Origin of the sequence: Streptomyces montanus (assembly GCF_005786655.1) — a bacterium.
GTDB classification, from domain to species: Bacteria; Actinomycetota; Actinomycetes; order Streptomycetales; family Streptomycetaceae; genus Streptomyces; species Streptomyces sporangiiformans.
Window position 1 is genome coordinate 68009 of the sequence record NZ_VBZC01000018.1, and the last position, 54100, is coordinate 122108.

The window sequence follows — 54100 nt, forward strand, 5'->3', positions numbered from 1 at the left end:
CGGTGGCGGTCCGGGAAGTCGTCGTCCAGGAAACGGGTCAGCTCCGCGAGCTGCTCGGGGAAGTCGTCGGCGCCTTGTCCGAGTTGCTCGGTACGGCGCAGGGCCGCGGCCGTGGCGCCGTCCGTGCCCGGGGCGCGGCCCAGGCCCAGGTCGATACGGCCCGGGGCCATGGCTTCGAGTGTGCCGAACTGCTCCGCGATGACGAGGGGGGCGTGGTTGGGCAGCATGACGCCGCCCGAGCCGAGGCGTATGCGGGTGGTGTGAGCGGCCAGGTGCGCGAGGATCACGGCCGGGGACGAGGAGGCCACGCCCGGCATCGAGTGGTGCTCGGCCACCCAGTAGCGGTGGAAGCCGCGGGACTCTGCGAGGCGGGACAGCTCGACGCTGGTACGGAGGGCGTCGGTGGCCGTGCGGCCCGCTCCGACGGTGACCAGGTCCAGGACGGAGAGGGGGACGGGGGTGGATCCCTGTGCCGTGCCTCGGATCTCGTCTGCCGCCATGGTGAATGCCTCCTGTTCGGTACGCCGCGGGGTTCGCGGTCCCCGCGGCAACTGAACAGAGGGCGGTCACGGTTTGTTCCGCCCCCGCCCATTCCCATCCCCTGGGGCTCCGCCCCAGACCCCGCTCCTCAAACGCCGGAGGGGCTGAATTCTTCAGCCCGTCCGGCGTTTGAGGACGAGGCCGCTAGGCCGATACGGGGGTCTGGGGGCGGAGCCCCCAGGAACAGGATGGGACGGGTAGGGGCGGCGGGGGCGAGGAAACCTACACCTGAACGATCGGCTCCTTCGTGAACAGTGCCCCCAGCTGTGGCGCGTTCACCCGGCGGTCAGCCAGCCGCAGCGCCTCCCAGACCGTCACCTGGTTGGCGGTGAGGACCGGCTTGGACAGGGCCTTCTCAAGGGCCGGGATGTAGGACGCCGTATGGAGCGCGGTGTCGGGAAGCAGCACCGCGTCCGCGTCGGGATGGTCCCCCTCCCGGGCGAGCGCGAGCACCTCGTCCTCGCCCCACGTCCCGACCTCCGCGGCGGTGATGATGCCGCTGCCGCGCACGGAGACCACCTCCAGCCCCGCGTCCTTCAGGAACGCGACGAACAACGAGGCCACGTCCTCCGGATACGTCGCCGCGACAGCGACCCGCTCGACGCCGATCTCCCGTGCCGCGTGGGCGAAGGCGAAGGACGTGGAGGAGGCCGGCAGGCCCGCCGCCAGGGCAAGGGAGCGCACCTGTTCGTGGGCGCCCTGCCAGCCGTACACGAAGCTGGCGCTGGTGCACGCCCAGACCACCGCCTCGGCCCCGGACAGGCGCAGCTCCTCGACCCCGGCGGCCAGCCGGTCCGCCGAGCCCATCTCCAGGAGGGCGTCGACGCGGTGGGCGTCCTCGCCGATGTCCGTGTGCACCAGCGGGAGGCGGATGTCGCTGCCCAGGAGCTGCTCGATGCGCGGATAGTCGTCCTCGGCCGAGTGGCCCGGGTAGAGGAATCCGAGAGCCGTCATGCCCAACCTTCCTGTTCTTCCGGCAGTACAGGATCCTGCCGCGCCGTCTGGTCTATCAGCGCCTGATAGGACCCCACCGCCCGCGTACCCAGATGGCGCAGGGCAGCCCACATCGTCACCTGGTTGGCCGAGAGCACCGGGATGCGCAGTTCCGCCTCCAGCTGCGGGATCACGTCGTACGTGGGGAGATTGGTGCAGCTGATGAAGAGCGCGTCCGCGGCTCCGCGTACCGCGCCGCGGGCCATGTCGACCACGTCCCGGTACGGAACCTTCCAGATGTGCCGGGTCAGGCCCATGTAGGCACGCCCGGTGACCTGGACGCCCGCCTCCGCGAGGTAGTCCTCCAACGACTGGGTCACGGAGACCGTGTAGGGCGTGACCAGGGCGATGCGGCTGGCGCCCACTTCCCGGAGCGCTGAGAGCAGGGCGCCGGAGGTGGTCAACGACGGCACCGCGCCCGCGCGCGTCATCGCCTCGCACATCGCGCGCTCGCCCGCGATCCCGCCGACGAAGCTGCCCGACGTACAGGCGTACGCGACGATCTCGGGCTCGACCGCGTTCAGCGCGCGCACCGCCTCGCCGAGAGTCTCGTGCTCACTGACCAGCCGCGCGAGGTCGAGGCTGACCTCGACGGGCACAAAAGGGGTGCGGGTCAGGTGCAGCGACACCCCGTCCGGAACCCAGCGCCACAGTTCGCGATCGAGGGCGAAGTCGAAGGGCGCGACGACGCCCACACCCCTTTGAGGGTGTGGTCCACCAAGGAAGGAGACGTCCATGAGCAGGCCCCAAACTCAAGAAGTTCGTGTGGTGAAGACCGGCCGTGGGCCGGGGGACACAAGCCGGCGCATGCCGGGACGTCGGGACAGGGTATGGGCCGCTTCAGGGCCCATGTTGACGAAGGTAGGTTCGGGTGCGAGCGTGGTCAATCCGCGCATCTCAGACGGCTGATTTCAATTTCCCGCAACTGTGCCCCGACTCCAGAGAAGCGGATCCTCATTGCGAAATGATTTCTCCCCGATGACCACCCCCACACCCTCACGGATGGCCGAAAACAGGACGACTCTGCTGGTGCTGGACGCGGAGCCCCTCCCGCGGCTCGGCCGGCTCACCGGGCGGGTCCGGATCGAGCACGCGGACGAGTCGACGCTGGCCTCGCTCCTGCCCTCGGCGGACGTCCTGCTGGTCTGGGACTTCGCCTCGCACGCGGTACGCCGTGCCTGGCCCGGCGAAGGGCCGCGGCCTCGCTGGGTGCACACGGCGAGCGCGGGCGTGGACCATCTGATGTGCCCGGAGCTCGCCGCGTCCGACACGGTGGTGACGAACGCGCGTGGTGTCTTCGACCAGCCGATCGCCGAGTACGTGGCCGCGCTCGTCCTCGCGATGGCCAAGGATCTCCCGCGTACGTGGGAGCTTCAGCGGGCGCGGGAGTGGCGGCACCGTGAGTCGCAGCGGGTCGCGGGCACGCGCGCGTGTGTCGTGGGTTCGGGGCCGATCGGGCGGGCGATCGTGACGACGCTGGAGGCCCTCGGCATCACCACGGCGTTGGTGGGTCGCACCCCGCGCGCCGGTGTCCACGGCCCCGAGGAGCTCGACCGGCTGATCGCCCGCGCGGACTGGGTGGTGTCGGCGGCGCCGCTCACGGAGGAGACGTACGGGATGTTCGACGCGCGGCGCTTCGGCGTCATGCAGCCGTCCGCCCGCTTCGTCAACGTCGGGCGCGGGCAGCTCGTCGTCGAGGACGCGCTCGCGCGGGCCCTGTCGACGCACGGGATCGCGGGGGCGGCGCTCGATGTCTTCGAGCACGAGCCCCTCGGCCCCGAAAGTCCGTTGTGGGAGGTCCCGGGCTTGATCGTGTCGCCCCACATGAGCGGGGACACGATCGGCTGGCGGGAAGAACTGGGTACACAGTTCGTGGAGTTGTACGAGCGCTGGGAGGCGGGCGAGCCGCTACCGAACGTGGTCGACAAGCAGCGTGGGTACGTACCCGGGCACTGAACCTCCCCGGGTACTCCGGGGGCAGCGAACGTCCTGGAGGGCGGATGACCGACTTCACCGAGCTGACCGCGCTACAACTCGTCGAGGGCTACCGCAAGGGCGAATTCAGCCCCGTGGAGGTGGCGCGAGCCGCGCTGCGGAGGGCCGAGGAGGTTCAGCCTTCCGTGAATGCTTTCGTGCGCCTCGATGTTGACGAGGCACTCACCCAGGCGAGTGAATCCGCCGAGCGGTGGCGGCGGGGCGAGCCGGCCGGGCTCGTGGACGGGGTGCCGGTCACGGTGAAGGACATCCTGCTGATGCGGGGCGGTCCGACCCTGAAGGGCTCCAGGACGGTGCGCGCGGAAGGGCCCTGGGACGAGGACGCGCCCTCCGTGGCCCGGCTGCGCGAGCACGGCGCCGTCTTCCTGGGCAAGACCACGACGCCCGAGTTCGGATGGAAGGGCGTCACGGACTCACCGCAGGCCGGGATCACCCGCAATCCGTACGACGTGTCACGTACGTCGGGCGGGTCGAGCGGGGGCGCGGCGGCGGCCGTCGCGCTGGGCGCGGGGCCGCTGGCCCTGGGCACGGACGGCGGCGGCAGTGTCCGTATCCCCGCCGCGTTCTGCGGGATCTTCGCGCTGAAGCCGACGTACGGGCGCGTGCCGCTGTATCCCGCGAGCGCCTTCGGGACGCTCGCGCACGTCGGGCCGATGACGCGGGACGCCGCCGACGCGGCTCTCACCCTGGACGTGATCAGCGGCCCGGACGCCCGCGACTGGTCCGGGCTCGGGCCGGCGCCCGGCTCGTTCACGGACGTGCTGGACGGCGGTGTGCGGGGCCTGCGGATCGCGTACTCGCCGTCCCTCGGCGGGCAGGTCGCGGTACGGCCCGCCGTCGCGGCGGCCGTACGGCGCGGGGTGGAGGGCCTGGCGTCCCTCGGTGCGTTCGTCGAGGAGACCGACCCGGACTTCGCCGACCCCGTGGAGGCCTTCCACACCCTGTGGTTCAGCGGTGCCGCCCGGGTGACCCAGCCCCTCGGCCCCCACCAGCGGGAACTGCTCGACCCCGGGCTGCGGGAGATCTGCGGACTGGGGGCGCGGTACTCGGCCCTCGACTACCTCGCCGCCGTCGACGTCCGCATGGAGCTCGGCCGCCGTATGGGGCGCTTCCACGAGACGTACGACCTGCTGGTGACCCCGACGCTTCCGCTGACGGCCTTCGAGGCGGGGGCGGAGGTCCCGCGCGGCTCCGGCCATCACCGCTGGACCGGCTGGACCCCGTTCACCTACCCGTTCAACATGACCCAGCAGCCCGCGGCCTCGGTGCCGGTGGGCGTGGACGAGTCCGGCCTCCCGGTGGGGCTGCAGATCGTGGCGGCACGCCACCGGGACGACCTCGTCCTGCGGGCGGCTCACGCGCTGTACGAGGCGGGGGTGGCCGGTGTGGCTCCCCCGCCGTACCCGACCGCGGTGGGCTAGGGGGTTTCTGTCTAGGACTTCCGGAAGCTCAGCGTCTCCCCGAGGGCCCCGGCGCGCCACAGGTCGTTGCACGCCTCCGCCATCGCTTCCAGGCCCTCCACCACCTGCCCCCACACGATGCCGGGCACCCAGCCCACATCGCCGTTGAGGAGGAGGTTGTTGCGTTCGTAGAACAGTGCCAGGTCGATCACCGGGGTGCCGGCCTGGACACCGGAGGTGTCGGAGTAGCCGTAGGACTGCGTGCCCAGTTGGGTGCCGGAGAAGGAGAAGTAGCAGAGGTCGCCGGGGATGGGGGTGACGGTCGGGTTTTCCAGGGGTGGCTCGGCGGGGGCGAAGGCGGGCAGGAGGGTGTAGATCTCGTTGCGGGCGTACTTGGCGTGGTAGACGTCGCTGCCGAGGGGGAGCGCGTTCCACACCGCCTCACAGGTGATCGGGGCTCGGTCGTCGAGGAGCTTTGCCGTGCAGTGGACTCCCCGCTTGACCAGGGAGACTTCGATGTAGCGGTCTGCCATGGACCCATGGTCCACCCGCGGTCAAGAGCGCGTCGGTAGCGACCGGGGCCAAAAGTGATCCGCATAACTCGCATGAAGTCGGGTAGCCGCGCGCCCATGGCTCGACCACACGCAAACCGATCAGGAACCGACAACGGACCCAGAGGTCTCAGTCGCCGCTCACTGCTCGCCGGAGCGGTGTCGCTGGGCGCGGCGGGCAGTCTCGGAGTGGCCGGCTGCAGCCGCGTCCCCGAAGAAGGAAAGGTGCTCGGAGGCAGCCTGCTGGACACCCTGCGGGACCAGGGATCCGTGAAAATCGGCATAGCCAGCGAGCCACCCTTCGGTTATGTGGGTGACGACGGGCAGGCCACCGGAGAGGCTCCCGCGATCGCCGAGGTGATCTTCAAGAGGCTCGGCATCGACGAGGTCAAGCCGGTGCCGGTGGACTTCGGCGCACTCATTCCCGGGCTGAAGGCGCGTCAGTTCGATGTGGTGTCCGCCGGGATGTACATCATGCCCGACCGATGCGCGCAGGTGCTGTTCGCCGACCCGGACTACCTGATGCTGGACGCCTTCATCGTCAAGAAGGGGAATCCGCACGGCATCAAGACGTATGAGGACGTCAAGAAGAAGGGTCTCAAACTCGCCTCCGGCAAGGCCTACGCCCAGATCGACTCCGCCAAGGCCGCGGGCATCAGTAACGTCCTGGTCCTGCCGGACCAGGTGGCCGGCCTCGACGCGGTGGCCCAGGGGCGGGTGGACGCCTTCGCGGGTACCCGCATCACGTGCGCGGACGCGGTGAAGGGATCGGGCCGCGTCTCGTCGACCGAGCCCTTCCAGCCCATGGTGGACGGCAAGCCCGCCTATGGCGCGGGCGGGTTCGCCTTCCGGCTGTCCGAGCAGAACTTCCGTGACGAGTTCAACGCGGAACTGCTGAAGCTCAAGAAGAACGACTACAAGGAACTTCTCGAGATCGTCGGCCCCTTCGGCTTCAACATGGCCGACATGACCGACCTCACGGCGAAGGAGCTGTGCGGCTGATGATGAGCTCGGAGTTCTTCACCACCTGGTTCCTGCCGGGTATCTGGGTCACGATCCAGGTGACGGTGTACGCCGCCGCACTCGGCGCGGTCGTCGCGTTCGGGATCGGTCTCGCACGCTCTTCGCAGTACTGGATCGTCCGATTCCTCGCCGGGGTCTATTTCGAGATCTTCCGTGGCACGTCAGCCCTGGTGCTGATGTTCTGGATGTTCTTCGCCCTGCCGTTCTTCGGCTGGCAGTTGGTGCCCATGTGGGCCGGCGTCAGCGCGCTCGGCCTCACCTACGGCGCCTACGGCTCCGAGGTCGTCCGTGGCTCCCTGGCCGCCGTCACCCCGGCGCAGAAGGAAGCGGGCATCGCGCTCAACTTCACCCGCTGGCAGCGGCTGCGCCTCATCGAACTGCCCCAGGCGTGGCCCGAGATGGTGCCGCCGTTCAACAACCTGCTGATCGAGCTGATGAAGGGCACCGCCCTGGTCTCCGTCATCACGGTGGCCGACATGACCTTCGCCGGCAATCTGCTCCGGCTGGGCACCAATGAGACCACCCCGATCTACACCCTGCTGCTGGTCCTCTACTTCGTTCTCGCCTTCCTCATCACCCGCGGTATGCGGATGCTGGAGCGCAAGGCGAAGGCCGGGATCGGGCAGCGGCCGGAGAAGCGGGGCGGGATCACCGCGAAGCTCAGCGCCCGCGGCGAGACCGTGCAGGCCGGCTCACAGTCGGCCGGCGGGGCCGGCACCGTGGCGGGAGGTATGGGATGAACTGGGATTGGCAAGTCGTCGACGACTTCATGCCGCGGTTCTGGGACGGCGTGATCGTCACGCTGCAGGCCCTGGCCATCGGCACTCTGATCGCCTTCGCCCTGGGCCTGGTGTGGGCTCTGGCACAGCGGTCCTCGCAGGTCTGGGTGCGCTGGCCGGTGGTCGCCGTGACGGAGTTCATCCGGAACACGCCGCTGCTGGTGCAGCTCTTCTTCCTGTTCTACGTGGTGCCCAACTTCGGGCCGTCGATGTCGCCGCTCACGACCGGCATCCTCGGGCTCGGGCTGCACTACTCCACGTACACCGCGGAGGTCTACCGCGCGGGCATCGACGGCGTCCCCGCCGGCCAGTGGGAGGCCGCCACGGCGCTGAGCCTGTCCAAGGGCCGTACGTGGCGTGCGGTGATCCTTCCCCAGGCGATCCGCCGCGTCGTCCCGCCGCTGGGCAACTACGTCGTCGCCATGCTCAAGGACTCCCCGATGATCGCGACGATCGGCGCCTTCGACATGCTCGGCGAGGCCCAGGCCTTCAGCAACGAGACCTTCACCACGGAGGCGCTCACCGTCGTGGGTGTGGCCTTCATCGTCATCGCCTACCCCGCTTCCCTCCTGATCCGAGCCCTGGAGCGACGTCTTGTCCGCTGACACCCCTCTGCAGAACGACCATGACGGCAACGAGAACCCATCGGTGGACGGCAGCGAACTGATCCGGTTCGACAAGGTCACCAAGCGCTTCGGCAGCAACGTCGTCCTCGACGAGCTGGACTTCTCGGTGGCCTCCGGCAAGCACGTGACGCTGATCGGCCCGTCCGGCTCCGGCAAGACGACGATCCTGCGTCTGCTGATGACCCTGCTCAAGGCCGACGAAGGCACGATCAAGGTCAACGGCGACTACCTCACCCACGAGCAGAAGAACGGCAAGCTGGTCCCGGCCGGCGAGAAGCACATCCGCGAGGTCCGCAAGAACATCGGGATGGTCTTCCAGCAGTTCAACCTGTTCCCGAACATGAAGGTGCTGCGCAACATCACCGAGGCGCCGGTCACCGTCCTGGGCCTGTCCAAGGACGAGGCCGAGCAGCGGGCGCGCGAGCTGCTGGACATGGTGGGGCTCAGCGACAAGGCCGACGCGTATCCGACGCAGCTGTCCGGCGGGCAGCAGCAGCGGGTGGCGATCGCCCGCGCGCTGGCGATGCGCCCGCAGGTGCTGCTGCTCGACGAGGTGACGTCCGCGCTCGACCCGGAGCTGGTCGCGGGAGTCCTCGACGTGCTGCGCGACATCGCGCACACCACCGACATCACGATGCTCTGTGTGACCCACGAGATGAACTTCGCGAGGGACATCTCGGACCAGGTCCTGATGTTCGACTCGGGGCGGGTCCTGGAGTCCGGATCACCGGAGAAGATCTTCGGCGATCCCGAGCACGAGCGGACCCGGGAATTCCTCAGCGCGGTCCTGTGACGCCTTTTCCTTGCTCGTGAGGGCGAAGGAGGGCCGACCGCCTTCACTCCTCGTAGTCGCCCGAGGCCGGACGGTCATGGCATGACTGTGGCATATGCCAGAGTGGCGCGTTCCTGCTGACAGAGCCGGGACGCGCCACTAATGTCGTCAACAGGCCCTCCCTCCACGGCCCTTGGCGTCTATCGTGGAGGCAGCCCGGTAGCCCGGGCTGCCCTGAGGGGAACGCGGGCCGAGAAGCGCAGGGGGAACCGTGGCGCTGATGCACGAGCCGACCGCGCCGTACCACTCGGCCCAGGACGCCCTCCGCGTCCTGGAGGCCATGGCGCGGCACACCACCGGCGTCACCGACGCCGAGCTCGCCCGGCGGACCGGCCTCGGCACGGAGCGGCTGACCACGCTCCTGCGGATGCTGAACCGGGAGGGGTACGTCGAGCGGGCCGCCGACGGTACGTACGTCACCGGGGCCGCGCTCAGCAGGCTGACGTCCACGCACGGCCGCGACCGGGCCCTGCGCGAACAGCTCCAGCACAACCTGGAGCGGCTGCGCGACTCCGTGGGCGCCGCCGTCTACATCAGCCGGTACGTCGACGGCGAGATCCACGTCACCCAGTGCGCCGACAGCCCGAGCACGCCCGCCGTGAACGAGTGGGTGGACTTCCGCTCCGCGGCCCACGCCAGCGCGATCGGCAAGAGCCTGCTCGGCCAGCTCGATCTGAACGCCCGCCGCGACCACCTCTCCCGCCACAAGATGGCCCGCCTCACCTCGCGCACCATCACCAGCGAGCGGCTGTTCCTGTCCCGGCTCGACGCCCAGGCACCCAGCGTGCCGGTCCTCGACCTCCAGGAGTACGCGATCGGCACGGTGTGCGCGGCGGTCCCCATCACGGCCGGCTCGGCCGTGGGCTGTCTGGCCCTCTCCCTGCCCGTCGCGCACGCCCACCGCCTGCGCGCGGCGGCGGACACACTGAACCGGGGCGCCGCTCCCGTACTGCTGTCCCTCGCGATCTAGCCGCCGGTCATCCGGGCCATCGGGCAATGGTCCGGAGCACCCCTTCGGACCAGGTAGTATTTTCTCTGTCGCCGCCCGCGGAAGCGGGTGGGCGGGAGTCATGCGCCGCTAGCTCAGTTGGTTAGAGCAGCTGACTCTTAATCAGCGGGTCCGGGGTTCGAGTCCCTGGCGGCGCACGATGACGATGGCGGGGTATGTTCGCAAAACGCGCGAACATACCCCGCCATCGTCGTTACTGCGCGGCTTCGCCGCGCGCTGTGGGGGCTTCGCCACCCACACCCCCTGCGCTGCAGTGAGCCTCGCTGCTACCTGGCCAGCAGCTCCTCCCGCCCCCGAGCCCGGTACTCGGCCTCCAGCCCCGCCACGTCCTCCGCGCCCAGCCGCCGGTACGTGGTCTCCCCGGGCGGCCGCCACCACACCGGATCCGTGCACCGGAACCCCTCCCGCCGCAGGCCGACCCGGTGGATCTTGTTGGTGGCCGTGATGGGCATGCGCTCGACGACCCGAACGAACCGGGGCGCCATCTTCGTCCCCAGGTCGGCCTGCGCCAGCAGGAACGCGTCGAACCGCGCCGGATCGAAGACGGCCCCGTCCCGCAGCGCCAGCGTGGCCATCACCTGATCACCGGCCACCGGGTCCGGCACCGCGTACACCGCCACGGCGGCGGCGTCCCCGTACCGGGCGAGGATGTTCTCGATCATCGCCGCGGCCAGGTTCTCGCTGTCGACCCGCAGCCGGTCGTCCGTCCGCCCCGCGAAGTACAGAAACCCGTCGGCGTCCCGGAAGAAGAGATCCCCGGTCCAGTACCAGCCGTCCCGCTCCCGCGCCCGCTCCGCCTCCGGATTGCGCCAGTAGCCCTCGAAGGGGCTGGGCGCGCGGTTCACCAGTTCCCCTATCGCGTCCCGCCCGTTCAGCAGCCGTCCGTCCGACCCGAGGACGGCCGGCGGGCACTGCGCCCCGCTCATCGGATCGACCACGGCAAGGTCGTTCCCGGGTGCCGCCCGCCCGATCGCCCCCGCCGGTGTACCGGGAGTCCGCTGAATGGCGGCACCGCCCTCGGACGACCCGTACCCCTCCACCAGCCGCACCCCGAACCGCTCCTCGAACGCGGCCGCGTCCACCGCTCCCGCCTCCGTCCCGAAGCCCGTCCGCAGCGGGTTGTCGCGGTCGTCCGCGCGGGCGGGCGTGGCCAGGATGTACTGCACGGCCCGCCCCACATACGTGAAGTACGTGGCCCCGAAGGCCCGTACGTCCCCCAGGAATCCCGAGGCCGAGAACCGTCGCCGCAGCGCGACGCCCGCGCCCGCCGCGAGCGCGGGAGCCCAGTCCGCGAGCACCGCGTTGCCGTGGAACATCGGCATGCAGACGTAGTGCACGTCGTCCGCGCGTACCCCGAAGTGGTCCACCAGCGACCACCCGGCCGCCGCGAGCCGCCCCTGCGAGCAGATCGCCGCCTTGGGCGCACCGGTCGAGCCGGAGGTGAAGTACAGCAGAAGGCGGCTGCCGGGAGTGGCCTTCGAGGGGTCCGGCCGCGCGCCCTCGTACGGCGCGAGGAGTTCCTCGTACGCCTTCGTGTCGGTCACCAGCAGCCGTACGCCCGGGAGTTCGAGCCCGTCGAGCAGGGGCAGATGGGCGCGTTCGGTGACCAGGACGCGGCATTCGGTGTGCAGGATGTCGCGGGCCAGTTCGGGGCCGCGCCGGGTCGGGTTGATGCCGGCGACCGCGGCCCCGGCCAGCGCCGCCCCGCTCAACCACAGGGGATATTCAGGGGTGTTGTCGAGCAGGACGCCGAGGTGCGGCTCCGCGCCGGGCGGCAGCAGGTCCGCCAGCAGCGCCGCCCGCGCCGCCGCACCCGCCGCCACCTGGTGGTGGGTCAGCACCCGCTCCTCGAACCACAGCCCCGGCCGGTGATCACCCCACTGCTCCTGCACGAGTTCCGCGACGGTGCACCTCTTGGACCCCATGGGCGCACCATAATTGACGATGCGTCAGATAGGGAGGTCCGGGAGGACCGAGTCAGCAGCGGCGGGTCAGTAGGAGCGAGTCTGGAGTAGCGGGTCAGGAGTAGCGGGTCAGGAGGCGAGCGCCACGAAAACGACGAGGACGACGGCGATGAAGACGACGCAGAAGGCGATGACCACACCGAAGCACCCCACCGTCAGGCCCGTGCCCACGGAGAGCCTCCCTCGGCTCGGGGCGTGGGCCGTTGCTCGCTCCGGCTGGTCGGCGGTGTAGTACACGAGTGCGAGATCGCCCTCGACCCTGGTGGAAGGCCCGTTCACCTCGTCGAAGCGGATGACGCGGCCGTCCCACGTCATGAACTCGTATACATGGTGCAGCCTCGTACTCACAGAGGTGTTTCCGCCGCCGCCACTGGTCGTCGTGTACGTCCGCAGACAGCGCGCCTGGGCCGTCAGACCGCTGGTCCAGGCCCGCCTGACCTCGCGCGTACGGCCGATCACCTTGACCATGGAGAACACCACGAGGGCAAGGATCAGTACCGGCACCAGCAGCAGGAACAGCACGAAGAATTCCATCTCGTTCCCCCGTCGTTCGGTTCCACGCACACCACCTCGCCGATCGCGAAGGGTGGCGTGCGTGGAACCTACCCGCGAGGGGTGCCGAAGATCCTCAAGGGACGCTCAGAGCTGCCAGCCCCGAAGGCTTCAGAACGTGACGTCCGAGCATGCGTAGAACGCGTTGCCCGTGTCGGCGATCGTCCACACCGCGAGGATGACGTGGTGCCCGCTCTTGCCCGACGGCAGGGTGCCGCTGTGCGAGAGCGTCGCGGGCGGCTGACCGCTGTAGGGGACGGTCAGAAACGGCGTGGTGTTCAGGGCCGCCCGGGTGAGCGGGGCGTTCTGGTTCCAGCCGTTCTTGGTGACGTAGTACCTGAAGTCGGTCGTGGAGTGCCGCGCCGTGAACTGCCAGCGGAAGGTGTACCTCTGGCCGCCGGTGACCTTGGTGGTGGGCCAGGCGCCGCCGGACGGGGTCTTCGGCTGGTCGAGTGAGCCGAAGTTGCTGTGGCCCGCGGAACAGATCGTGCCGTCCGCGGGTCCGGCCGACGGGAAGCCCTTGGGGCCCTCGACGCTCTGGGGCTCCCACTGGATGGCGCCGCAGTTGGTCACGGTGCCGTTCTGGCAGAGCTTCTGCCGGCTGATGGGGAGGTCGGTGTAGCCGTGGCCGCTGGCGCCGCCGCTGGAGAGCACCAACGCTCCCGTGGTGGCGAGGCCGACCACGGCCGCGTACCACTTGGTCTTCTTTCGCATGCTGCCGCTCCTGAGAACGTGGGGAAGTTCCGTGAGCTGTGCGTGCGCATCGCGATGCGGTGAGCCTGTGATTCAGGTCTAGACCAAGCTTCAGATTATTGCGGCCCCTTGAACATGTCCATACCAATCGCGGGGATGTCCGTCCCCGCTGTGGGGATGTCCGTCCCCACCGTGGAGACGAGCCGGTGGCAGCGGTCCCGCGACTTCTCCACGAGCTCCCCGTTCGGGTCGTCGTTCGTCGCGACCCAGTCCCGCGCCGCCTCCTCGGTCCGTCCGCCCGCCAACTGCCGCTCCACCAGCCGCGTGTGGCGTACGTCCCCGGGCGCCTCCACGTACCAGCACTCCGCCATGAGCGCGTACGCGTCCCGCCAGCCCGGCAGATCGCAGGCGAGGTAGTTCCCCTCGGTGACCACCAGCCGGGCGGCGGGCGGCACCAGGTGCCGTGCGGCGACGGGCTCGTCGATGGTGCGGTCGTAGTCCGGTACGTAGATGTCGGCGCCGGTGTCCGTCAGGACCCGGCGCAGCAGCGCGACGTATCCCCGTACGTCGAAGCTGGGTTCCGATCCCTTGCGGGAGGTCAGGCCCAGCCTCTCCAACTGGCGGTTGGAGAGGTGGAACCCGTCGAGCGGAAGATAGGCGGCCTGTTCGCCGATCTGCGCGACCAGGGCGCGGGCGAGGGTCGACTTGCCGGCGCCGGGCGGGCCAGCGAGGCCCACCACGGCGCGCGGCACGTGGGCGGTCAGTTTCCAGGCGTCGGCGGCGAGCCTGGTCAGTGGGCGACGGTCAGCGATCTCCATGCCCTGTATAGAACGCCACTGTCAGGTCCTTCACCAGGGCCTTGCGCTCGTATTCGTCGAGCTCGACGAGCCCGCGCGTCGTCAGCTGCGTCACCGTGTCCTCCACGGAGTCGACGACGGAGCTGAGGAACCTGTCGCGGTACTTGGCGTCCAGCGCCGCGATCCGGCGGCGCTGGATCCCGGGCGCGACCTCGGGGGCGTACTCGATCTGGGCCGGCTGCGCCGAGAACACCTCCAGCCCGATCGCCGCCGCGTCCGCGGCCACGATCCGGGTCAGCGCGTCGCCGACGGCCTCGACGTCCTTGGCCGCGGACACGCCGGCCATGTCGGCCGGCAACTGCCCGAGCACCCGGCTGAGCCCCGCCTCCACGCATTCCTGCAGGTACCGCTCGTGATCCTCGACCCCGAGCACGGCACGAGCGGTGTCCTCGACCCGCCACACGACGAGCACGACGACGCGCAGAGAGATCCCGTTCGCGTCGACCGCGGCCATCGGCTCGCTGCGCCAGTGCCGCAGCCGCACATCGATCCGGCGGCGCATCAGGAACGGGTTCACCCACATGAGCCCGGTACGCCGAATCGTGCCCCGGTAGCGCCCGAAGAGGTCGAGCACCCAGCCTCGTTCGCTCCTCCCGCGCGACAGCCCGGCGAACCCGAAGAGCCCCAGCACCGCGGCACCGACGAGCGTCGCCAACTGCGGGATACCGGGCTCGGCACCAGCGAGCACGGGCAGACCCATCGCTTGCAGCGCCTCCGGCGGTACCAGACCCGCCCACCAGGCCGAGACGGCGGACCCGGCCACCCCGGCGCCACCGGCCAGCGCACCGACCGCTCCGGGCAGCACACGCGCCGGATACTCGGCGAGGTCGGGGTCGACGACCGGCACGGGCCGCGGTGTCACCGGCGTTCGCCAGGCCATACGCGGCTGCTCACCGGTACCGCGCCGCCGCCCGATCACGGAGGCGCCGGCCGGCATGGAGACGGGCTCGGGCTCGTCCCGGAACAACTGGTGAACCGGAATCTCTATGGTCACCTCGTTGTGAATGAGCCGAGCACCCCTGGTCCCGGCCTCGGGAGAGCAGTCGGACGGCCGGGGCCCTTCAGGCCCTTGCCCACCCTGCTCGCCCTGCTCGTTCTTGCCGCTCTGCTCGACCGGGCCGCTCTGCTCGACCGGGCCGGCCTGCTCGACCGGGCCGACCGGACCGGCTTGCTCGCCGTGCCCGGCTTGCTCGCCATACCGAGATCGCTCGCCCTGTTCGTACTGGTCGTACAGCTCGGATTGCCGGGACTGCTGGGATTGTTGGGACTGTTGGGACTGCGAAGTAGTCGTGCCCATCCGTACCTCCATACCTCCGCGCTAGGAAGAACCGTGGTGAGCCCGCGCAAAGAACGCGGAGCGAACCAGTGAGGAAAAACCGTCGGGAAAGCCGCGGTAAGCCGTCGGCCAGCCGTCGGTGAGCCGCCGGTCAGCAGTCAGTAAGCCGCCGGCCGACCGTCAGTGAGCCGCCGTTCGGCCCGCCAGTGGGCCGCCGGTCAGCAGTGAGTGAGCCGCCGGTCAGCCGCCAGTGGGCCGCCGGTCAGCAGTCGGTAAGTCGTCGGTGTTCGTCCGGTAACCGTCAGGAGAAGAGCCGCCGCCAGGTCTCGGGCCCCGGATAGCCGTCCGCCGCCCCGCCCCGCCAGCCCTGCGAGCGCTGGAAAGCCTCGACGTTGCGCCGGTCGGCCTCGCTCCAGCGCGGTCCGGGACCGCTCGTGTAGTACTTGCCGAAACCTTTCTTCACGAGCTGCCGACCGAGTTGGGTGACGTACGCGTTGTTCGCACCGGGACGGAACAGGCTCCGGCCCGGATAACCGGGAACGCCGTGCGAGGCGACGCCCCCGGCGGGAGGCAAGGGCTTCCCGGTGCTCCCGGTGCTCCCGGCACCACCGGGTTTCCCGGCACTCCCCGCGCTCCCGGCCCTGATGTCCTTGCCCTTCCCGTTCACCAGGTACGACCACGTCGTCGGCCCCGGCAGCCCGTCCGCGTCGGCCCCCCTCCAGCCCTGAGCCAGCTGGAACGCCCGGGTGGCCCGCCGGTCCGCGTCGGTCCAGCGCGGGCCCGGCCCCGAGGTGTAGTAGGGACCGGCTCCCCGCTTGACCAGCATCCGGCCCAGCTGGGTGACGTACGCGTTGTTCGCGCCGGGACCGAAGGCGGCCCGGCCGGGATAGGCCCGCGCGGACGGAGACGAAGCACCGGGACTCGCACCGCCCGTCCCCGCCGCCCGCAACCCCTTGTAGCGGTAGGCCACATAGCGGTTCGACTGGCTCCAGTAGGCGAACGGAGTGGCCTGCCCGCGGGCGCGCGGGCGGACCTCCTCGTACGCGAGGTAATGGGTCTGCGTGTAGTCCGTCCAACCGCCGAAAATCACGACGTGCGAGCCTTTCTGGGGGTCCGCCGGATTGTGGAACAGCAGAATGTCGCCGGGCTGGAGCTGGCTCCGGGAAATGCGGACGCCGTACTGTGCGAGGCTGCCCGTCCATTCGTTCGCGCCCAGATTCCAGGCCATCGAGACAAAGCCCGAGCAGTCCTGTCGGTAACCGTCGGACCAGTACGCCCTTATGTTGTACGGCACCTTCGCGGCGACCCATTTCTTCGCCCGGTTGATGATCTCGGCCCGCGTCGTCAGAGGCGCCTTGGCCGTTGCCGCGGCACCCGCGGGCCCGTGCAGCGGGGCCTTGCTGCCCTGCGGGGTGTCGGGCTCCTCATCTGCGACGACGCCGGGGAGCAGCGGTGCGTGCGCGGCGGTGACGGCGACGGCCGGCACCGCCTGCCCGGCACCGAGCGCCGTGCCCGCCACGGCCGCGACGACGAGCGCCCGGTGGGCGGCCGGGTGCCCACCGAACGAACCGGGCAGGGAATGCGGCCTGACACGTCGCCAGTGCACACATCCAGGGCAGTCGCAGTCACTCGCGGGATCGAATTCCTCGAATGCCGGAGCAGCCATGCGAAACCCCTCAAACTCCACGTGGAAATGTCCGCGCTTCTGCACGACCGTCAGTTTCTCAACGCTCCTCGCGCGTCGCATGTTGACGGTCCGAACGATGTACGCGGCCCTCGCGCCCCCCCCACGCCCCCGCGGCACGCGTCGGGAGCGGCAACCCGCGAACGCCCGGTCCCAGGCGCCCCGCCCCCCGATACCCTCTCGCCATGGCGCGCGACCTGCAGGAACGGATCAAGAAGCTCATCATCGACCGTCGGCTGCCTTCGGGGGCGACCCTGCCGACCGAGCCCGAGCTGATGGAGCTCCTGGGCGTCAGCCGGAACTCCGTGCGCGAGGCGCTGAAGGCGCTCCAGGCGATGGGCATCGTCGAGATCCGCCACGGCTTCGGGACCTACGTCGGGCCGATGTCGATGGCGCCGATGATCGAGGGCCTCGCCTTCCGTACGGTCGCCGGGCACTACCGCGGCGAGGACAGCCTGCTTCAGCTTCTGGAGCTGCGCGAGGCCGTCGAGACCGGCCTCATCTCCCGGCTCGCGGGACGTGTCCCCGAGGACGATCTCGCCGAACTGGACGCGCTGGTCGACCGCATGGACGCGGAGGCCGCCGCCGGCACCGGTCTCGCCGAGACCGACCGCGCCTTTCACGCCACCCTCTACCGCGGCCTCGGCAACCTCCTCCTGAGCGAGGTCCTGGAGGCGTTCTGGGACGCCTTTCACCGTGTACGCACGGACCTCGTGGAGCTGCCCCAGGATCCGAAGGTCACCTGTCGGCAGCACCGGGAGATTCTCGACGCGGTGCGTTCCGGGGATGCGGTACGAGCGGAAGAGTCGATACGAGAACACTTCGGTCACATCCGTACACGAGTGACCGCAACGGCAGCAAACGAGACCAACAGGCGTCCCAATTAGCGCGAATGACCGGTAAACACCGCGTTTCGCATCTTGCGATCATGCCGAACGCCGTAGAACCCTGAACCCTGGATTATGAAGAGCTGCGGTGACACCGCAGTTGGGGGCTTGGAACCGGTTGCGGGATCGAGACGGGGATGGGGGCCCCGTTCATGAAGCGATGCCGAGTGGAAGCATCATGCAACCGGAAGGGTGCTGTCCCATGTCTATAGAGTGTGGGGGATGTGGTGGCGGGGGCCCACAGTTGATACGCCTGTGAAGGTCGAGGGGGACGCTGAGCGGGCGAACGGAACAACGAGCACGCGTGCTTTGCGTGTGGGGGGAATGACTCATGACGTCGACGCCGACGGGCGCCCGGCACAACTCCGACGCGTCTCAGACGACCCAGCTCAGGGTGCCGTCACACCGGACGGGCAGCTTCCGCAGAATCAAGAAGGCACTGCCGAGATACGACTACGAGCACTACAGCCGGCTCGCGGGTCCGCTCACCCAGCCCGACCCGACCAAGCCGTACAAGGTGCAGTACCGTTCGCTGCTCTCGCAGGAGCCGCACCGCCTGCGTGCGGCGCTCATGCTGGGCGCGGCACCGCTGCTCTCGCTCGTGCTGCTCGGCTGGCTGCTCCAGCCCGAGCACTGGACCGAGCGCGACTACGTGCCCAACGCCTACCTCGAGTACCTCGACATCGTCATGCTCGTCTCGATCGGTCTGATCGAGTTCTTCCGCTGCATGAACGTGCTGTCGAACGCGCACGCCACGCTGGTCGCCCGCGATCCCATCCCGGTGGTGCCCGAGACCGGCACCAGAGTGGCCTTCCTCACCTCCTTCGTGCCCGGCAAGGAGCCGTTGGAGATGGTGACGAAGACCCTGGAAGCCGCGGTGAAGATCCGCCACCGCGGCCTCATGCATGTCTGGCTGCTGGACGAGGGCGACGACCCCGAGGTGAAGGCGGTCTGCGAGCGCCTGGGCGTGCACCACTTCTCCCGCAAGGGCGTCGCGAAGTGGAACAAGGCCAAGGGCCCGCACCGCGCCAAGACCAAGCACGGCAACTACAACGCCTGGCTGGACGCGCACGGCGACAACTACGACTACTTCGCCTCCGTCGACACCGACCACGTCCCGCTGCCCAACTACCTGGAGCGGATGCTCGGTTTCTTCCGTGACCCGAACGTCGGCTTCGTGATCGGCCCGCAGGTCTACGGCAACTACGACAACCCCATCACCAAGGCCGCCGAGTCGCAGCAGTTCCTCTTCCACGCCCTGATCCAGCGGGCCGGAAACGCCTATGGCGCACCGATGTTCGTGGGCACCTCCAACGCCGTACGCATCAAGGCGCTGAAGCAGATCGGCGGTCTGTACGACTCGATCACCGAGGACATGGCGACGGGCTTCGAGATCCACCGCCACAAGAACCCGGCGACGGGCAAGAAGTGGCGCTCGGTCTACACACCGGACGTGCTCGCGGTCGGCGAGGGCCCGAACGCCTGGACGGACTTCTTCACCCAGCAGATGCGCTGGTCGCGGGGTACCTACGAGACGATCCTCAAGCAGTACTGGAAGGGCTGGTACTCGCTGCCGCCGAGCAAGCTCTTCAACTACACGATGATGATCATCTTCTACCCGATGTCGGCCCTCAACTGGCTTCTGGCGGCGCTGAGTTGTGCGCTGTTCCTGGGCCTGGGTGCCTCGGGTGTGAACATCGACCCGGCGATCTGGCTGATGCTGTACGGCAACGCGTCCGCCCTCCAGATCGGTCTCTACGTCTGGAACCGCCGCCACAACGTCTCGCCGCACGAGCCGGAGGGCTCCGGCGGTGTGGCCGGCATGATCATGTCCGCACTGTCGGCGCCGCTCTACGCGAAGGCGCTGATCGATTCCGTACTGCGCCGCAAGAGCAAGTTCGTGGTCACCCCCAAGGGCGATTCGGCAAGCCCGGACACGTGGTTCGGGACCTTCCGGTACCACTGGTACTTCATCCTGATCTTCGGCGGCTCGATCGGCGCCGGCTTCTACTTCGGCCACTCCCACCCGGCGATGATCATCTGGGCGACGTTCGCGATGCTGATCACCGCGTCACCGATCTTCGCGTGGCGCTGGATGATGCGGCAGGAGCGGAAGAAGCCGCCGGCCCCGGCGGAGCCGCAGGACGCCGTGACCCCACCACAGCCGCTGCCCGCCCAGCACGCGCCGCGCCATGCGCCGCAGCACAAGCCCAGCTGGGCGGCCTCGAACGGGGGAAATGACCAGACCATGCAGATCGCCCTTGGGGGACGCAAGAAATGAAAGACCGTTCCAGCCACCGCCGTGCCCGTCGCATCGCGATAGGCGCGGCGGTGGTACTAGCGCTGGCCGGGATGAACGGACCGGCGCTCTACCGCTTCGGGTCGGAGAAGTACCACGAGTACGCGATCAACCGGCCCGAGTACAAGGCGGAGAACGGCAGGTGGGAGATAGTCGAGTTCCCCGAGGAGTACCGGCTGAACACCATTCACGCCGCGCTCCTGCACACCGGCAAGATCCTGCTGATCGCTGGCTCGGGCAACAACCAGGACAACTTCGACGCGAAGAAGTTCGACACCCGCGTCTGGGACCCGGTCAAGAAGACGATCAAGAAGGTCCCCACGCCGGCCGACCTGTTCTGCACGGGCCATACGCAGCTGCCCAACGGCAATCTGCTGATCGCGGGCGGCACCAAGCGGTACGAGAAGCTGAAGGGTGACGTCACCAAGGCCGGCGGCCTGATGATCGTGCACAACGAGAACCCGGACAAGCCGATCACGCTGCCCGCCGGCACCAAGTTCACCGGCAAGGAGAACGGCAAGACGTTCGTGTCGAAGGACCCGGTCGTCATCGAGCGGGCCGAGAAGAAGTTCGACCCGGCGACCGGCAAGTTCCTGCGCAATGAACCGGGCCTGGGCCGCATCTACGTGGAGGCACAGCGGAGCGGCAAGAAGTACGAGACGGGCACCGAGGACAACTACCGCATCCAGGGCCTGTCCGGCGCGGCCGCCCGCAACACGTACGGCATCGCGCAGAAGCTCGCCCTCGACAAGAAGGACTTCCAGGGCATCCGCGACGCCTACGAGTTCGACCCGGTCGCCGAGAAGTACATCAAGGTCGACCCCATGAAGGAGGCGCGCTGGTACCCGACCCTGACGACCCTGTCCGACGGCAAGATCCTCAGCGTCTCCGGCCTGGACGACATCGGCCAGCTGGTGCCGGGCAAGAACGAGGTCTTCGATCCGAAGACCAAGAAGTGGACGTACACGAAGAAGCTCCGTCAGTTCCCGACGTACCCGGCGCTGTTCCCGATGCTGAACGGCAAGATCTTCTACTCGGGTTCGAACGCGGGCTACGGCCCGGACGACGTGGGCCGCGAACCCGGCGTCTGGGACGTGGAGTCCAACAAGTTCACCAAGCTGAAGGGCCTGAGCGACCCGAAGCTGATGGAGACCTCCGGCACGGTGCTGCTGCCGCCCGCGCAGGACGAGAAGTACATGGTGATCGGCGGCGGCGGGGTCGGCGAGTCGGACCAGTCCAGCGAGAAGACCCGCGTCATCGATCTGCTGGCCGACAACCCGAAGTTCACGGACGGCCCGTCCCTGGAGAAGGGCACCCGCTACCCGCAGGCCTCGGTCCTGCCCGACGACACCGTGCTGATCTCCGGCGGCTCCGAGGACTACCGCGGCCGCGGTGACTCCAACATCCTCCAGGCGCGGATGTACGACGCGAAGACCGGCAAGATGAAGCGGGTCGCCGATCCGCTCGTGGGCCGCAACTACCACTCCGGCTCGATCCTGCTGCCCGACGGCCGGCTGATGTTCTTCGGCTCGGACTCGCTCTACTCGGACAAGGCCAACACCAAGCCCGGCAAGTTCGAGCAGCGCATCGAGATCTACACGCCGCCGTATCTCTACGGGGACTCGCAGCCCACGCTGTCCGGCGGCCCCAAGACCGTCAAGCGCGGCGCGTCGGCGACGTTCACCTCGCAGCACGCCGCAGCCATCAAGACGGCACGGCTGATGCGCCCGAGCGCCTCTACGCACGTCACCGACGTCGACCAGAAGTCCATCGCCCTGGACCTCAAGAAGACGGAGGACGGCGTCACGGTGACGATCCCGAAGAGCCGGAACCTCGTCCCCTCGGGCTGGTACATGCTGTTCGTGACGGACGAACAGGGCACGCCGAGCAAGGCGCAGTGGATCAAGGTTCCGTAGCGCTCCGCTTGGTTCGCTGACGCCCCTAAAAAGGTGGGCCCCCGCGCTGTGCGCGGGGGCCCACCTTTTTCCTGGTGTCAGCCGGAGGCCTTCGCCAGTTTCAGTGCGTACTCAGGCCACCACTCGCCCGCCTTCGGGCCGCCCTTGCAGGTGCCGTCGGACTCGCCGGGGCGCTTGACCCACAGATAAGCGTCGATCAGGTCGTCGCCGGTCTTCGTCGTGGGTGTCTCGCCGAGCGCGCGGCCCGGCGGGTTGCACCAGTTCTCCTTCGGATCGCCTTTCGTGTACGGCCCGTTGCCGTTGCGGCTGGTGTCGATCACGAAGGGCTTGTTGCCGACCTTCGCCGACAGTTCCTGGCCGTACTTCTTGCTGTCCGCCGTCGTATAGAAGTTGGAGACGTTGACCGAGAAGCCGTCGGCCTGGTCGACGCCCGCCCACTGCAGCGGCTCGAAGATCTGGTCCGGTTTGCCCCAGCCCGCGTTGCCCGCGTCGAGGTAGACCTTCGTGTTCTTCAGCGACTTGAACTTCTCGATGGCCCCCTTGAGGAGGTCGTAACGCTCCTCGTGGAACTCCTCGGGCGTGCAGCCGTCCACCATGTGCAGGACGGCGTCCGGCTCCAGGATCACCGTGGCGCCTCGGTCGCCGATGCCCTTGGCCACCTTGTCGATGAAGGCCCGGTACTCGTTGCCGTCCGCGGCGCCGCCGCCCGAGAACTGACCGCAGTCGCGGTGCGGAATGTTGTAGACGACCAGCAGCGCGTCCCGGTCGGCCTTCGCGGCGGCCTCGGTGAAGCCGCGGGCCTCCTTCTCGGCGTTCTCCGGAGTGAGCCACTCGCCTACGGGCTGCTCCGCGATCTTGCGTATCAGCTCGGCGTCGTCGTCCTTGCCGTCCTTCTCGTACGTGGTCACCTGCTCGGCCGCGTTCCCGTCCGGGTTGACCCAGTACGGGTCTTTGCTCTTGGGCTGCTGGCTGACCTTGCCGGCCGACTCCTCCGGGTCACCGTCGCCCCCCGACGACGAACACCCCGTGAACAGCAGCACCGCTCCGGCCACCGCCACGCACGCTCTGGCCCCGGCCCCCCTGCTCCCGTACATCCAACTCCCCCCATGGGCGCACTGTCCGAAGCACCAATCCTGACATACGTGTCGCCACGCCCACGCCTGCGGTCGAACCTTGTCGGGCAGCTGTTACAGCCTTCCGCGGGAAGGGTAGGCGCCGGACGGACGGGGGCGTGCCGACGCAGGCCTTGGGGAGGGCTCGACATGCACCACCGCATCCGGGAGACCCGGCTGGGGGCGGCCCTGCTCGAAGCCGCGGACACCCTGTCCGAGGCATTCGACACCGGGCTGTATCTGCAACGGCTGTCGGACCACTGCGTGGACCTCCTGGGTGCCTCGGCCGCCGGCATCATGCTGATCGAGGGCGGCGAGACCGTGTCGTTGGGTGTGAGCAGCCGCCAACAGCGGCTCGCCCAGGACCTGTTGGAGGTCCAGCACCACAGCGGTCCCTGCCTGGACAGCTATGGCACCGGTCAGCCGGTCCCGCCGATCGCGATCCTCGCGGCGCACGCGTCCTCCCGCTGGCCCGACTTCACGCAGCAGGCGCTGCGCTACGACATCGACACCACGTTCGCGGTGCCCCTGCGCCGGAACGGGACACGGCTCGGCGCACTCAACGTCTTCGTCCCCGCCGACGGCGAACATCCGGCGCCCGACCGGGAGTCGGGACTGCGCCTCGCGCAGGTCCTGGCCGACGCGGCCGCCGTCGGGCTGACCAACCACCGTACGGTCGCGCGGCACCGCACCCTGACGAGCCAGTTGCAACAGGCCCTCTCCAGCCGCGTCCGTATCGAGCAGGCGAAGGGCATGCTCGCGGAGCGCTGGCGGACCGGCGCCGACGAAACGTTCACGGCGCTGCGCCAGTACGCGCGCCGCCACCGACTGCCCCTCCACGACGTGGCGACGACGGTGATCGAGGGCACGGAGGACGCCGAGGGGCTGGCGCGCGAGCGCCCGGCACCCTCTTAGCCGGCCGCGGGGCTCACGCCCTCGTCCCCGTGAGGTAGGCGGAGACGACCACGTTCGCCGTATAGCCGCGGCCTGCCCCGTCGAACGTGCCCCCGCAGGTGATCAGTCGCAGCTCCGCACGCCCGGACTGCCGTACCCCGTATGCCTTCCGTGCGTCGAAGCGATCCCGGGCGAAGACCTGTACGTCATCCACGGTGAACTCGGCCACCGTGCCGTCGTCCCGGATCACACGGACCGTCGCACCGGGCCGCACCTCGCTGAGGTGGTAGAAGACCGCGGGCCGTGTCTCGGTGTCCACATGGCCCACCAGCAGCGCGGCCCCCTCGGCGCCGGGCTCCGCACCGGCCCCGTACCAGCCCACGGCTCCCGCGTTGCTGTAGGACGGCGGATCGATGGCCCCCTGCGGGTCGAGCCCGCGCGCGACCACCGGCGCCCGCACCCCCAGCGAGGGAATGTCCACGCGCTGTGGCCGCGCGTTGCCCAACGGCTGGGCGGCGGGGGGCAGTTCGACCCCCTGGGGACGCCCCACCGCCGCCACGTCCCCCGTGGTCGGCGCGGACGTCCCCGGTCGGATGTCGGTCACCTCACGGCCCCACAGCCACAGCCCGAGCAGCAGCAGTGCCCAAGCCACGCCCATCATCAGGCGGCCGGTGCCGGAGGAACGCTCCCGGTTGGACTCGAACATGGCCGGTCAGTCCGTGCCGCCGCCGCGTCCCCGGCGTGCGCTGCGTACCGCCACGGCCACCGCGGCGACGCCCGCCAGGACCAGGCCGACCACCGCGTGCCAGGTGCCGGGCCCCTCCGACCTGTCCTCGACCGCGGACAGCTGGGCGGTTCCGCCGCCACCCGCGCGCACGGGCGCCATGGGGGACGCGGGCGCCCACACGTCCTCTTCGGGTTCGGTTTCGTGTTCGTTGTCGGGCTCGGGCCTGGGTTCGGGCCTGTGGGTGGGCTTGTGGGTGGGCTCGTGGGTGGGCTCGTGGGTGTGTCTGTCCGGTACGACGGTGATCGTGCCCCTGATCTTGGCCCTCTCCTCGAAGTCACCACAGATGACCTTGACGTCGTACGTGCCGGGGGTGAGCCTCGAGCGGACCCGCGTCTCGCCGAACAGCAGACCGCCCTTCCCGACCAGCTGCGCCGGAGCGACGAATGCCTTCGACTTGGCGGTGGCGGACTTCCCCTCGCAGCCCCGCACCCGCAGCCAGATGTCGGTACCCGGGGTCGGGAACGACGGCGTCACGGAAATGCCCGTGTCGCTCGCGTACGCGGCTGAGGCGGGGAGTGGGAGGGAGACAGGGCCGAGCGCGGTGGCGACCACCGCACCAGCACACAGAGTGAGTCGCAGTGAGCTCATCGTGAACCTCCAGACATCTGGAGACTCCTCCCCGGGGCGTGGCGGCGCATCCGGGGCGAGGGCCTGCTACTCCGTTCGGGTGGATTGCGGGCCCACCCATGCCCATACATTCACAGAGGTTCAGACCCGGTCGACGAGGTCCGCGATCGAGTCCACGACCTTGGACGGACGGTACGGATACCGCTCGATCTCATCGGGCGTGGTCAGCCCCGTCAGCACCAGGAAGGTCTCCATGCCCGCTTCCAGCCCGGCGAGGACGTCGGTGTCCATGCGGTCGCCGATCATCGCGCTCGTCTCGGAGTGCGCGCCGATGGCGTTGAGCCCCGTGCGCATCATCAGCGGGTTCGGCTTCCCCGCGAAGTACGGCTTCTTGCCGGTCGCCTTGGTGATCAGCGCCGCCACGGCGCCGGTGGCGGGCAGCGGGCCCTCTGAGGACGGCCCGGTCTCGTCCGGGTTGGTGCAGATGAACCGGGCCCCGCCGTTGATCAGCCGGACCGCCTTGGTCATGGCCTCGAAGGAGTACGTACGGGTCTCGCCGAGCACCACATAGTCCGGCTCGTGGTCGGTGAGCACGTACCCGATGTCGTGCAGCGCGGTCGTCATGCCCGCCTCACCGATGACGTACGCCGTGCCGCCGGGCCGCTGGTCGTCCAGGAACTTGGCGGTGGCCAGCGCGGACGTCCAGATGTTCTCGACGGGCACGTCCAGGCCCATCCGCTGGAGGCGGGCGTGCAGGTCACGGGCGGTGTATATGGAGTTGTTGGTGAGGACCAGGAAGGGCCTTCCGGAGTCCCTGAGCTTCTTGATGAAGGCGTCGGCGCCGGGAATCGGCACACCCTCGTGAATGAGCACACCGTCCATGTCGGTGAGCCACGATTCGATGGGCTTGCGCTCTGCCATGTGCCGTCTCCTGCCGTACGCGATGCTGCGTGTCTGCGGGTGCCGTGCGGGTGTGGGGGGACGCCGCCACAGCGGTGTGCCGACGTCCACAGCCTAGCCACCGGCCGGATCATGCCGGAGAGGCCGTCGGCCTTGCGATGGAAGGGCGGTCGTCTCTGCGCTGGAGGGGCCGTCGTCCCTGCGCTGGAAGGGCCGTCGTCCTTGCGGGTCCGGTCGGGCTCAGCGTCGGCGCCGGGCGACGAGCAGGACACCGACCCCGGCACCGATCAGCAGGAAAGCACCGGCCGCCGCCCCGAGCAGACGGCGCGGCGAGTTCAGTCCCGTCCCGGCCATCTCCTCGTCGAACGGCAGTGCGCTGTGCACGGATTCGGGGGTGCGGGCGCCCTCCGCTTCGGTGGGGGGCTCCGCTTGGGGAGTGGGCTCACCTCCGGGAGTGGCCGGTGCTTCCGCAGCGGTCTCCGCTCCGGGGGTGTTCTCGCCCTTGGGAGTGCTCTTGGCTTCCGGGATGCTCTGGGCTTCGGGGGTGGTCTGGGCAGCTTCGGGGGCGCTCTCGGCGACGATGCGGAACCGGTAGTCGTTCGACGCCCCGACCCAGTCACCGTCGTCGTCATGCCGCTGGACGACGGCCGCGTTCGCCACGACGTCGTTGGGCACGGCGTCCGCGGCGATCGCCATCCGCACCGTGACGGACACGGTCGCGCCCGGCGCGACGGTGAAGCCGGGGAACCCGTCGTCGAAGACGCCTACGTTCTCGGCCTCGCTGGTCCGCTGGAGGCGGACGGGGTGCGCCCGCTCACGCTTCGCCGCGCCTCCTCCTTCCCCCTCCGCTTTCCCCTCGCCCTCGCCCTCGTAGAACTCGAGCCGCGCCTGAGCGGGCTTCAGCGCTCGCTTCTCGTCGACGAGCACGACGACCGGGTGGATGTTGCCGCAGACGTCGGCGGTGGTGTTGGTGAGGTCGAGGTACCAGGTCCGGTAACCGCCTCCGGCGCCGTACGCGTCGGGCCCACCGTGGATCCGCGTACGCACGGGGAACTCCCGGCTGCCGGCGCTGCCGGAGCCGGCACAGGTGGGCTGACGATCCGCCCCCGGCACGGCGAGGGCCTGCGCGGGCGCGACGGGCGCGAAGGTCGCGACGAACACGAGGGCGGGGGTCGCGAGGGCGAGGGCGGCAGACGTGACGACGCGGGGGACGAGGGGCACGGCCTTGCACAGTCGCATAAACACGAGACGTTGCCAGGGGTTGGGCGAGGTCTCGACCGCGCCACGCTCACCGGGCACCCGTTCGGCGACGGAATCCATCCCTTCGGCCCAGCGACTCCCCCGCCTCGCTCACCCCTCCGCTCGTCCGAACAACGGCGCCAGCAGGAGCTGCGCCGCGCCCTCCGCCACCGCTCGCGCCCCGCCGGAGGCGACCCGCACCGGTACGGGGCTGATCGCGCCCTCGCGCTGGGCGAGTTCGTCCAGGACGGCACCGACGCCCCGTACGAAACGCTCCGGGTGGGCGGCGACGGTACGGCCGCCGAGCAGGACGAGGTCGACGTCGAGAAGCACGGCGAGGTTCGCGGCCCCGGCGCCGAGGACGCGCGCCGCCTCGTCCACGTCACCCCGCTCGACCGCCGCGAGGCACAGCGCCTCGATGCAGCCACGGTTGCCGCACGAGCACAGCGGCCCGTCCAGCTGGATGACCTGATGCCCGAACTCCCCCGCCTCGGTACGGGCCCCCCGGTACACCTCCCCACCGAGCACGAGCCCGGCCCCGAGCCCCGTACCGAGGTGGAGATACGCGAAGGCCCCGACCTCGCCCGCTACCGCGAGACAGAGGGCGGCGGCATTGGTGTCCTTGTCCAGCACGACGGGCACGCCCAGCCGCCGCGCCAGCACGTCCCGCAGCGGAAAGCCGTCCCACTCGGGGAACCCGGTGACCCGGTGCAGCACTCCGTGGGTGTGGTCGAGAGGTCCGGGCATCGCCACACCGACACCGAGGACGGTGGAAGGCGCACTGCGACGTGCGTCGTCGGACAACGCCCCGTCCAGCAGTGTCTCCACGACCCCCTCGGCTTCCGCCGCGATCATCGCCATCACGGTCTCCGCCCCCGCCCCCAGGTCCAGCGCGGACTGCCGCTCTCCCACCACCGCCCCGGTGAGGTCGACCAGGACCGCCCGCATCTCGTCCCGTTCGAGATGCAGCCCCACCGCGTGCCCGGCCTCCGGCACCAACCGCAGCACCGTGCGCGGCTTGCCGCCCGTGGACGGCTGCTGCCCCGCCTCCGTCACCAGCCCGTCGAGCCGCAGGCGGGCGGTGATCTTGCTGACGGCCTGAGGCGTCAGCCCCGTACGCTCCGCGAGCTCGAGGCGGCTGACGCCCGCGCGGCCGGCGCCCCGCAGCAGGTCGAGCACCAGCGCCGCGTTGTGCCCGCGCAGCGAGAGCAGGTTCACCCCGGTGGCGCCGTTCGCCCCCGTCGCCCGGATCCCTCCTGCGCCCCCGGCGTTGGTCTCACCCGCATTCGTCCTGTTCACGTATCTATTGTCCACCCGGCTTGCCCTTTGGCAACAGCGTTGCTTAAGTGGAGGCGGTTTGTGGAGCAGAGGCGGTTTGTGGAGCAGTGGAACAGACGGCGGAGAGCACGGTGAGGACCATGGCGGACACGACGGCGACGGGCACAGCCCCCGGCACCCCCCTCCGCGTGGGCCTCGTCGGCTACGGCCTCGCGGGCTCCGTCTTCCACGCCCCGCTGATCACCGCCACCGAGGGCCTCGTGCTCGACACGGTCGTCACCGCGAATCCCCAGCGGCGCGAGCAGGCCGACGGCGAGTTCCCCGGCGTCCGCCTCGCCACCGCACCCGATGACCTCTGGGCCCGGGCTGGCGAGTTGGACCTGATCGTCATCGCCTCCCCGAACAAGACCCACGTCCCGCTCGCCACCGCCGCCCTCGAAGCGGGCCTCCCGGTCGTGGCCGACAAGCCGATCGCGGGCACGGCGGCGCAGGCACGCGAGCTGGCCGTGCTGGCAGACTCACGCGGCCTGCTGCTCTCCGTCTTCCAGAACCGCCGCTGGGACAACGACTTCCTGACCCTCCGCAGCCTCCTCACCAAGGGCGAACTCGGCGACGTCCACCGCTTCGAGTCCCGCTTCGAACGCTGGCGTCCGCAGCCCAAGGGCGGCTGGCGCGAGTCCGGCGACCCGGAAGAGATCGGAGGTCTGCTCTACGACCTCGGCAGCCATGTCGTCGACCAGGCGCTGGTCCTCTTCGGCCCCGCGGCCTCGGTGTACGCCGAGTCGGACGTACGCCGCCCAGGCGCCGGGGCGGACGACGACACGTTCATCGCGATCACGCACCACAACGGCGTCCGCTCCCACCTCCACGTCTCCGCCACCACCCCCCAACTCGGCCCGCGCTTCCGCGTGCTGGGCTCGACCGCCGGTTACGTGAAGTACGGCCTGGACCCGCAGGAGGCGGCCCTGCGCGAGGGCGACCGTCCAGCGGCCGGTGAGGACTGGGGCGTCGAAGGCGAGGACCTGTGGGGCCGCATCGGCTCCGGCGAGTCCCCCCTGACCGGCGGCGGGCGCCCCGTCCCGACCCTGCCGGGCGCGTACCCCGCCTACTACGCCGCCGTCACCGCCGCCCTCCGAGGCACCGGCGAGAACCCGGTCACGGCCCTGGAGGCGGCTGCCGCACTGGACGTACTGGAGGCGGCGCGGCGGTCGGCCCGGGAGGGTGTCACCGTCCGGCTGTAAGGGCTGTCCCGGCGGCGCCGTCGCCGCCCTTCCCCTCACGCGGGAATTCATCCGTGCCGAGCGTGATGACCTTGAAGCCCTCGGGGGCCGGCTCAAGCCACTCGAACATCTCGTCGAGGGTGAGCTCGTCGCCCTGCTCGGCCATCACGATCCGTCTTCGAGGACAGTCACCATTGCCGCTCCTCCCCGCCGCCGCACTGCTTGCGGGCAGTCGCGCAAAACAACGAGATGCTCGGCCTCCCGGTCACGCCGGGAAGCCGAGCCCCGCTGTTCCCGCCCCCGCCGGAGGCGCTACGCGTCCTTGAACTCCTGCCGCTGCCGCCCCAGCCCCTCGATCTCCAGCTCCACCACGTCCCCGGCCCGCAGGAACGGCTTGGGCTCCGGCTGACCGAGGGCGACCCCCGCCGGCGTACCCGTGTTGATGACGTCGCCCGGGTAGAGGGTCATGAACTGGCTTACGTAACGCACCACTTCGGCGACCGGGAAGATCTGGTCGGAGGTGTTGCCGTTCTGCTTCAGCTCGCCGTTGACCCACAGTTTCAGCGCCAGGCTCTGCGGGTCCGCGATCTCGTCCGCCGTCACCAGCCACGGCCCCAGCGGGTTGAACGTCTCGCAGTTCTTGCCCTTGTCCCAGGTCCCGCCCCGCTCGATCTGGAACGCGCGCTCGGAGACGTCGTGCGCCACCGCGTACCCGGCGACATGCGCGAGCGCCTCCTCGTGCGAGCCGAGATAGCGCGCCGTACGCCCGATGACGACCGCCAGCTCGACCTCCCAGTCGGTCTTCACCGAGCCACGCGGCACCAGCACGGTGTCATGGGGCCCGACGACCGTGTCCGCCGCCTTGAAGAAGATGACCGGCTCGGCGGGCGGCTCCGCGCCGGTCTCGGTGGCGTGGTCGTGGTAGTTGAGGCCGATGCAGACGACCTTGCCGATCCGGGCGAGCGGCGGCCCGATCCGCAGCCCCGCCGCATCCAGCACGGGCAGCTCCCCCGCCTCGGCCGCACTCCGGATCCGGCCGAGCGCCGCGTCGTCGGCGAGCAGCGCCCCGTCGACGTCCGGCACGAGCCCGGACAGATCCCGGACGGTCGTCCCATCGGCGTCGAGCAGCGCGGGCCGCTCCGACCCCGCCGTACCGACTCGCAGCAGCTTCATTGGTCCATCTCCCAACCATGGGTACAGCCATCGGACAGCCCTCGGGCAGCCATCGGAGGTCTGGTCGATCCTCCAAGCTGTACGTCCACTCCGCAATACCCGGTTCACACCCTGGACCTACACCCTGGATCTTTACCCGGCGGCAGCCGCCATCGCGGCGCCTCCCGCCCCCGGCATGTCCCGGTACAGCACAGCCCGCTCGACCGCACTCCATGTCGTACTGGTCACCACGTACAGCGCGGCGGCGAGCGGTACGACGGCGACCGTGAAGAGCGTCATGAAGGACATCAACGGCATGAACTTGAGAACCGCCCCCATGCCCGGCACCTGCTGCCGCTCGCCGCTCTTCTCGGGCACGACCGGCGTGGCCGACATGGCGGAGGCGGCCATCTGCCGCTTGGTCCGCCGGTAGTTGAAGGTCGCGACGACGGCGACGACCGCGAACAGCCCGAGGTAGACGAGCCCCTGCGCCCCGAACGCCCCACCCTCGCCGAGCGCGTCCGCCCACCGTCCCCCGAGCGGCGCCGCGAACAGCTTGTGCGCGAGCATCTCGTTCGCCTCACCGCCGATCGTCGAGTTGGAGAACAGGTGGTAGAGCAGGAAGAAGGCCGGCAACTGGAAGAGACTCGGCAGACAGCCGGACAGCGGCGAGACCTTCTCCTTGGCATGCAGCTCCATGACGGCCTTCTGCAGCTTCTCGGGGTTCTTCTTGTACTTCTTCCGCAGCTCGGCGATCTGCGGCTGCAGCTTCGCCCGTTCCCGCTGCCCCCGCGCCGCGGCCCGCGACAAGGGGTGCACGAGCAGCCGTACGAACGCGGTGAACAGCACGATCGCCGCAGCCGCCGCGGACGCCTGGAACAACGGCTCGAGCAGCTCGGCCAGCCCCTCGACGAGGCCGGCGAAAACGGACATGAAAGCGGAAAGGGAGGTGGACATGGATGAGCCCTCCGTGGGTCTCGTCGCGCCGGGAGATGTCCGTGGAATGGGATGCACGGACATGGACGTACGTCGGCGTGACGACCTGCGAAGGGTGAGGGGGGTGCTGGGGTGCTGCTGAGTTCCCCTACGCGGTCGTCAGGAGGAGACGGCCGGGGGCTCGGGGACGTGTACGCCCCGATGCGTCGGGGTCGCGCTGCGGCAGGAACGCCGTGCGCTGCTCACGGTCACGGATGGCCGTACGCACCCGGGTGCGCGGCACGGCGGGCGCGAGCCGCGAGGCGATGACGGAACAGGCGGCGAGCGCGGAACCGGCCGCGGCGGTCGCCGCGAAGGCGACGGCGCCGGCGAGGCTGCCGGTGTCGAGGAGCGCCACCTCGAGGAGGAGGACGAGCAGCACGGCGGCGGGCTTCAGGTTCGCCCAAGTCCGCGGCATCGGCTGTACTCCCTCCCTGCGTGCTCCGTGTTCCATGGCTTTCCCTGCGTACTCCAGGGCTTCCTGCCGTTATACAGGATCCATCTATACAGGACCCGTCTCGATCGGCTGAAGCAGCCTCTTGGTCTTGAGCAGTGCCCGGCTCACCGGATCCTCCGGGTCCGGATCGAGTCCGGGTCCCGGTGCCATTTCCACGTCCTCCAGGGGGACGGTGGTTCCACAGGCGGAGCATTCGCCGTACGGGCCGAGTTCGGTACCGCACGTGGCGTGCCGGAAGACGCGCAGCAGCGTCTCCGTGAAGTGCTCCCGCCCCCACAGGCCGAGGGACCGGAGCGTGGGCCACAGGGCGCGCCCGCGCTCGGTCAGGACGTACTCGTCGCGCGGCGGCGACTCCTGGTAACGGCGCTTCTCGAGGATGCCCGCGGCGGTGAGCGCCTGGAGGCGGGAGGCGAGGACGGCGCGCGGGATGCGGAGGTGGACGAGGAAGTCGTTGTAGCGCCGCACCCCGTACAGCGCGTCGCGGACGACGAGCAGCGTCCAGCGCTCGCCGATGATCTCCAGCGCGCGAGCGATCGAGCACTCCTGCGCGGCGTAGTCCTTGCCCAGAGCCATGGGCTCCACTGTAGCCACTTTCCGACACCTTGATTCATTCACTGAACCTTGGGTGCTACGGTCGACGCATCGCGTCAGGTTCATTCACTGAACCGACCCGGTCCTCCTGCCACCCGTCCCGGAAGGGCAAAGGCCATGCCCCCGCTCGACCGCACCGCAGCCGACCCCACAGACACCGCAGCGCACCACGAACCCCCCGCGGAGCCACCCCCGCGCCCCACCGCGACCCTCGCCCTCGCCAGCGTCGCCACCGCGGTGGCCCTGATGACGTACACCGCGCCGATGGTCACGCTCCCCGACACCGCCGCCTCCCTGCACACACCGCTCTCCGCCCAGGCGTGGCTGCTCAACGGCACCCCGCTCGGCCTCGCCGCGCTGCTCCTCGTCGCGGGCAGCCTCGCCGACGACTACGGCCGCCGCCGGATCTTCCTCGGCGGCACGATCGCCCTCGGCGTCACCACGGCGCTGGGCGCGCTCTCGACCTCGACCTGGCTGTTCACCCTGGCCCGCATCGCGCAGGGCGCGGCGAGCGCCGCGATCCTCGCCAGCAGCCTGGGGCTGCTCGTACACGCCTTCCCGGCCGCCGCTGGGCGGATCCGGGCCACCGGCGTCTGGGGCGCGTTCGTGAGCGCCGGCATCGCGGCGGGCCCGCTGCTCGCGGGCGGGCTCGCCGCCTGGGGCTGGCGGGCGGCGTACGTGGTCCTGGGCGCCGCCGCTCTGCTCGTCGCCCTGTTCGGGGTCCGTACGCTCGCGGAGTCCCGCGCCCCGCGCGACGGCCGCCCCGACCTGGCGGGCGCCTTCACCTTCGGCCTCGCCCTCGTCTCCCTGGTGGCCGCGCTCACCCTGGGCCGAGACGGCTGGCTGCGGGCACCGGTCGGCCTCCTGCTCGCCGCGTCCGCCCTGCTGACCGCCGTGTTCGTCCTCGTCGAGCACCGCGCCGCGACCCCCATGATCGACCTGGGCCTGCTGCGCCGCCCCCGCTTCCTCGCCTCCTCCGCGGGCGGCCTGTTCACCGGTCTCGCCGTGATCGGCCTGTTCAGCTTCCTGCCGGCGGTCCTCCAGCAGGCCCTGGGCCTGTCCGCCATGGACACCGCGTGGCTGTTCCTGCTCTGGTCCGGGCTCTCCTTCGCGGTCGCCCTGCAGGCACGGCGACTGGCCGGCCGGGTCTCCCCGCGCCACCAACTCGCCCTCGGATTCGCCCTGCACGCGGCCGGCGTTCTGACGATGCTCGGCGCGGTCGGCGCCGGTTCCTGGCACCGCCTCCTGCCCGGCCTCGTCCTCGCGGGCGCCGGCAGCGGCCTTCTGAACGCCGCGCTGCCGCTGCTCGCCGTGGAGTCCGTGCCCGCCGCCCGCGCCGCGATGGGCTCGGGTGCCAACCAGACCTTCCGCTACGTCGGTTCGTGCGCGGGCGTCGCGCTGACCATCGCGGTGGTGACGTCCTCCGGCGCGCTCGCCGACGGCGCGGACCTCGCCCTCGGCGTCTCGGCGGCGCTCGGACTCCTCGGCGCGGTCAGCGTGCTGGCTCTTCGCGAGCGGGCATGAGCTCTCTCTGATGCTGTAGCCGCGCCGGCCGAAGACGTACGCTGCGCGGACAGCGCCGGCGTGTTCGCACGTACGACACCGCGATCGACGCGTTTGCCGGATGCTCCGACATCGCTGGTAGACGACGCCGGAGCACCCACGGGTGGTTCACCGGTGCGTCAGCGCACCCAGAGCTCGTAGTCGCTGAAGGCACCGCCGCATGTGCACTGGTACTGCCTCCAGGCACCAGTGTTGATTCCGCCGTTGCCGGTGTTGGTGCAGGTGCTGGCCCAGTAATACTCGCCGATGTACCGCCATCCGCGCCCAGCGGGCGGGCACTCGGGTACGTCGTCCTTCGGGCTGACGTCCCTGGCGAGCGCGGCGCGGATGCCGGACACCGAGCCCGATTCGACCTTCGACGACGCGGTGACGGCGGGACAGGTCTTGGCGCCGGCCTTGGCGCCGCCCTCGGGCTTCTCGGCCGCCTGCGCGGCCGGCGTCATGAGTGAACCGACGACCAGGGCGGCGCCTAATACCGCGCTGGCCAGGGGCTTGCGAAGGTGCATGGTTCCCCCTAAACGGTAGGTCAGGTGGAATGCCGGAAGTCGTCATCCCCGTACGACTGCCTGTGACGAGTTCCGTGCCGAATTCCTGTGGGCACTCACCATCGCGAGCGGCCGCCGGGAAGTCCTCGGCACAGCGTGCACGGATCCTTAACCCTGCTCGCACGCCGATGCGCTGAGCGTCGCTCGGCGGTAGTCCCGGGGCGGCACGCCGTACGCGGTGCGGAAAGCGCGGCTGAAGTCGGCCGGGTGGGTGAATCCCCAGCGGGTGGCGATGGTCTGGATGGCAGTGGCGCGCTGCGCGGGGTCGGCGAGGTCGGCGCGGCAGCGTTCCAGGCGCTGGGCGCGAATCCACGCGGCCACGGTGTGCTCTTGCGGTTCGAAGAGGCGGTACAGGTACCTGAGCGAGATGTGGTGGGCCGCGGCGACCGCTGCCGGGCTCAGTTCCGGGTCCCCCAAGTGCCGCTGGATGAACGCCCGAACGTGCAGGTTCAGGGCGCGCTGCCGGCTCTCGGGCGCCACGGAGCTCTCTGCTTCGAGTTCGTGGGCGAGCAGCGCGGTGACCAGATCGAACAGGGCCGTGCCCAGGCGGGGGGCGTCGGATGCCGGGTAGGAGTCCGCGTCTTTGACGAAGCGGGTGAGAAAGTCGGCGAGCAGGGCCCCGATCCCCTCGCGCCCGTCGAGGCGCCGGGCCGCCAGCTCATCGACTCTGGCCTCCGGGAACGGCAGCAGTGCTCGGGGGAAGCGGACCACCGCCGCGTCGACCCTGCCCTGGGTGTTGGCTCCTTGGTAGGGCCGCGAGGTGTTGAAGAGTGCGAACTGCCGTACGCCGATCCTGGTCTCCCGGTCCGCCTGGGACAGTTCCGTCTCTCCGCTCACGTTGAGGCGCAGGTGGTACAGCTCCGGATCTGATCGCCGAATGTGCCTCGGCGTTCGGTAGGCCCGCACTGACGGGATGGACGTGTAGCACACGTCGACGGCATCGAGGACCACGGTGCGTGCTGCCGCACGGAAGTCGTCCTTGTGGTCGCAGCGGATCTCCATGGGCACGGACGCCTGGTCGGACATCTCACGCCATGCCTCGAATCGCTCCGCCGGCGGTAAGTCATCGTTCCGGAATACTGTCGCGATCATCATCCCCTCCGTAATGAGCGTCAGTCTGAACAGACTGTACTAAGTACGCATAAATGTTCGATGAACGCGCAGATATCGCCTGCTGAGCGGTTCGGCCCACGACAACCCGGCGAACCTGCCTACATCCCCAGCCGGCCGCTCGACCTGTGCACATCCTGTCCGGCCGCTTACGCCAGTGCGTCCGCGCGAGCAGCCCGAGAGCGACGGTCGCGACCATGAAGAGGGCGAAGACGGTGGCGACCCTAACGAGGCCGCATGGACGCCAGCTTCCCCCACACCACCAGGCGGTACTTGGAGGTGTACTCCGGAGTGCAGGTGGTGAGGGTGATGTAGTAGCCGGGGTCGGTGTAGCCGTACCGCGGGTGGACGGCACTGCGGGGTATGTCGCGGATCACCCCGCCGTCCCGGGATGAGGTCTGCGCGAGCGTCCCGTCGACGACGTACGTGTAAGTGGCCGTCCTGGTCTCGACCTTGAGCCGGTCGCCCCTCCGAAGCCGGTCGATGTGGCGGAAGGGTTCGCCGTGGGCGTTCCGGTGTCCGGCGAGCGCGACGTTGCCGGCGCGGCCCGGCTGGGCGGTGTCCGGGTAGTGGCCGACGTACCCCTTGTTGAGAACGTTCGGCTTGCTGATCCCCTCCGCGACGGGGACGCGGAGCCCGAGACGGGGGATGGTGAGGATGGCGTAGGCCTGGTCCCAGCGTGGTCGGGTGGCGGGGGCGGAAGCGATGGCGGGGTCGGGGCCGGAGCTCTGGGCCCGGCGGGATGAGCCGTCGGCACCTCCGGAGCCGCCGCCGGAATCGGTGGGGCCGCTGCTACCGCCGTCCCCCTCCCCCTCCCACTCCCTCTCCAGGGCCTGGACCTTCCTTTCGGCCCCCTCCTGCGCCTGCCGGTTGGTCCACCAGAGCTGATGGACGACGAGGAGCAGGAGGACGAGGCCGAGGGTGACGAGGACTTCGGCACCGGTCCAGAGGACGCGCGCGTAACGAGCACGCCGCCGCCGGATCCGCTGACTGGTGACGGGAACCCGCATGCGTACGCCTCCTGCCGCCGTCGAAGGCCTCCCGGCCCGGTCTCTCGCTCGGGCTCGACCGGCCTGGCCCGGCCCCCGGCTCGGCCCCTGACCCAGCCCCTGGCCCGGCCCCTGGCCCAGCCCCGCGGGCGCACGATAAGGGCTGCCCCCACAACTCACCAGGCCCATGCGTGGCCGGCAGTACGCAGCCGTGCGGTACGCGGCCTCTGGCCGGGGCAGCCGTCGCCCTGAGTCGCCCTCACTCCGGGAAGGGAACGGCAGTACGGTGTCACCCATGCGCCCCGACACGTCTGCCGAACACGTCGACCACAACGCCGAAGCAGCACGCCTGGAGCGGACCGCCGGCCTCTACCCCGAAGACGCCGAACACCTGCTGTTGCAGGCCGCGGCCCACCTGGAACTGGCCGACGACCGCCCCCGTGCCTCGTCGCTCTACGACCGCCTGCTCGCCACCCCCTCCTCCCTGGAGAACCCGCTCCTGGTACGTGCCCTGAAGGCGGCCAACCTCTGGGAGTACGGCCACGAGGCGGAGGCCCGCGCGATCATCGACGGCGTCCGCGCCTCTGCTCCCCGCGACCCGGCCCCCTGGGTGATCGTGGCGGAGGCACTGGAGGCCCACGACGAGTTGGAGGCCGCGCAAGAAACGTTCACGCAGGGCACGACCCTCCTGCTGACGGACGTGACGGACCCCCCGTACGCCACACACCCCCTGCTCTTCGGCCGCCACCGGGTCCGCCGCATGCTGGGCATGCCGCACGACGCCTGGGACACCCGCGCGGACACCCTCCACAAGGCCCCGGTGTCCCTCGACGAGCTCCACGACCCCAAGCGGGTGTGGGCCCTGGGCTCCGACAATCCGGCGGAACTCCAGGCGGAGATCGCCCGCCTCCAGTCGGAACTGACGACGGCCCGCGAGGCCCTCTCCCGCCCCTTCCCGGTGGCGGTCCTGCACTGGCCGGCCGACGAACTGACCGAACTCGTCGCCGCGTACCCCTCCCTGGAATCGGAGTACCCGTCCCACGAGCAGCACCTGGCGACGATAGAAGCCTCACTGCGAGAGCTCGCGGCCTCCGGCACGGGCAACCTGGGCATAGTCCCGGGCACGGTCCCGTCGTACGAGGCCTTCGCGGCATCGGAGCTCGCGTCACCCGAGGACGCGACCCTGCTCCCCCAGTACGCGACCACCCTCGCGGCCCGCGGCCGAGCGGTCCCGTGGCCGCCCGAGCGGGGGACGGCGTGCTGGTGCGGGTCGGGCCGGACGTACGAGGAGTGCCACGGGGAGGCCTCCTGAGGCGGAGGAGCTCGAGAACGGCCAAGCCTCGCTCGGCACTCGTTGGGCATGTGAACAGCGCTGCTAGATTCGTCCGCCATGCGCTCACGTGAGTTCGACCTCGACTTTCGCGACCGGGCCAGTCGAATACGCACCTGGGGCATCGGCCTGTTGTCCCTCGCGGCGCTCCTGTGGACCTGGTGTTTCCTGTTGCTGCTCACGCCGTACGAGGTCGACGAGGAGCCCGACGACCGCTACCCCCAGGAGTGCGCATCACGGTTGCTCACCGAGCGTGGTACGGCCAACGATGGTCTGCAAACGGGGGATTGGTGTCAGAACGAACGTGATTGGCCCGAGGCTCTGGCCGTGCTCGGGCTGTCCGTGCCGGTATCGGTCGCCGGCGTGGCGCTCTTCACGAGCGGCAGCCTGAGCCGCCGGATGAGCGCCCACGCCGAGGCAATGCGCGAGCTGGACAAACTTGCCGACGCACGGAAGAACCAGGGGTGACTAGCCCCCCATCCCGTACGGCCGACTGCTACAGACGACGCATGGTGAGGGCACTCACTCAGCAGCCCGCAGCAGCGTGACCACCAACGTGTCGAGGACCACGACGCCCCCGAACCCCAGGGCGAGGCCACGATGGCCGATCGCCGCCAGGGCCACGACCGCCGCACCGAAGACCAACGCCTTGACCGCGAGCACCCCCACCAGGGGCAGGCTGAACGAGGCCCCGGGCGCGGCAAAGGCACCCCAGATCACGGCGGCGAGCGCCGGTGTGCCGAGGCCCAGGGCTACGCACGCCGTCCGGGAGACGGGCTGAGTGAACCCCCACCAGGCCAGGGCCACGAGCGCCGCCACTTCCAGAACGAAGGCGAGCGCCTCGGCGGCCCAGGCGAGCGGGGTGGGGATCGTCATGGTGCGGGGCCTCCCGTGGTCGCCGATCAGGTCAGGCTCGGGGCACGGCACCCCACAGCCGGCCGACGCTCGCGCGTTGTCTCCCTGCCCATTGGGGACTCGTTCGACACAGGCGTACGGGCCGTCAGGGCCTGGGCAGCGGCAGACTGGGCAGCTCCGGCTGCCGCAGGTACTGACCGCCGTCGTCAACGTGCAAGGTGAAGGTCTCCGCCCCTGGCCGGTCGGCTGCGTCGTAGGCATCGAGGAGGCGCTCGACCCGCGTCCAAAGCTTCACTGGACCGCCCTCGCGCACGTCCCAGGTGCCGTTGTGCAGGGTGAGGGTGGCAGCGGAGCCAGTGACCACGTCGACCAGATGCACCGCCCCGCCCACGGTCACCATCTGCACGTGAGGCAGAGCGCTTTGAGCGAGGAATCGGAGGTGGAACGCCTCCTCGGTGGCGGCGGTGATCCGCTCGGGGCTGTATCGGGCCGCGCGAGGCTTGTCCGGCAAGCCCGCAGCCCAGTGTGCGGGGTTACCGAAGGCAGGGGCCGCGTGCGTGCGTGCAGTCATGAACGACACCGTGCCGGGAAGCAGTTGCCCTTCGGCCGTGCCGTCCTCGCTGACCGTCAGCAGAACTCGGGCGTACCCGTACAGCCAGCCGCTGAGCGTGAGCAAGATCTTGCCACCGGATCGGGTCTGCGCGAGCAGAGCCTGGGGCACGGCGCGGAATGAGCAGGCAGCCACGATCCGGTCGAACCGCGCTTCGGGCCAGTATCCGTACAGCCCGTCGGCCACCGCAAGGGTGGGCGTGTAGCCGCAGCCGTACAGCTCGTTCGCCGCCTGTTCGAGCCGGTGAGGATCAACCTCGATGCTGGTGACGTCGGCGGAGCCGAGACGCGCGCAGGCGAGCGCGGTGGAGTAACCGGTCCCAGTGCCGATCTCCAGCACCGTGTGCCCTTCCTGCACATCCGCATCCCGCCACATCCGTACGACGAGCGACGGCAGTGTGGACGACGAGGTCGGTGCCCCACCGTGCCGCACAGCCGGGTTCTTCCAGTCAGGCTCGTCGCCGTCGAACTGTGTGATGAGTGTGGTGTCGGAGTAAGCAGCGGCCAGCCAGCGGCCATAGTCGAGCTCACTGGTGACCGGCTCCCACACCGTCAGTCCCTGCGCGTTGCGCTCGTCGGCTGGCAGGAAGAAGCCGGGCACAAACCGGTGCCTAGGCACCGTCTCCACGGCTGCCCGCCAGGCCGGATCACCGAGACTGCCGTCCTCAGCGAGGGCTCTCGCCATCTCATCGCGCAGCCGCGCGGCGTCGGTCTCAAGGTCGGCGGGCATCATCATGGCCTGCCGCCTCCTTCCTACTCAGGATGTCGGCGAACGCCGTCGTGATAGCCGGCGCGTCCGGAAGCCAGCCCCACTGTCCGTTGGGATTGCACTCGATGGCCGTCCAATGCCCTTGAGCATCCCCCTCTCCGGTCAGCGCGAAGTCGAAGCAACCGAAGACCAGCCCGAACGAGGCTAAATAGGCGTGCAGCGCGGCTTTGATGGAGGCCGGGACGGCGATGGGAGTGTGGATCAGGTCGTCCCAGTTACCCCGTCGCCAGTCCAGCGCACCGTCCGGAGCGGCGATCCGCTGGGCGAAGACCTGACGGCCGACCACGGTGACCCGCACGTCGCCGGTCTTTGGGATCTCAGCCTGGAAAAGGTGTGCGGTCACCGTGAGTGCGTCGTCGAAGCACTCCGGATCGACACGCTGAGCCCAGATCGCTCCGGTGTGCCCGTCCTCGCAGCGGGGAAGACCCCGAAACGTCTTGTAGATCACGTGGTTGTAGTCGGCGGAGAACTTCCGCGCGGCTTCCGCGTCGTTGGTAACCAGGGTCGGCGGGATGGCAAGCCCGAGTTCCACAAAGCGTTGGAGCTGCGCAGGCTTGAAATCCGCGCGGGTCACAGCGGCCGGGTGATTCACGTAGGTGGCGCCATGCAGATTGTTCAGGACGCCGCCGAGCCCGTGTCTGGCCTCTGCGGCTGCGAAGTCCCGCTGCTGCGAAGGCAGATGCCGGTACCGCGCGGCATAAGGGGTGGGGCGACGGTAGTAGACCGCCGCCACCTCCCGGCTCGCCGTACGAAGCCGCCCGTCCCATACGGGGCTGTCGGGGCCGATGCGCGCCGCAAAGGTCAGTGTGGGCCCGATATCGGCGGGATCGACGCGTACGACAGGCACCTCACGCTCGTTCAGTGCCGTGATGACCCAGTCCGCGGTGACGTCTGCCAGCGCGGTGACGACCAGGACGGTGGAGGCCATCGGTCAGTCCGACTCGTAGTCGGTGGTGTTGTCGTCCTGCGTCTGTGGCTGCGGGTTCTGCCCGTCGCCTCCCCCGGAGACCGAGGCGGTACCGGTCGTCTTCGACGTGCCGTGTTTGCCCATCTCAACGACCTGGCCAGCGGCGTCGGTGGGCAAATTAGTCGTCGGCTCAAGCCAACTGACCTTTGCGTTTCCTGACTTCAGACACGATCTGCTCTACGCACTCTGCTGACGGCTGGTGCTCCCAGAAGCGGAGCACCGTCCAGCCAGCTTCAGCTAGACGCTGGTCAGTGTCCCGGTCGCGGGCCATGTTGCGGGCCACCTTGTCCGACCAGTAGCCGGGGTTCGTTTTCGGCGGCACGTAGTGTTCCGGGCAGCCGTGCCAGTAACAGCCGTCAATGAAGACAGCGACCTGTGCCGGACGGAAGACCATGTCGGCTGTACGGCGAAGGTCGGGTATTGGCCTGGCTGCTACCCGGTAGCGCAGCCCCTGAGCGTGGACTAGCCGCCTAATCAACCGTTCAGGCGCGGTGTCTCGGCTACGGATGGCTTGCATGTTGCGGCGCCTCGCCGCAGAGGACGCCCATGACCCTGCGGGCCGGGTCCACGCCTCAGAGTCAGACACTTGGAAAACCACTCTTTGCATCCGTCTCAGCCAAACTGTGCTTCGCTCCTGCACCGGTTGCTTCAGCGCCTTCGCGCAGCGCAATCCACTCCCCGGGCCGGAGGGCGATACCGCGTGCGGCGGCTTGGTCACGGGACTCTACCCAAGTGCCGCACAGGACCGTTTCGACCTGCTGTCCTCCGAGGTCCACCCAGGCGAGCGCGCCTCGGTGGGAGCAAAACTTGAGTACGAGATTCTGCGGACCTTTGAACTACCAAAGACCAAACCCCTGGATACCCATCTACGATCCTGGATGAGTTTGGGCAGGTCGAGGATTACCTCAACAGCGTAGTCGTCCTCCAGGCGGGCCGAGAGCACGCGTGTGACACGGCCTGGCCGCCGCGCTCTTCGACGAGGGCGAGGCCGAGCGGGGCGCCGAGGCGGCTCAGCAGGCACTCGATGACGCCGGCGTCGGCCTTCGTGAAGAAGGCTGTCACCTCTTCCAGCGCGGTGACGGTGTCTGCGTCGAAGCCTTTACGGCCGTTGGTCAGCGCCCGAGCGGTGCCGCCCAGCATCTGTTCGGCGGCGAGGACCAGCGGTGCGCCGACTGCGAGTGTCTACGTCCCTGGCCTACTGCAGACACGCGCCTACAGCACTGCGCTGCAGAAGGCCAACGAAGTGCCCCTGGAACCGACTGAGATCGAGCGGCTCGTCGACATCCGTATGAAACGACAGGAGATCCTCACCCGTCCCAAGCCGCCGCGATTGTGGGCGATCCTCGATGAGTCCGTGATCCGCCGCGTCGTCGGGTCACCGCAAGCAATGAAGGAACAGCTCGACCGACTGCTCGAAGCGAACGAGTCTCCCCACACCACGCTTCAGGTTCTGCCCTTCTCCAAGGGAGCTCACGCCGCCGCACTTGGCAGCTTCGTCATCATCGGCGGCACCGAACCGGCCCTCGACGTGGTGTATGTCGATTTCCACACAGGCTCCCTCTTCCTGGAGAAGGACGAGGAACTGGATCGATACAGACTTGCGTTCGAGTACCTCCGCGCACAAGCGTTGGACATGGAGGCCTCCTCCGCCCTGATCCACCGCGCCCGCAAGGAGCTGTGAATGTCCGTCGGTCTTCAGTCCGTCTCCGAGCCCGTCTGGTTCAAGTCGTCGTACAGCGGTGGTAACACGACTGAGTGCGTAGAGGCTGCCTTCATCCCATCTGGGGTGCTCGTACGAGACTCCAAGCGGCCAGGGCACCACCACCTCACGGTGTCGGCGGCGTCATGGGCCGACTTCTTGGCGGGTGTCGCCGCGTTGCGCCGCGGCGAGCCGACAGATTGCTGACGGCGCCGCACAGTCACCGCAAGGCCTCGATCGCCTTAAGGATCAAGGCCCGAGGTCTGCTCCGTAGACGGCCATGCCTCTCAGCCGTTCGAACGCCTTCAGGTACAGCGCGATCTCTGAGGGCTAGGTGATCCTTACCTGTGCGGACACGAGTTCCACCGATACGAGCTTGTCGCCGTAGACATGAAACGTTTCCCGGAGCCACTGGACTCGATCCCGGGTTGCCGACACTGCCCGGATAAGCACGCGAAGCTCCTGGTGAGCGTGGGTGGTCTTGGTTGAGAACCCGGTTACCAGGAGCTCCGTCGTCGTTGAGTTTGGTCAGCCCTCAAACCGCCTGCCCCGTCAGCAGGTTGGTAAGGGCTCAGTGCTGTTTGGGTCGTGGACTGGGCTGGTGTGGGGGTTGTCGGTCCTGATCGAGCCGACCCAGCCGAGGCTGTCCTCGTCCTCGTATTCCATCAACGGTGTGGAACGTCGTCTGCAGGCGGCGGATGGTCGGCGCGTCAGGTCTCTTCCCAGGTCACGCTGCCGACACCCGAGCTCCAATACGCGCAGGTGGCTTTGGAGGTGTCCGTTGCGCCGGGGGTGAGCGTTTTCCACTCCCCGTACTCGTTCCTGGACCAGCCGCAGGTCACCACGGCGCGGAAGGCGATCGTGCGGTTGGTGTTGTTCCGGCAGCCGACGGTGCCGGTCAGGCCCTCGGCACTGGTGAGACCCGTCAGCTCCTGGGCGGCGGCGTCCGGCGACGCCTGCGCCGCGCCCGCGCTCGGCGCCGACTCGATCATCGACAGGGCCGAGCGCCGGACGTGGCCACACCGGCGGCCAGTGTCTTCTTCAGGCTCATGATGTTCAGCCCTCCTCCCAGTTCACGCTGCCCACGCCCGTGCTGAGTTCCGGGCAGATGCCCGAGGAGGTGCCCCACGTTCCCGGGGGGAGTGTCAACCAGGCGCCGGTCGCGTCCAGCCCCATGCCGCAGACGACGGTCGAGCGGAAGGCGATGGTGCGGTTGGTGTTGTTCGTGCAGTTCGCGGTGCCCGTCCGGCCGTCGGGCGTGTAGGTCGTGCAGTCGAGGACGTTGGCGGCGGCGTCCGGGGACGCCTCTGCCGCCGTGGCGCTCGGCGCCATGGCGACCATGGACAGTGCTGCCGCGGACGTCGCGGCACCGGCGGCCACGATGGTTTTCACGGTCACGAATCGCTCCGAGTCAGTGCTCGTGGTGTCCCTGACGGGACCTTGCGCCTGACACACGTGTGGGGTCGTGAGCCTGTATGACACACCCCTGTTGTGATGGGCGTCACTCGTTGGAAAGAGCCCGTGGGGACCCGGGGTGGGTGTGCGCTCGGGTGGGGTGGAAGGTTGTGGGCCGGGGCATGCGTTGCGCGGTCGCGTCTCGCCTGCACGCCGGGCCGGCTCAGCGGCTTGGGGCCGGTGGGTGGGGCGCGGGTGGTCGGCCGGGCACGCCGGAGCGGCAGGTGGGGAAGGCGCATTCTCTGAACCAGGGCTTGAGACCTCGGAGTTCGTTGAGACTGATTCCGTGTCTGTGGTCGCAACCGCTGTGTACCCCTTGGAAGTCAGGGTTGAGACACGGGGGCGGCTTAAGGTTGGCTGCATGGCCAGCGCTCATTCGCCCCTCTCCCGCGATGACCGCCGCACCGAGTTGCGGGAGTTTCTGCGCAGCCGTCGAGCCCGAGTCTCGCCGGCCGATGTCGGCATGCCGGACGGCGGACGGCGGCGCACACCGGGCCTGCGGCGCGAGGAGGTAGCCGTGCTGGCAGGCGTCGGAGTGTCCTGGTACACGTGGCTGGAGCAGGGGCGCGACATCAAGGTGTCCGAGCAGGTCCTCGACGCGATCGCCCGGGTGCTGCTGTTGGACTCCGCCGAGCGCGCCCATCTGTACCGCCTGGCCGGACTCAATCCGCCGCAGGCCCCCTCCGCACCTTCGGTGGCAGCCTCGCCCGAGGTGCGACGGCTGCTGGATGCCTGGTCGCCGCGGCCCGGCTATATTCGCGACCGCCACTGGAATTTCACCGCCGTCAACGACGCGGCACGCGTGGTGTTCGGCTACCGCGAGAGCGACCACAACTGCCTGGTCGCCTTCTTCACCAACGTCCGCTACCGGGTGCTGCACCGGCACTGGGCCGAGACCGCACCCGATGTGGCCGCTGCCTTCCGAGCCGATGCCGCGCGCTACCCGGACGATCCGGAGTTCGGCCGTATCGCCTCTGATCTGGCCGCGGTCAGCCCCGAGTTCGCCGAGCTGTGGGTGCTTCACGATGTGGCCGAGCACACCAGCGCGGTGAAGGCGGTCGATCACCCCGAGGCGGGGATGATGATTTTCGATGCCACGCTGCTGCCGCTGCCCGAGCACCCCGGGCACCACCTGATCCTGCACAACCCGCGTCCCGGCACCGAGACCCAGCAGCGTTTGGAGACGCTGATGCGGCAGCACAGCCTGGTGGTGCCACACCCAGGATGAGGGGGCACTGCCCGCTGCGCCGCCGTGCCCGCAGGATCGCTGACATGGACAACAGCAGCACGCAGATGAAGGCAGTGACCATCCCCGAGTTCGGCGAAGCCGAGGTGCTCCGCGCCGCCACCATGCCGATCCCCGAACCCGGGCCGGGCCAGGTCGCCATCGACGTGGCGTACGCGGGTGCCAACTTCGCCGAGGTTCTCTACCGGCGCGGCGTGGTCGACGTGCCGCTTCCCTTCGTGCCCGGCATCGAGGTGACGGGGCGGATCCGAGCCGTGGGCGAGGGCGTCGAGGACCTGACCGTCGGGCAGCCCGTGGCCGCGCTCACGATCGTCGGCAGTGGTGGCTACGCCGAGGTGGCGGTCACTTCCTCGGACCTGGTCGCGCCGCTGGGCGGCTTCGGTATCGGGATGGATGTCGCCGCGGCGCTGCCGTCCAACAGCACCACCGCGTTCCTCGTACTCGACCGGGTGGCCCGGATCGAGCCCGGAGAGAGCGTTCTGGTCCATGCGGCGGCCGGCGGCGTGGGAAGCCAGCTCGGCCAGGCCGCCCACCTGCTGGGCGCGGGCCGCGTGGTCGGCACCGTCGGCAGGGCAAACAAGATCGAGACCGCCAAGCGCTTCGGCTACGACGAGGTGATCCTGCGGGACCAGATCGCCGATGCCGGCGAGTTCGATGTCGTGGTCGACATGGTCGGCGGTCCGGCCCGCCGGGCCAGCCTGGACCGGCTGGCCCCGATGGGACGGCTGGTGGTGATGGGCAACGCCTCAGGTGCCGAGGACATCGGGGTCCCGGCCAACGAACTGTGGTTCACCAACAAGTCCGTCTCCGGCTTCAACCTGGCCGCCTTCGCCGCCGCTTTTCCCAAGGCCACAGGTCAGGCGCTGCGCCGCGCGGTGGCGGCCGCGGCGACGGGGGATCTGCGGGTGCAGGTCGAGACTCTGCCGCTGGAGCAGGCCGTCGAAGCCCACCGTCGCATTGAGTCGGGCACGACCACGGGCAAGCTCGTGCTTGAGGTCGCGGCGTTGTGACCTGCGACCAGACCACACCTTGCTGGGGCTGTCCGATCGCGGAGGACAGCCCTCTGCCGGGCTACAACTCCGGCTCGCCCCACACCGTGACGTGCACCTCGTCGCCCACGGAGAGCTTGCCCGTGCGGAGCACCGCGTACTTCGTGCCGAAGGCCAGGCCGCCCTCGGCGGCTCGGCGGTAGGTGGCGAGGGTGCGGAGGGGTTCGGGGCCCGCTTTGGTGCCGGCCTGCTGGTCGACCGTGGTGACGACGCAGCGGATGGCTAGCTTGGTATAGCCGAGTTCCGTATCGGCGATGGTGATCCGGCGAGCGCGGTCCTCGGTGTGGGGGGCGTCCCAGCCGCCGATGACGATGTTCGGGCGGAAGCGGTCCATGGGGAGGGCGGGGGCGCCGCGCTCGCTCAGCCGTTCGTTCAGCAGGTCCAGCGTGGACCGTGACAGGACATGGACGGCGGAGCTGTCGGCGTACCCGGAAGTGCCGGGGGTGCGACCGTCGGTGATGCGGTCGTGCTCGGGCGGTACCCGCACGAGGCGGCTCGGCTCGCCGAGGACCTCCGACAGCCATGCGGCGGCCTCGTCACCCTGGTCGATTCCCGTGAACGGCGCTCCGAACAGGTCCACGTCGCGGCGAGGGCCCAGCGTATCGACGTCGATGTCGATCTCCGGCGTGTACGGGCGGCCGGGAGCCCGGAGGGTGAGCCGTTCGCCGTCGGCGCTGAGCCCGGGGTGGATCAGAGCCAGCCGCGGGTAGCGCCGCTGGGTGCGGTACACACCGTCCTCACTGGTGACCATGAAACTCCGGTCGTGGGCGAGACCTGCGGAGGTCAGCACCGCGTCGTGCGTCGAGACTCCGGCGCATCCCTTGATGGGGTAGGACAACAGCTCCACGACCCTGGCCACGCGCTCCCCCTGCTCCCTCACGTTCTGCATGCCGTTCGCCGTACGCGACGCGCGACCCGACTGTACGCATTGCACGATGACGGACGCCGATGTTCTTGCACTGCGTACAGGGACACGCGTCTGGTCTCAGCCATACGATCTGGGCTCCCCCCTCACAAGGCATTGCACTGCGAGGAGTGCGGCACAGTGGCGTCCCTGAACTGGCTCGACTGGCTGTTCATCAGCATCTACTTCTACTTCCTCATCGCGATTGGCATGCAGTCGGTCAACCGGGACAGCGCCGATGACTTCGCCGTCGCCGGCCGCAGGATCAGCGGTGGGGTGGTCTTCGCAAGCCTCGCCGCGTCCTTCATCGGGGGCGGGGCCGTCATGGGCACCGCGAGCAGCACCTTCAGCGATGGCTATGTCTTCCTGTTCGCGATCTGTGCCTTCTCCCTCCAGACGGTGCTCGTCGGTCAGTTCGTGGCACCGCGTCTGCGCCACTACCAAGGAGCACACACGGTCGGCGACGTGATGGAGGCTCACTACGGGCCCGCCGCCCGGCTGTTGACCGGTCTGCTCTCCGTCACCGTCTGCGCCGGAATTCTCGGCGCTCAAGTGCTCGCCGTCGGCACGGTCTTCCATCTGCTGCTGGGCACGTCGAAGCTGATCGGCGTCGTCGTCGGGGTGGGATTCGTGCTGCTGTACGCCACCTTCGGCGGCATGTGGTCGGTCGTGAAGACCAACGTCGCCCAGTTCGTGATCTTCAGCATCTTTCTGCCCGTCATTCTGCTCTTCGAGGTGTCCCATGCGGGCGGCCCCGAGGCGCTGATGGCGAGCGTCCCCGCCAGCCATACGTCGTTGCTGGGGAGTTGGACTCCGCTGGCCTTCATCGGGGTCTTCGCCTCGTTCCTGCTCGGTGAGACCCTGGTACAGCCGTACGCCCAGCGTGCCTTCGCCGCCAAGGACCCGTTGGCCTCCCGGAACGGCTTTCTGCTGGCCGGGGTCTTCTCCGTCGGCTTCTACTTCGTCACCGCGTCTATCGGTCTCGTGGCGCGCGTCGTGTACCCGGACATCGAACCCGACCAGGCCCTGCCCACGGTCGTCTCCGAGCTGCTGCCCGTAGGTATGAGCGGGCTCGTCCTGGCCGCCCTGTTCGCCGTGATCATGTCGACGGCGGACTCGTACCTCAACGCCACGGCGGTCTCCTTCGCCAAGGACATCTACGTCTCCTTCCTCCATCGCGGCGCCGGCGAGCGGCTGTTGCTGGTGGTGCAGCGGCTGGTCACGGTGGTGGTGGGAGTCGCAGCGGCGTTCTTCGCTCTCTCGGCACCGTCGATCATCGACGCGCTGCTCCTCGCCTACAACCTGTGGGCGCCCACCGTCGTCGCCCCGCTGATCCTCGGCGTGGTGTGGGGCTTCCGCAGCCGCATCGCGGGGACGGCGGCGATCGTGGCGGGTGGCGGCGCCATGGCGATCTGGCGGTGGGAGCTGCATGAGCCGTTCGGTATCACCGCGCTGATCGCCGGTGTGGCCGTCAACATCGTCGTCTACGCCCTCGCCTACGTCCTCGACCCGCGGGCTTATCGGCTTCACGCCCAAGCCGAGGCCGAGGCCGAGTTCGCGCGTACGGCGTCCGCGAACGTGGCCGGTGTCGGCCTCGGTTCCGGCCCCGGTCACGGTTCCGGTCCCGGTCTGAGGTCCGGCCCCGGTCCCGGTTCCGGTCCCGGTCCCTGGAGGTAACTGATCATGTACGTCCTGCTGTTCTACGGCGTGCCCCTGGCCGTCATGGCGGTGGCCCTGGTCGTCGCCGTCATCGGTCCCCGCTTCTACCTTCAGGAGTCGGAATAGGCGGGCGGCACCGCACACTCACGTACGGGCGTTTTCCGCTGGTGCGGCCCAGCCGCCGGCCGCGGTCGCCGGGAACCAGCTGCTCGGCACGGGGCGAGGCCTGAAACGGCCCGCTGTCGTCCGTGTGTTGGCGAGTTACTCTGCCGCTTGTTTCCGCTCAAGCAGGTCGAGGAGCCCATGGGCTGGGGCGACGTGCTCGCCACGCGCGCCGCCCTCGCCGTGCACCTGATGGCCCTGCGCGAGGTCGCGTTGTTCGGCCTGTGCGACGAATGGCCGTCTGCCGTCCCACTGACCGACTGCACCGGCACCGGCAGCGGCAGCGGCAGCGGCAGCGCCGATTGCACCGTCAGCACGGTGTTCTGAACCGGCGCCGGGCTCTTCGCCCGCGCCGTGGTCCCGTTCCGGCCGACGGCGTTCCGGCCGACGGCGTTCCGGCCGACGGCGAAGACGAACAGGCGCAGCACCAGGAAACGCCCGAGGCCGGCGAGCGCGGAGGCGCTGAGGTAGACGATCTGCTCGCAGAGCACGCCTGCCGACGGCTGTGCCACGTGCAGGACGAGCATCGCGGCACAGGTCACCGCGTAGGCGGCCGAGGCCGACCCGGCGGACTGGAGGTGGCGGCGCCATCCGGCACGCCCGCCGGCGCCGAAGGTGAAGCGTGCGTGGAGCTCCGTGCAGAGGAGGGTGGAGGCGACAGTGATCAGTGCGTTCGCCACCACCCAGGGCAGCAGCGTGGCCAGCAGTGCCACGGCGGCGCTGGAGGCGAACCCGACGCCGCCGCCGCAGAGTACGAACCGGGCGAAGGAGGCAAGCGGGCCGAGGGCGGCCGCGGCCGGGGGCTGGCGTACGCCGTCCAGGGTGGTCCCGTCCAGATTCGTCCCGTCCAGGGCGATGTCCATCCGCTCCGTGCGCCGTGTCTCGCGCGCCTTTCCCGGCTTCGACGAGAGCAGCGACTTCATGGGAGTTTTCCTTCCGGATGGAGGCTGTGGGCCTCTGGATCGACTGAGTTGAACGATGCCGTGGCCCGCTCACCGGCACGAGGAAGTACGCCCCCGAACTCGGGGTATGGCTGGCCCCACCGTGGGCGGGGGGTCAGTCGGGCTGAGCTGCGCGTCAGGCGAGGGGCATCGCGGCCAGGGCGAGGATCGAGGCGCCGAACACCACCACGTGCCGGACGTTCTGGAGGGCCCACACCCAGGAGGGGAAGCCGTTCTCGGCCGCCTTGAGGAGGGCCGGGACGTCGATGCGCGCGAGCATCGGGTCGCCCTTGCGTGCGAAGGCGGACTGAACGGACTTCACGGCGGTCAACTGGCTATGCAGGATGAGGCAGTTGCCGACGAGGACGATGGACTGGAAGACCCAGGTCAGGGTCTCGGCCCACGGGCCGCCCCAGAGGTTGAGCGCGGCCACGGCCGCCATGACCGCGGCGACCGAGGCGGGGATCGCCGTCTCGTGGCCGCCGGCGTCGAACCGCATCCCGTTCTCGGTCAGGACGGTGGTCCGTACGCCCTGGCGCTCCAGCTCCGCCTCCGCGCCCGCCATCGCGGTGGGTCCGTAGCGGTGGCGTACCAGCGGGATGCTCAAGAAGGCTGTGGCGACGAGCAGCTGCAGTGCGGCAATGAAGGCGTTCATGGTCGGGTTCTCCTCCCCTGGCGGTGCCACTTCGGCGCCGGCTCCGGACTTCGGACTTGGGACTCGTTGCACTTAGTTCAAGTTGAGGCCGTAGTGCGACCTGAACTAAGTGCAACTCCAAGGTAGAGCATCGTTTGAACTAAGTGCAAGAGATTTCTTGAACTAAGTGCAAGGCGCGGCCGGTCGTTGGCCGAAGGGCCCCGACCTCTCGGCGTCGTATGTGGGTACGTGGGTCGAAGGTGTGACCTTTTCGCGTGAGTGTCGTTGATCGGATGACAGCACCACGGGTGGGGTAAGGGGGACCGGTGAGCCGGAAGCTGCCGCTGGGCGAGGGCGAAACGGCCCGGACCGCCTGTGCCCGTGGACTGCTGCGTACGGGCGTGGTGGAGAAGACGGGTGAGGTGCTGTCGGCCGCTGTGTTGGCACAGCGGGTTGGCTGGGCCGCTGATTTGGTGTCCGGCATGGCCGCCGAACTACTGGCCGAGCACTGGAATGCTGCCGATGTGGACGTACTCACCTCGGGTCAGGACGCGGGCGGGCGAAACCTGCCGTCGAACGCGTGGATGGCGCTGCGCCGACTGGGCTGGACGGCCGCCCCGGCCGGGGGCGTGAAGGTCAACGACCGGATCGTGCGCATGGCTCAGGAGCAGGCCGGGCGCGCTCTGCGCTCGGCCTGCTGGCGGGCCGGGCTGACGTCTGCAGTCCTTGAGACGTGGCCGTGCGATCCGGGCAAGCGCACCCCCAAGGAGTGGGACCAGATCCGGGAGGCGGTCTCCGGCGGCCGGTATCTGCCGTCGAGCGTGATCCGCTCCCGCACCCGGCAGATCACCGCATTCGTCACCAACAACGGCCGTCTGCCGGCCGATGTGTTCGAGCTGGAGGCTCCGCCCCGGGCAGCGCGGATGCTGCTGCTGTCGGCGTGTGACGGGCAGCAGGCCACCATCGAACGCGGCGAGGACGAGCCGCAACGCGCGCTGCTGCGCTTGCAGCTGCCCACCCGGCCCGACCCACGCTCCTCCCGCGACTGGACCTGGGTCGCGTGCCCCATCACGCTGTCGCCCACGGTCCCGCCCGGCGCGATACTGCACCTTCCCACCCTCCGCCTCGCGGGCGGGAAGGCACGCGCCGACCTGGCCTACACCCACGCCGTCCCGAAGACGCCCCGCACCGGCCACTCGGTCGCCCTCGGCGTGGACTGGGGCCTGAACACCCTGCTGTCCGCGGGCGCCGTCCGGCTCCACGACGACGGGCACATCACCGCGCTCGGGTACGGCGCACAGTTCCGGGCTGCCGGGATCCTCTCGAAGCAGCACCGGCTCCGGCGCCTCTCAGAGCACCTGCACACCAAGGCCGACCACATCGAGCGGCTCATCGCGGGTGACAAGCAGCACGAGCTGTCCGGCAAACGCCGGGTGCTGCGGGACGAGATCCGCTTCGTGTCCGACCGCCGGTCGAACCTCAACAACACCCTCGCCTGGGCCGCCGCCCGCTGGGCCGTCGACCAGGCCATCGCCGCCCACGCTACGGTGATCTACCTGGAAGACCTGCGGTCGATGGAGGCCAAGGGCATGGGCCGCACCCACAACACCCGCATGTCCCAGACGGTGCGCGGCCAGATCGCCGACCGCATCCGTCACCTCGCCTCCGAAGCCGGGATCGCTGTGGTGACCGTGCCGCCCCGCAACACCTCCAGGCACTGCCCCCAGTGCCTCACCCCGCTGCGGCACCGCAAAGCCCCCGACCGCCCAACCGTGACTGGCTGGAAATGGGCCATCTGCCCTGACCGTGCCGGATGCGGCTGGCAGGGTGACCGCGACCACGGCGCGTGGCGGCGCATCGCCGCCCGCGGCCTTGCGCATCAGGACAAGACTGTCACCGACCGCGCTACCCGGCAGATGGTGATCCGCACGGTGGTGGACAAGCTCGAAACCCAAGCGGTCATCGCCCCGACCGCCGAAACCAGCCGGGTCGACCGGTCCAAGACCGGACCCACCCGGCGCCGTTCCACACGCCCCGCGCCCAGGCGACGCAGGGCACCCTCCCCCACCGGCCCCTCGGGCCCGGCGGGCAAGCGTCCGGAGGGACAGGCACCACCGGGCCGGAGGATGCTGCCCCGCGCGGCCCACCGGCACCAGGGCGTGACCACGATCAGCACACCCACCACCGGCCGACACCGGCCACGAGGAGCAGCACTGGGCGCAGGATTCCATCTCCACGCCCACGCCACCCCTCCACGATGGGCAAGTCCCACACCAAACACTATGTCTGACATGGGATCACTAAACTGATCAGAGACGCTCCTGGAGGATCGCGCCACTGAAGAGGGGGACCACATCATGACCGGGGTCGTGACGGCAGTCAGCAGCAACGGTGATTACTCGTTCAGCAAGCCGAACCGGGACAGCATCACCTTGCTCGCCGGGCTCGGTGTGGAGGGGGACGTCCACGCCGGTGTGACGGTCAAGCACCGTTCGCGCATGGCCCAGGACCCCACTCAGCCGAACCTGCGCCAGGTCCACCTGATCCACGAGGAGCTCTTCGCCGA

General features: G+C 69.5%; 54 protein-coding genes, 1 tRNA gene and 3 pseudogenes (2 of these 58 cut by a window edge). 23 read left to right on the plus strand and 35 right to left on the minus strand.

The genetic code is table 11. From position 1 onward, the window contains the following. From FE633_RS18180 to FE633_RS18190, 3 genes are all read right to left on the minus strand, one after another. On the minus strand, positions 1-500 hold the beginning of the coding sequence (locus tag FE633_RS18180; RefSeq protein ID WP_138046220.1) for an LLM class flavin-dependent oxidoreductase. It extends 595 nt beyond the left edge of the window; the window shows 500 of its 1095 coding nt (coding positions 1-500); the start codon lies at positions 498-500; its stop codon lies off the left edge, out of view. Positions 501-762: 262 nt separating this feature from the next. Next, positions 763-1494 carry a maleate cis-trans isomerase family protein gene (locus FE633_RS18185; protein ID WP_138046221.1) on the minus strand — a complete coding sequence of 244 codons (732 nt, stop codon included), beginning with the start codon at positions 1492-1494 and terminating at the stop codon, positions 763-765. Next, entirely contained in the window at positions 1491-2270 is a 780-nt protein-coding gene (locus tag FE633_RS18190; protein WP_138046222.1) for a maleate cis-trans isomerase family protein, read from the minus strand. The genes FE633_RS18185 and FE633_RS18190 overlap by 4 nt, the downstream gene beginning before the upstream one ends. A gap of 241 nt (positions 2271-2511) precedes the next feature. Between FE633_RS18190 and FE633_RS18195 the strand changes: the two genes are divergently transcribed. Then, positions 2512-3489 (plus strand): D-2-hydroxyacid dehydrogenase, encoded by a 978-nt coding sequence (locus tag FE633_RS18195; protein ID WP_171060012.1) that lies wholly within the window; start codon positions 2512-2514, stop codon positions 3487-3489. A gap of 44 nt (positions 3490-3533) precedes the next feature. Then, positions 3534-4949, plus strand: coding sequence for an amidase (locus tag FE633_RS18200; protein ID WP_138046224.1), 1416 nt, complete (start codon positions 3534-3536; stop codon positions 4947-4949). Positions 4950-4960: 11 nt separating this feature from the next. On the opposite strand, the gene FE633_RS18205 is transcribed toward FE633_RS18200, so the two are convergent. Continuing rightward, complete coding sequence (locus FE633_RS18205) at positions 4961-5461, minus strand: DUF3830 family protein (RefSeq protein ID WP_119103874.1); 501 nt, start codon at positions 5459-5461, stop codon at positions 4961-4963. 96 nt (positions 5462-5557) lie between these two features. Between FE633_RS18205 and ehuB the strand changes: the two genes are divergently transcribed. From ehuB to FE633_RS18235, 6 genes are all read left to right on the plus strand, one after another. Next, positions 5558-6481 carry an ectoine/hydroxyectoine ABC transporter substrate-binding protein EhuB gene (ehuB, locus tag FE633_RS18210; RefSeq protein ID WP_246113683.1) on the plus strand — a complete coding sequence of 308 codons (924 nt, stop codon included), beginning with the start codon at positions 5558-5560 and terminating at the stop codon, positions 6479-6481. A 2-nt stretch (positions 6482-6483) separates the two neighbouring features. Then, positions 6484-7242 (plus strand): ectoine/hydroxyectoine ABC transporter permease subunit EhuC, encoded by a 759-nt coding sequence (gene ehuC, locus FE633_RS18215; RefSeq protein ID WP_171060018.1) that lies wholly within the window; start codon positions 6484-6486, stop codon positions 7240-7242. Further along, positions 7239-7886: an ectoine/hydroxyectoine ABC transporter permease subunit EhuD gene (gene ehuD, locus FE633_RS18220; protein WP_138046227.1), complete on the plus strand. Its 648-nt coding sequence runs from the start codon at positions 7239-7241 to the stop codon at positions 7884-7886. Before ehuC ends, ehuD begins: the two co-directional genes overlap by 4 nt. Next, a complete protein-coding gene (ehuA, locus tag FE633_RS18225) occupies positions 7876-8700 on the plus strand; it encodes an ectoine/hydroxyectoine ABC transporter ATP-binding protein EhuA (protein ID WP_425473187.1) in 825 nt (274 codons plus the stop codon). The genes ehuD and ehuA overlap by 11 nt, the downstream gene beginning before the upstream one ends. 250 nt (positions 8701-8950) lie before the next feature. Further along, on the plus strand, positions 8951-9709 hold the full coding sequence (locus tag FE633_RS18230; RefSeq protein WP_138046228.1) for an IclR family transcriptional regulator: 759 nt from the start codon (positions 8951-8953) through the stop codon (positions 9707-9709). A gap of 102 nt (positions 9710-9811) precedes the next feature. Further along, positions 9812-9885 (plus strand) — tRNA-Lys (locus FE633_RS18235). 129 nt (positions 9886-10014) lie between these two features. On the opposite strand, the gene FE633_RS18240 is transcribed toward FE633_RS18235, so the two are convergent. The 6 genes from FE633_RS18240 to FE633_RS18265 all read right to left on the minus strand — a co-directional run bounded on the left by FE633_RS18240 (position 10015) and on the right by FE633_RS18265 (position 16756). Beyond that, positions 10015-11673, minus strand: a complete 1659-nt coding sequence (locus FE633_RS18240) for an AMP-binding protein (RefSeq protein ID WP_138046229.1) — start codon at positions 11671-11673, stop codon at positions 10015-10017. A 108-nt stretch (positions 11674-11781) separates the two neighbouring features. Further along, positions 11782-12246 carry a DUF3592 domain-containing protein gene (locus FE633_RS18245; protein WP_138046230.1) on the minus strand — a complete coding sequence of 155 codons (465 nt, stop codon included), beginning with the start codon at positions 12244-12246 and terminating at the stop codon, positions 11782-11784. Positions 12247-12375: 129 nt separating this feature from the next. Next, a complete protein-coding gene (locus tag FE633_RS18250) occupies positions 12376-12978 on the minus strand; it encodes a lytic polysaccharide monooxygenase auxiliary activity family 9 protein (protein ID WP_138046231.1) in 603 nt (200 codons plus the stop codon). A 95-nt stretch (positions 12979-13073) separates the two neighbouring features. Continuing rightward, positions 13074-13775 carry a nucleoside/nucleotide kinase family protein gene (locus FE633_RS18255; RefSeq protein WP_138046232.1) on the minus strand — a complete coding sequence of 234 codons (702 nt, stop codon included), beginning with the start codon at positions 13773-13775 and terminating at the stop codon, positions 13074-13076. Next, a complete protein-coding gene (locus FE633_RS18260) occupies positions 13762-15111 on the minus strand; it encodes an SPFH domain-containing protein (protein ID WP_246113684.1) in 1350 nt (449 codons plus the stop codon). Before FE633_RS18260 ends, FE633_RS18255 begins: the two co-directional genes overlap by 14 nt. A gap of 280 nt (positions 15112-15391) precedes the next feature. After that, positions 15392-16756, minus strand: coding sequence for a peptidoglycan-binding protein (locus FE633_RS18265; RefSeq protein ID WP_138046233.1), 1365 nt, complete (start codon positions 16754-16756; stop codon positions 15392-15394). A gap of 203 nt (positions 16757-16959) precedes the next feature. Between FE633_RS18265 and FE633_RS18270 the strand changes: the two genes are divergently transcribed. The 3 genes from FE633_RS18270 (at position 16960) to glxA (ending at position 21876) form a co-directional block, all read left to right on the plus strand. Beyond that, a complete protein-coding gene (locus FE633_RS18270) occupies positions 16960-17661 on the plus strand; it encodes a FadR/GntR family transcriptional regulator (protein ID WP_138046234.1) in 702 nt (233 codons plus the stop codon). A 331-nt stretch (positions 17662-17992) separates the two neighbouring features. Continuing rightward, entirely contained in the window at positions 17993-19942 is a 1950-nt protein-coding gene (locus FE633_RS18275) for a glycosyltransferase family 2 protein (RefSeq protein ID WP_138046235.1), read from the plus strand. Next, the gene (glxA, locus tag FE633_RS18280) at positions 19939-21876 is read left to right on the plus strand and encodes a radical copper oxidase GlxA (RefSeq protein ID WP_138046236.1); all 1938 of its coding nucleotides are present in this window, start codon (positions 19939-19941) and stop codon (positions 21874-21876) included. Before FE633_RS18275 ends, glxA begins: the two co-directional genes overlap by 4 nt. A 77-nt stretch (positions 21877-21953) precedes the next feature. Here glxA and FE633_RS18285 read toward each other — a convergent pair whose 3' ends face one another. After that, the gene (locus FE633_RS18285; RefSeq protein ID WP_138046237.1) at positions 21954-22970 is read right to left on the minus strand and encodes a glycoside hydrolase family 6 protein; all 1017 of its coding nucleotides are present in this window, start codon (positions 22968-22970) and stop codon (positions 21954-21956) included. 168 nt (positions 22971-23138) lie between these two features. Here FE633_RS18285 and FE633_RS18290 point away from each other — a divergent pair, with 168 nt between their 5' ends. Next, on the plus strand, positions 23139-23903 hold the full coding sequence (locus FE633_RS18290; protein WP_138046238.1) for a GAF and ANTAR domain-containing protein: 765 nt from the start codon (positions 23139-23141) through the stop codon (positions 23901-23903). Between the two features lie 13 nt (positions 23904-23916). On the opposite strand, the gene FE633_RS18295 is transcribed toward FE633_RS18290, so the two are convergent. The 5 genes from FE633_RS18295 to FE633_RS18315 all read right to left on the minus strand — a co-directional run bounded on the left by FE633_RS18295 (position 23917) and on the right by FE633_RS18315 (position 28674). Beyond that, a complete protein-coding gene (locus tag FE633_RS18295; protein ID WP_138046239.1) occupies positions 23917-24588 on the minus strand; it encodes a class F sortase in 672 nt (223 codons plus the stop codon). Positions 24589-24594: 6 nt separating this feature from the next. Continuing rightward, the gene (locus FE633_RS18300) at positions 24595-25257 is read right to left on the minus strand and encodes a hypothetical protein (protein WP_138046240.1); all 663 of its coding nucleotides are present in this window, start codon (positions 25255-25257) and stop codon (positions 24595-24597) included. 120 nt (positions 25258-25377) lie between these two features. After that, a complete protein-coding gene (locus FE633_RS18305; protein ID WP_138046241.1) occupies positions 25378-26157 on the minus strand; it encodes an HAD-IIA family hydrolase in 780 nt (259 codons plus the stop codon). 219 nt (positions 26158-26376) lie between these two features. Next, a complete protein-coding gene (locus tag FE633_RS18310) occupies positions 26377-27456 on the minus strand; it encodes a hypothetical protein (RefSeq protein WP_246113685.1) in 1080 nt (359 codons plus the stop codon). A 30-nt stretch (positions 27457-27486) separates the two neighbouring features. Further along, complete coding sequence (locus tag FE633_RS18315) at positions 27487-28674, minus strand: ROK family transcriptional regulator (protein ID WP_138046242.1); 1188 nt, start codon at positions 28672-28674, stop codon at positions 27487-27489. Positions 28675-28793: 119 nt separating this feature from the next. Between FE633_RS18315 and FE633_RS18320 the strand changes: the two genes are divergently transcribed. Continuing rightward, positions 28794-29894, plus strand: a complete 1101-nt coding sequence (locus FE633_RS18320; protein WP_138046243.1) for a Gfo/Idh/MocA family oxidoreductase — start codon at positions 28794-28796, stop codon at positions 29892-29894. On the opposite strand, the gene FE633_RS49760 is transcribed toward FE633_RS18320, so the two are convergent. The 5 genes from FE633_RS49760 to FE633_RS18345 form a co-directional block, all read right to left on the minus strand. Next, entirely contained in the window at positions 29878-30039 is a 162-nt protein-coding gene (locus tag FE633_RS49760) for a hypothetical protein (protein WP_425473188.1), read from the minus strand. The genes FE633_RS18320 and FE633_RS49760 overlap by 17 nt on opposite strands. Before the next feature lie 146 nt (positions 30040-30185). Beyond that, entirely contained in the window at positions 30186-31046 is an 861-nt protein-coding gene (locus FE633_RS18330) for a fumarylacetoacetate hydrolase family protein (RefSeq protein ID WP_138046244.1), read from the minus strand. A gap of 132 nt (positions 31047-31178) precedes the next feature. Beyond that, positions 31179-31982 carry a YidC/Oxa1 family membrane protein insertase gene (locus FE633_RS18335; RefSeq protein ID WP_425473189.1) on the minus strand — a complete coding sequence of 268 codons (804 nt, stop codon included), beginning with the start codon at positions 31980-31982 and terminating at the stop codon, positions 31179-31181. A gap of 127 nt (positions 31983-32109) precedes the next feature. Further along, entirely contained in the window at positions 32110-32418 is a 309-nt protein-coding gene (locus tag FE633_RS18340) for a DUF6412 domain-containing protein (protein ID WP_138046245.1), read from the minus strand. Positions 32419-32502: 84 nt separating this feature from the next. Continuing rightward, the gene (locus tag FE633_RS18345) at positions 32503-33030 is read right to left on the minus strand and encodes a winged helix-turn-helix transcriptional regulator (RefSeq protein WP_138046246.1); all 528 of its coding nucleotides are present in this window, start codon (positions 33028-33030) and stop codon (positions 32503-32505) included. 135 nt (positions 33031-33165) lie between these two features. On the opposite strand from FE633_RS18345, the gene FE633_RS18350 reads away from it, so the two are divergent. Then, complete coding sequence (locus FE633_RS18350) at positions 33166-34572, plus strand: MFS transporter (RefSeq protein ID WP_138046247.1); 1407 nt, start codon at positions 33166-33168, stop codon at positions 34570-34572. A gap of 158 nt (positions 34573-34730) precedes the next feature. Here the strand turns inward: FE633_RS18350 and FE633_RS18355 are convergent, their stop codons facing one another. The 3 genes from FE633_RS18355 to FE633_RS18365 all read right to left on the minus strand — a co-directional run bounded on the left by FE633_RS18355 (position 34731) and on the right by FE633_RS18365 (position 37276). Continuing rightward, on the minus strand, positions 34731-35117 hold the full coding sequence (locus FE633_RS18355; protein WP_138046248.1) for a hypothetical protein: 387 nt from the start codon (positions 35115-35117) through the stop codon (positions 34731-34733). 147 nt (positions 35118-35264) lie between these two features. Continuing rightward, entirely contained in the window at positions 35265-36182 is a 918-nt protein-coding gene (locus FE633_RS18360; protein ID WP_246113686.1) for an AraC-like ligand-binding domain-containing protein, read from the minus strand. Between the two features lie 308 nt (positions 36183-36490). Next, entirely contained in the window at positions 36491-37276 is a 786-nt protein-coding gene (locus FE633_RS18365; protein WP_138046250.1) for a class E sortase, read from the minus strand. 274 nt (positions 37277-37550) lie between these two features. On the opposite strand from FE633_RS18365, the gene FE633_RS18370 reads away from it, so the two are divergent. Both FE633_RS18370 and FE633_RS18375 read left to right on the plus strand, forming a co-directional pair. Next, positions 37551-38567 (plus strand): SEC-C domain-containing protein, encoded by a 1017-nt coding sequence (locus FE633_RS18370; protein WP_138046251.1) that lies wholly within the window; start codon positions 37551-37553, stop codon positions 38565-38567. Between the two features lie 78 nt (positions 38568-38645). Further along, positions 38646-39053, plus strand: coding sequence for a hypothetical protein (locus FE633_RS18375; protein ID WP_138046252.1), 408 nt, complete (start codon positions 38646-38648; stop codon positions 39051-39053). A gap of 54 nt (positions 39054-39107) precedes the next feature. Here the strand turns inward: FE633_RS18375 and FE633_RS18380 are convergent, their stop codons facing one another. From FE633_RS18380 to FE633_RS18400, 5 genes and pseudogenes are all read right to left on the minus strand, one after another. Then, positions 39108-39461: a YrdB family protein gene (locus FE633_RS18380; RefSeq protein ID WP_138046253.1), complete on the minus strand. Its 354-nt coding sequence runs from the start codon at positions 39459-39461 to the stop codon at positions 39108-39110. Positions 39462-39585: 124 nt separating this feature from the next. Further along, positions 39586-40785, minus strand: coding sequence for an ATP-grasp peptide maturase system methyltransferase (tgmC, locus tag FE633_RS18385; RefSeq protein ID WP_138046254.1), 1200 nt, complete (start codon positions 40783-40785; stop codon positions 39586-39588). Next, the gene (gene tgmB / locus FE633_RS18390; RefSeq protein WP_138046255.1) at positions 40763-41746 is read right to left on the minus strand and encodes an ATP-grasp ribosomal peptide maturase; all 984 of its coding nucleotides are present in this window, start codon (positions 41744-41746) and stop codon (positions 40763-40765) included. Before tgmB ends, tgmC begins: the two co-directional genes overlap by 23 nt. Positions 41747-41749: 3 nt before the next feature. Then, positions 41750-41896: pseudogene (locus FE633_RS18395) on the minus strand (putative ATP-grasp-modified RiPP); the annotation flags it as partial. Positions 41897-41915: 19 nt separating this feature from the next. Further along, positions 41916-42392, minus strand: coding sequence for a very short patch repair endonuclease (locus FE633_RS18400; RefSeq protein WP_138046297.1), 477 nt, complete (start codon positions 42390-42392; stop codon positions 41916-41918). A gap of 417 nt (positions 42393-42809) precedes the next feature. Here FE633_RS18400 and FE633_RS18410 point away from each other — a divergent pair, with 417 nt between their 5' ends. Further along, positions 42810-43466 carry a DUF5753 domain-containing protein gene (locus FE633_RS18410; protein WP_246113688.1) on the plus strand — a complete coding sequence of 219 codons (657 nt, stop codon included), beginning with the start codon at positions 42810-42812 and terminating at the stop codon, positions 43464-43466. Next, complete coding sequence (locus FE633_RS18415; protein WP_138046256.1) at positions 43467-43691, plus strand: DUF397 domain-containing protein; 225 nt, start codon at positions 43467-43469, stop codon at positions 43689-43691. A gap of 13 nt (positions 43692-43704) precedes the next feature. Here the strand turns inward: FE633_RS18415 and FE633_RS48435 are convergent. The 3 genes and pseudogenes from FE633_RS48435 to FE633_RS18430 all read right to left on the minus strand — a co-directional run. After that, a pseudogene (locus FE633_RS48435) lies at positions 43705-43910 on the minus strand (transcriptional regulator); the annotation flags it as partial. A 284-nt stretch (positions 43911-44194) separates the two neighbouring features. Beyond that, positions 44195-44476, minus strand: a complete 282-nt coding sequence (locus tag FE633_RS18425; RefSeq protein ID WP_138046257.1) for a hypothetical protein — start codon at positions 44474-44476, stop codon at positions 44195-44197. Between the two features lie 64 nt (positions 44477-44540). Next, the gene (locus FE633_RS18430) at positions 44541-44882 is read right to left on the minus strand and encodes a hypothetical protein (RefSeq protein ID WP_246113689.1); all 342 of its coding nucleotides are present in this window, start codon (positions 44880-44882) and stop codon (positions 44541-44543) included. A 418-nt stretch (positions 44883-45300) separates the two neighbouring features. On the opposite strand from FE633_RS18430, the gene FE633_RS18435 reads away from it, so the two are divergent. Next, positions 45301-46167, plus strand: coding sequence for a helix-turn-helix transcriptional regulator (locus FE633_RS18435; protein ID WP_138046258.1), 867 nt, complete (start codon positions 45301-45303; stop codon positions 46165-46167). A 44-nt stretch (positions 46168-46211) separates the two neighbouring features. Then, positions 46212-47195 (plus strand): quinone oxidoreductase family protein, encoded by a 984-nt coding sequence (locus tag FE633_RS18440; protein WP_138046259.1) that lies wholly within the window; start codon positions 46212-46214, stop codon positions 47193-47195. 61 nt (positions 47196-47256) lie between these two features. On the opposite strand, the gene FE633_RS18445 is transcribed toward FE633_RS18440, so the two are convergent. Then, on the minus strand, positions 47257-48123 hold the full coding sequence (locus tag FE633_RS18445; RefSeq protein WP_212747237.1) for an MOSC domain-containing protein: 867 nt from the start codon (positions 48121-48123) through the stop codon (positions 47257-47259). A gap of 156 nt (positions 48124-48279) precedes the next feature. On the opposite strand from FE633_RS18445, the gene FE633_RS18450 reads away from it, so the two are divergent. Further along, positions 48280-49815 (plus strand): sodium:solute symporter family protein, encoded by a 1536-nt coding sequence (locus FE633_RS18450; protein WP_138046260.1) that lies wholly within the window; start codon positions 48280-48282, stop codon positions 49813-49815. A 544-nt stretch (positions 49816-50359) separates the two neighbouring features. Here the strand turns inward: FE633_RS18450 and FE633_RS18455 are convergent. Both FE633_RS18455 and FE633_RS18460 read right to left on the minus strand, forming a co-directional pair. Further along, a pseudogene (locus tag FE633_RS18455) lies at positions 50360-50822 on the minus strand (hypothetical protein); the annotation flags it as partial. 214 nt (positions 50823-51036) lie between these two features. Then, positions 51037-51555, minus strand: coding sequence for a hypothetical protein (locus FE633_RS18460; protein WP_138046261.1), 519 nt, complete (start codon positions 51553-51555; stop codon positions 51037-51039). A gap of 305 nt (positions 51556-51860) precedes the next feature. On the opposite strand from FE633_RS18460, the gene FE633_RS18465 reads away from it, so the two are divergent. Then, positions 51861-53843, plus strand: coding sequence for a zinc ribbon domain-containing protein (locus FE633_RS18465; protein WP_138046262.1), 1983 nt, complete (start codon positions 51861-51863; stop codon positions 53841-53843). 48 nt (positions 53844-53891) lie between these two features. Then, on the plus strand, positions 53892-54100 hold the 5' portion of the coding sequence (locus tag FE633_RS18470; RefSeq protein WP_138046263.1) for an MOSC domain-containing protein. Its footprint extends 334 nt past the window's final position; only the first 209 of its 543 coding nucleotides appear in the window; its start codon is at positions 53892-53894; its stop codon lies off the right edge, out of view.

What these genes read in the sequence shown, in the direction of transcription:
- FE633_RS18185 (WP_138046221.1), bottom strand. Translation starts at nt 1,494, where the DNA reads ATGACGGCTCTCGGATTCCTCTACCCGGGCCACTCGGCCGAGGACGAC.
- FE633_RS18190 (WP_138046222.1), bottom strand. Translation starts at nt 2,270, where the DNA reads ATGGACGTCTCCTTCCTTGGTGGACCACACCCTCAAAGGGGTGTGGGC.
- FE633_RS18195 (WP_171060012.1), top strand. Translation starts at nt 2,512, where the DNA reads ATGACCACCCCCACACCCTCACGGATGGCCGAAAACAGGACGACTCTG.
- FE633_RS18200 (WP_138046224.1), top strand. Translation starts at nt 3,534, where the DNA reads ATGACCGACTTCACCGAGCTGACCGCGCTACAACTCGTCGAGGGCTAC.
- FE633_RS18205 (WP_119103874.1), bottom strand. Translation starts at nt 5,461, where the DNA reads ATGGCAGACCGCTACATCGAAGTCTCCCTGGTCAAGCGGGGAGTCCAC.
- ehuB (WP_246113683.1), top strand. Translation starts at nt 5,558, where the DNA reads ATGGCTCGACCACACGCAAACCGATCAGGAACCGACAACGGACCCAGA.
- ehuC (WP_171060018.1), top strand. Translation starts at nt 6,484, where the DNA reads ATGAGCTCGGAGTTCTTCACCACCTGGTTCCTGCCGGGTATCTGGGTC.
- ehuD (WP_138046227.1), top strand. Translation starts at nt 7,239, where the DNA reads ATGAACTGGGATTGGCAAGTCGTCGACGACTTCATGCCGCGGTTCTGG.
- FE633_RS18240 (WP_138046229.1), bottom strand. Translation starts at nt 11,673, where the DNA reads ATGGGGTCCAAGAGGTGCACCGTCGCGGAACTCGTGCAGGAGCAGTGG.
- FE633_RS18245 (WP_138046230.1), bottom strand. Translation starts at nt 12,246, where the DNA reads ATGGAATTCTTCGTGCTGTTCCTGCTGCTGGTGCCGGTACTGATCCTT.
- FE633_RS18250 (WP_138046231.1), bottom strand. Translation starts at nt 12,978, where the DNA reads ATGCGAAAGAAGACCAAGTGGTACGCGGCCGTGGTCGGCCTCGCCACC.
- FE633_RS18255 (WP_138046232.1), bottom strand. Translation starts at nt 13,775, where the DNA reads ATGGAGATCGCTGACCGTCGCCCACTGACCAGGCTCGCCGCCGACGCC.
- FE633_RS18260 (WP_246113684.1), bottom strand. Translation starts at nt 15,111, where the DNA reads ATGGGCACGACTACTTCGCAGTCCCAACAGTCCCAACAATCCCAGCAG.
- FE633_RS18265 (WP_138046233.1), bottom strand. Translation starts at nt 16,756, where the DNA reads ATGGCTGCTCCGGCATTCGAGGAATTCGATCCCGCGAGTGACTGCGAC.
- FE633_RS18270 (WP_138046234.1), top strand. Translation starts at nt 16,960, where the DNA reads ATGGCGCGCGACCTGCAGGAACGGATCAAGAAGCTCATCATCGACCGT.
- FE633_RS18275 (WP_138046235.1), top strand. Translation starts at nt 17,993, where the DNA reads ATGACGTCGACGCCGACGGGCGCCCGGCACAACTCCGACGCGTCTCAG.
- glxA (WP_138046236.1), top strand. Translation starts at nt 19,939, where the DNA reads ATGAAAGACCGTTCCAGCCACCGCCGTGCCCGTCGCATCGCGATAGGC.
- FE633_RS18285 (WP_138046237.1), bottom strand. Translation starts at nt 22,970, where the DNA reads ATGTACGGGAGCAGGGGGGCCGGGGCCAGAGCGTGCGTGGCGGTGGCC.
- FE633_RS18290 (WP_138046238.1), top strand. Translation starts at nt 23,139, where the DNA reads ATGCACCACCGCATCCGGGAGACCCGGCTGGGGGCGGCCCTGCTCGAA.
- FE633_RS18295 (WP_138046239.1), bottom strand. Translation starts at nt 24,588, where the DNA reads ATGTTCGAGTCCAACCGGGAGCGTTCCTCCGGCACCGGCCGCCTGATG.
- FE633_RS18300 (WP_138046240.1), bottom strand. Translation starts at nt 25,257, where the DNA reads ATGAGCTCACTGCGACTCACTCTGTGTGCTGGTGCGGTGGTCGCCACC.
- FE633_RS18305 (WP_138046241.1), bottom strand. Translation starts at nt 26,157, where the DNA reads ATGGCAGAGCGCAAGCCCATCGAATCGTGGCTCACCGACATGGACGGT.
- FE633_RS18310 (WP_246113685.1), bottom strand. Translation starts at nt 27,456, where the DNA reads ATGGATTCCGTCGCCGAACGGGTGCCCGGTGAGCGTGGCGCGGTCGAG.
- FE633_RS18320 (WP_138046243.1), top strand. Translation starts at nt 28,794, where the DNA reads ATGGCGGACACGACGGCGACGGGCACAGCCCCCGGCACCCCCCTCCGC.
- FE633_RS49760 (WP_425473188.1), bottom strand. Translation starts at nt 30,039, where the DNA reads ATGGCCGAGCAGGGCGACGAGCTCACCCTCGACGAGATGTTCGAGTGG.
- FE633_RS18330 (WP_138046244.1), bottom strand. Translation starts at nt 31,046, where the DNA reads ATGAAGCTGCTGCGAGTCGGTACGGCGGGGTCGGAGCGGCCCGCGCTG.
- FE633_RS18335 (WP_425473189.1), bottom strand. Translation starts at nt 31,982, where the DNA reads ATGTCCACCTCCCTTTCCGCTTTCATGTCCGTTTTCGCCGGCCTCGTC.
- FE633_RS18340 (WP_138046245.1), bottom strand. Translation starts at nt 32,418, where the DNA reads ATGCCGCGGACTTGGGCGAACCTGAAGCCCGCCGCCGTGCTGCTCGTC.
- FE633_RS18345 (WP_138046246.1), bottom strand. Translation starts at nt 33,030, where the DNA reads ATGGCTCTGGGCAAGGACTACGCCGCGCAGGAGTGCTCGATCGCTCGC.
- FE633_RS18350 (WP_138046247.1), top strand. Translation starts at nt 33,166, where the DNA reads ATGCCCCCGCTCGACCGCACCGCAGCCGACCCCACAGACACCGCAGCG.
- FE633_RS18355 (WP_138046248.1), bottom strand. Translation starts at nt 35,117, where the DNA reads ATGCACCTTCGCAAGCCCCTGGCCAGCGCGGTATTAGGCGCCGCCCTG.
- FE633_RS18360 (WP_246113686.1), bottom strand. Translation starts at nt 36,182, where the DNA reads ATGTCCGACCAGGCGTCCGTGCCCATGGAGATCCGCTGCGACCACAAG.
- FE633_RS18365 (WP_138046250.1), bottom strand. Translation starts at nt 37,276, where the DNA reads ATGCGGGTTCCCGTCACCAGTCAGCGGATCCGGCGGCGGCGTGCTCGT.
- FE633_RS18370 (WP_138046251.1), top strand. Translation starts at nt 37,551, where the DNA reads ATGCGCCCCGACACGTCTGCCGAACACGTCGACCACAACGCCGAAGCA.
- FE633_RS18375 (WP_138046252.1), top strand. Translation starts at nt 38,646, where the DNA reads ATGCGCTCACGTGAGTTCGACCTCGACTTTCGCGACCGGGCCAGTCGA.
- FE633_RS18380 (WP_138046253.1), bottom strand. Translation starts at nt 39,461, where the DNA reads ATGACGATCCCCACCCCGCTCGCCTGGGCCGCCGAGGCGCTCGCCTTC.
- tgmC (WP_138046254.1), bottom strand. Translation starts at nt 40,785, where the DNA reads ATGATGATGCCCGCCGACCTTGAGACCGACGCCGCGCGGCTGCGCGAT.
- tgmB (WP_138046255.1), bottom strand. Translation starts at nt 41,746, where the DNA reads ATGGCCTCCACCGTCCTGGTCGTCACCGCGCTGGCAGACGTCACCGCG.
- FE633_RS18400 (WP_138046297.1), bottom strand. Translation starts at nt 42,392, where the DNA reads ATGCAAAGAGTGGTTTTCCAAGTGTCTGACTCTGAGGCGTGGACCCGG.
- FE633_RS18410 (WP_246113688.1), top strand. Translation starts at nt 42,810, where the DNA reads ATGACGCCGGCGTCGGCCTTCGTGAAGAAGGCTGTCACCTCTTCCAGC.
- FE633_RS18415 (WP_138046256.1), top strand. Translation starts at nt 43,467, where the DNA reads ATGTCCGTCGGTCTTCAGTCCGTCTCCGAGCCCGTCTGGTTCAAGTCG.
- FE633_RS18425 (WP_138046257.1), bottom strand. Translation starts at nt 44,476, where the DNA reads ATGATCGAGTCGGCGCCGAGCGCGGGCGCGGCGCAGGCGTCGCCGGAC.
- FE633_RS18435 (WP_138046258.1), top strand. Translation starts at nt 45,301, where the DNA reads ATGGCCAGCGCTCATTCGCCCCTCTCCCGCGATGACCGCCGCACCGAG.
- FE633_RS18440 (WP_138046259.1), top strand. Translation starts at nt 46,212, where the DNA reads ATGGACAACAGCAGCACGCAGATGAAGGCAGTGACCATCCCCGAGTTC.
- FE633_RS18445 (WP_212747237.1), bottom strand. Translation starts at nt 48,123, where the DNA reads ATGCAGAACGTGAGGGAGCAGGGGGAGCGCGTGGCCAGGGTCGTGGAG.
- FE633_RS18460 (WP_138046261.1), bottom strand. Translation starts at nt 51,555, where the DNA reads ATGAACGCCTTCATTGCCGCACTGCAGCTGCTCGTCGCCACAGCCTTC.